Source organism: Streptococcus mitis, assembly GCF_023109105.1.
GTDB classification, from domain to species: domain Bacteria; phylum Bacillota; class Bacilli; order Lactobacillales; family Streptococcaceae; genus Streptococcus; species Streptococcus mitis_BW.
Genome location: NZ_JALDTZ010000016.1, coordinates 1 through 40,417 on the forward strand (window position 1 = coordinate 1; position 40,417 = coordinate 40,417).

The window sequence follows — 40,417 nt, forward strand, 5'->3', positions numbered from 1 at the left end:
AACGTCTCATACTTAATTCCACCATAAAAATCCGTTTTAGACTAACTTCCACTTTGGTCAGACAAGTGGAAGTTACTCTGAGAAGTTACCAAGAGCTAAAATTAAGAATAAAAAAGAAAAATATCTTGACAATCGATGGAAAATTTTGTTACAATAATAGACGGTACTTTTTACTTTTGGTCTCTCAAGAGTGTACAGGGACGTGCTGACAAATGTTGCAAAAGTACACACAGATGATAGCTGTCACCAAGTGTATCATCACCAAAAATAAAAAAACACAGGAGAATGTAGATGCCTACAATTAACCAATTGGTTCGCAAACCGCGTAAATCAAAAGTAGAAAAATCTAAATCACCAGCTTTGAACGTTGGTTACAACAGTCATAAAAAAGTTCAAACAAACGTTTCTTCACCACAAAAACGTGGTGTTGCAACTCGTGTTGGAACAATGACACCTAAAAAACCTAACTCAGCCCTTCGTAAATTCGCTCGTGTACGTTTGAGCAACCTTATCGAAGTTACTGCCTACATCCCAGGTATCGGACACAACTTGCAAGAGCACAGCGTGGTTCTTCTTCGTGGTGGACGTGTAAAAGACCTTCCAGGGGTACGTTACCATATCGTCCGTGGTGCACTTGATACTGCAGGTGTTAACGATCGTAAACAAGGCCGTTCTAAATACGGTACTAAACGTCCAAAAGCATAAGGAAAGGGGATAAAGAGAAATGAGTCGTAAAAATAGAGCTCCAAAACGTGACGTATTGCCAGATCCGCTTTACAATTCACAACTAGTTACTCGTCTTATCAACCGCGTTATGCTTGATGGTAAACGTGGTACAGCTGCTTCAATCGTTTACGGTGCTTTTGAGCAAATCAAAGAAGCTACTGGAAACGATGCACTTGAAGTATTTGAAACAGCTATGGAAAACATCATGCCTGTACTTGAAGTACGTGCACGTCGTGTTGGTGGTTCTAACTACCAAGTCCCAGTTGAAGTTCGTCCAGAACGTCGTACAACACTTGGACTTCGTTGGTTGGTAACAATCGCTCGTCTTCGTGGTGAACACACAATGCAAGACCGTCTTGCAAAAGAAATCTTGGATGCTGCTAACAACACTGGTGCAGCTGTTAAGAAACGTGAAGATACTCACCGTATGGCTGAAGCTAACCGTGCATTCGCACACTTCCGTTGGTAATATAGGATGCGAAAGCGTTAAGAAAGTCCCAGAGAAAATAGGGAATCAAAGCAGGTTGCGATTGCAACCAATGAGATTCATCTTTTTCTCCAGACTTTTAGCTTGAGCTCAACTAAATCATGATGCTAGGAACGCTGAGGATGCACAGTGAAAATAGGAAACTGACGCAGTATTCGATGAATACAAGGAAGTTTATCATTTTCACTCAGCATCCCGTTCCAGCTCAAATCAGCTAACTAACATTAGCTTAAGTTCAATTCAACTTGTAAATCTACAAGTTGAAACTAACAATAGCATGAAAACATTGAGAACGGGTAGGTCCTGCCTATCCGTTTTTATTAAAATCATGTTATAATAGAATAGAAATCAAAAATAAATAGGAGAAACAAACCTCATGGCACGCGAATTTTCACTTGAAAAAACTCGTAATATCGGTATCATGGCTCACGTCGATGCTGGTAAAACAACAACTACTGAGCGTATCCTTTACTACACTGGTAAAATCCACAAAATCGGTGAAACTCACGAAGGTGCGTCACAAATGGACTGGATGGAGCAAGAGCAAGAGCGTGGTATCACTATCACATCTGCTGCGACAACAGCTCAATGGAACAACCACCGCGTAAACATCATCGACACACCAGGACACGTGGACTTCACAATCGAAGTACAACGTTCTCTTCGTGTATTGGATGGTGCGGTTACCGTTCTTGACTCACAATCAGGTGTTGAGCCTCAAACTGAAACAGTTTGGCGTCAAGCAACTGAGTACGGAGTTCCACGTATCGTATTTGCCAACAAAATGGACAAAATCGGTGCTGACTTCCTTTACTCAGTAAGCACACTTCACGATCGTCTTCAAGCAAATGCACACCCAATCCAATTGCCAATCGGTTCTGAAGATGACTTCCGTGGTATCATCGACTTGATTAAGATGAAAGCTGAAATCTATACTAACGACCTTGGTACAGATATCCTTGAAGAAGACATTCCAGCTGAATACCTTGACCAAGCTCAAGAATACCGTGAAAAATTGATTGAAGCAGTTGCTGAAACTGACGAAGAATTGATGATGAAATACCTCGAAGGTGAAGAAATCACTAACGAAGAATTGAAAGCTGGTATCCGTAAAGCGACTATCAACGTTGAATTCTTCCCAGTATTGTGTGGTTCTGCCTTCAAGAACAAAGGTGTTCAATTGATGCTTGATGCGGTTATCGATTACCTTCCAAGCCCGCTTGACATCCCAGCGATCAAAGGTATTAACCCAGATACAGACGAAGAAGAAACTCGTCCTGCATCTGACGAAGAGCCATTTGCAGCTCTTGCCTTCAAGATCATGACAGACCCATTCGTAGGTCGTTTGACATTCTTCCGTGTTTACTCAGGTGTTCTTCAATCAGGTTCATACGTATTGAACACTTCTAAAGGTAAACGTGAACGTATCGGACGTATCCTTCAAATGCACGCTAATAGCCGTCAAGAAATTGACACTGTTTACTCAGGTGATATCGCTGCTGCTGTTGGTTTGAAAGATACTACAACTGGTGACTCATTGACAGATGAAAAAGCTAAAATCATTCTTGAGTCAATCAACGTTCCAGAACCAGTTATCCAATTGATGGTTGAGCCAAAATCTAAAGCTGACCAAGACAAGATGGGTATCGCCCTTCAAAAATTGGCTGAAGAAGATCCAACATTCCGCGTTGAAACAAACGTTGAAACTGGTGAAACAGTTATCTCTGGTATGGGTGAACTTCACCTTGACGTCCTTGTTGACCGTATGCGTCGTGAGTTCAAAGTTGAAGCGAACGTAGGTGCTCCTCAAGTATCATACCGTGAAACATTCCGCGCTTCTACTCAAGCACGTGGATTCTTCAAACGTCAGTCTGGTGGTAAAGGTCAATTCGGTGATGTATGGATTGAATTTACTCCAAACGAAGAAGGAAAAGGATTCGAATTCGAAAATGCAATCGTCGGTGGTGTGGTTCCTCGTGAATTTATCCCAGCGGTTGAAAAAGGTTTGGTAGAATCTATGGCTAACGGTGTTCTTGCAGGTTACCCAATGGTTGACGTTAAAGCTAAGCTTTACGATGGTTCATACCACGATGTCGACTCATCTGAAACTGCCTTCAAGATCGCGGCTTCACTTGCCCTTAAAGAAGCTGCTAAATCAGCACAACCAGCTATCCTTGAGCCAATGATGCTTGTAACAATCACTGTTCCAGAAGAAAACCTTGGTGATGTTATGGGTCACGTAACTGCTCGTCGTGGACGTGTAGATGGTATGGAAGCGCACGGTAACAGCCAAATCGTTCGTGCTTACGTTCCACTTGCTGAAATGTTCGGTTACGCAACAGTTCTTCGTTCTGCATCTCAAGGACGTGGTACATTCATGATGGTATTTGACCACTACGAAGATGTACCTAAGTCAGTACAAGAAGAAATCATTAAGAAAAACAAAGGTGAAGACTAATCAGTCCTAACTCTAGAAGGAAGTCACTTAGTGGCTTCCTTTTTTGTATAGTTCCGATAAATTTTATAGATTCTGAAAATATCTACTCATAAAAATTTCATATAAAAATGAGTTAAAGAAATTTACGAAAGAAATATATAATATAAATAGAAATAAGTTGAAAAAGAATATAAATTACCTTTTAAAAACTTATAAAAAAAGGAGAACATTCATAAATAAACGTTAAAATAGAAAATTCAGAAAATTTCTTCTTTTCTCTTGAAAAATCTTGAAAAAATGGTATGATAGTAACAAGTTACTTTTAAGAGAAGAGAAAGGGGAACAATGGAGAAAATCAGTTTAGAATCTCCTAAAACGGGGTCGGACCTAGTTTTGGAAACACTTCGTGATTTAGGAATTGATACCATCTTTGGTTATCCTGGTGGTGCAGTCTTGCCTTTTTATGATGCGATATATAATTTTAAAGGCATTCGCCACATTCTAGGGCGCCATGAGCAAGGTTGTTTGCATGAAGCTGAAGGTTATGCCAAATCAACTGGAAAGTTGGGTGTTGCCGTCGTCACTAGCGGACCAGGAGCAACAAATGCCATTACAGGGATTGCGGATGCCATGAGCGACAGTGTTCCCCTTTTGGTCTTTACAGGTCAGGTGGCGCGAGCAGGGATTGGGAAGGATGCCTTTCAGGAGGCAGACATCGTGGGAATCACCATGCCAATCACTAAGTACAATTATCAAGTTCGTGAGACAGCTGATATTCCGCGGATCATTACGGAAGCTGTCCATATCGCAACCACAGGACGTCCAGGACCAGTCGTCATTGACCTACCTAAAGACGTATCTGCTTTGGAAACAGACTTCATCTATTCACCAGAGGTGAACCTACCAAGTTATCAACCAACTCTTGAGCCAAATGATATGCAAATCAAGAAAATCTTGAAGCAATTGTCTAAGGCTAAAAAACCAGTTTTGCTAGCTGGTGGTGGGATTAGTTATGCTGAAGCAGCTGCAGAATTAAATGAATTTGCAGAACGCTATCAAATTCCAGTGGTAACCAGCCTTTTGGGACAAGGAACGATTGCAACGAGTCATCCACTCTTCCTTGGAATGGGAGGAATGCACGGGTCATTCGCAGCTAATATTGCCATGACGGAAGCTGACTTTATGATTAGTATTGGTTGTCGTTTCGATGACCGCTTGACGGGAAATCCTAAGACCTTTGCTAAGAATGCTAAGGTTGCCCATATTGATATTGACCCAGCTGAGATTGGCAAGATTATCAGTGCAGATATTCCAGTAGTTGGAGATGCTAAGAAAGCCTTGCAAATGTTGCTGGCAGAACCAATCATTCATAACAATACTGAAAAGTGGATTGAGAAAGTTACTAAAGACAAGAACCGTGTTCGTTCTTATGACAAGAAAGAGCGTGTGGTTCAACCGCAAGCTGTTATTGAACGAATTGGTGAATTGACGAATGAGGATGCCATTGTGGTCACAGACGTAGGTCAACACCAAATGTGGACAGCTCAGTATTATCCCTACCAAAATGAACGTCAGTTAGTGACTTCAGGTGGTTTGGGAACGATGGGATTCGGAATTCCAGCAGCAATCGGTGCTAAAATAGCTAACCCAGATAAGGAAGTAGTCTTGTTTGTTGGAGATGGTGGTTTCCAAATGACCAATCAGGAATTGGCTATTTTGAACATTTACAAGGTGCCAATCAAGGTGGTGATGCTGAACAACCACTCGCTTGGAATGGTTCGCCAGTGGCAGGAATCCTTCTATGAAGGTAGAACATCTGAGTCGGTCTTTGATACCCTTCCTGATTTCCAATTGATGGCACAGGCTTATGGCATTAAAAACTATAAGTTTGATAATCCTGAGACCTTGGCTCAAGACCTTGAAGTGATCACTGAGGATGTTCCTATGCTAATCGAGGTAGATATTTCTCGTAAGGAACAGGTGTTACCGATGGTACCAGCTGGTAAGAGTAATCATGAGATGTTGGGGGTGAAGTTCCATGCGTAGAATGTTAACAGCAAAACTACAAAATCGTTCAGGAGTCCTCAATCGATTTACAGGTGTCTTATCTCGTCGTCAGGTTAATATCGAAAGCATCTCTGTTGGAGCAACAGAAGATCCTAATGTGTCGCGTATCACCATTATTATCGATGTGGCTTCACATGATGAAGTGGAGCAAATTATCAAACAACTCAATCGTCAGATTGATGTGATTCGCATTCGTGATATTACAGACAAGCCTCATTTGGAGCGCGAGGTGATTTTGGTTAAGATGTCAGCGCCAGCTGAGAAGCGCGCTGAGATTCTAGCGATTATTCAACCTTTCCGTGCAACGGTGGTGGATGTAGCGCCAAGCTCGATTACCATTCAGATGACAGGAAATGCAGAAAAGAGCGAAGCCCTATTGCGAGTCATTCGACCATACGGTATTCGCAATATTGCTCGAACGGGTGCCACTGGATTTACCCGCGATTAATACTCTTCGAAATTCAAATCACGTCAGCTTCCATCTGCAACCTCAAAGCAGTGCTTTGAGCAACCTGTGGCTAGCTTCCTAATTTGCTCTTTGATTTTCATTGAGTATAAAAATATTTTAAATTTGTTAAACCAGCCTAAAAGGCAATAAATAATAGAAAAGAGAGAAAAACTATGGCAGTTCAAATGGAATACGAAAAAGATGTTAAAGTAGCAGCACTTGACGGTAAAAAAATCGCTGTTATCGGTTACGGTTCGCAAGGACATGCGCATGCTCAAAACTTACGTGATTCAGGTCGTGATGTCATTATCGGTGTACGTCCAGGTAAATCTTTTGACAAAGCAAAAGAAGATGGATTTGACACTTATACAGTAGCAGAAGCAACTAAATTAGCTGACGTTATCATGATTTTGGCACCAGATGAAATCCAACAAGAATTGTACGAAGCAGAAATCGCTCCAAACTTGGAAGCTGGAAACGCAGTTGGATTTGCTCATGGTTTCAACATTCACTTTGAATTTATCAAAGTTCCTGCAGATGTAGATGTCTTCATGTGTGCTCCTAAAGGACCAGGACACTTGGTGCGTCGTACTTATGAAGAAGGATTTGGTGTTCCAGCTCTTTATGCAGTATACCAAGATGCAACAGGAAATGCGAAAAATATTGCTATGGACTGGTGTAAAGGTGTTGGAGCTGCCCGTGTAGGTCTTCTTGAAACAACATACAAAGAAGAAACTGAAGAAGATTTGTTTGGTGAACAAGCTGTACTTTGTGGTGGTTTGACTGCCCTTATCGAAGCAGGTTTCGAAGTCTTGACAGAAGCAGGATACGCTCCAGAATTGGCTTACTTTGAAGTTCTTCACGAAATGAAATTAATCGTTGATTTGATCTATGAAGGTGGATTCAAGAAAATGCGTCAATCAATTTCAAACACTGCTGAATATGGTGACTATGTATCAGGTCCACGTGTGATTACTGAGCAAGTTAAAGAAAACATGAAAGCTGTCTTGGCAGACATCCAAAATGGTAAATTTGCAAACGACTTTGTAAATGACTATAAAGCTGGACGTCCAAAATTGACTGCTTACCGTGAACAAGCAGCTAACCTTGAAATTGAAAAAGTTGGTGCAGAATTGCGTAAAGCAATGCCATTCGTTGGTAAAAACGACGATGATGCATTCAAAATCTATAACTAATTGATAAAAATTAAGGTGAAGGCGAGTTGGGGGACTAACTCGCTTTTATAATCAATTCATCTTGTTTTTAATACTCAATGAAAATCAAAGAGCAAACTAGGAAACTAGCCGCAGGTTGCTCAAAGCACTGCTTTGAGGTTGCAGATGGAAGTTGACGTGGTTTGAAGAGATTTTCGAAGAGTATAAGAGGATGGATTGTGATATTATGAATAGTCTAGGAGAAAAAGATGTTAAGTTCAAAAGATATAATCAAGGCTCATAAGGTCTTGAACGGTGTGGTTGTTAATACACCGCTTGATTATGACCATTATTTATCGGAGAAGTATGGTGCTAAGATTTATTTGAAAAAAGAAAATGCCCAACGTGTTCGTTCTTTTAAAATCCGTGGTGCCTATTATGCCATTTCTCAGCTCAGCAAGGAAGAGCGTGAGCGTGGGGTAGTCTGTGCCTCTGCGGGAAATCATGCGCAGGGAGTAGCCTATACCTGTAATGAAATGAAAATTCCTGCTACTATTTTTATGCCCATTACTACTCCGCAACAAAAAATTGGACAAGTTCGCTTTTTTGGTGGGGACTTCGTAACTATTAAATTAGTTGGAGATACTTTTGATGCCTCAGCCAAAGCAGCTCAAGAATTTACAGTTTCTGAAAATCGTACCTTTATTGATCCTTTTGATGATGCCCATGTTCAAGCGGGTCAAGGAACAGTTGCTTATGAGATTTTAGAAGAAGCTCGAAAAGAATCGATTGATTTTGATGCTGTCTTGGTTCCTGTTGGAGGTGGTGGTCTCATTGCTGGGGTTTCTACCTATATCAAGGAAACAAGTCCAGAGATTGAAGTCATTGGGGTAGAGGCTAATGGAGCGCGTTCCATGAAGGCGGCCTTTGAAGCTGGTGGGCCTGTCAAACTCACAGAAATTGACAAATTTGCGGATGGGATTGCTGTGCAAAAGGTAGGTCAGTTGACCTATGAAGCAACTCGTCAACATGTTCAAACCTTAGTAGGTGTCGATGAGGGATTGATTTCTGAAACCTTGATTGACCTCTACTCTAAGCAAGGGATTGTTGCAGAACCTGCTGGAGCGGCTAGTATCGCCTCTTTAGAGATTTTAGCTGAATATATCAAGGGGAAAACCATTTGTTGTATCATTTCTGGAGGAAATAATGATATCAACCGTATGCCAGAAATGGAAGAGCGTGCCCTGATTTATGATGGAATCAAGCATTACTTTGTGGTCAATTTTCCACAGCGTCCGGGAGCTTTGCGTGAGTTTGTAAATGATATCTTGGGGCCAAATGATGATATCACACGTTTTGAGTATATCAAACGAGCTAGCAAGGGGACAGGCCCAGTATTGATTGGGATTGCCCTAGCAGATAAGCATGATTATGCAGGCTTGATTCGTCGAATGGAAGGTTTTGATCCATCTTATATTAACTTAAATGGTAATGAAACGCTCTATAATATGCTTGTCTGAGGACTAATAAAAAAATATCATATTATTTGCACAACTGATGTATAGGTGCTATAATGAGGGTGAAGAAAGGGGGCGATTCCTATGGACTTAGGAAATCGATTACGCTATTTCTATCACAAGTCATTATAGTACCTATTATTTTTTGATTCAGTTTATAGTAAGGGAGTAAAATTACTTGTTATATAGAAGGAATTTTTTGGAATCTACTATTTTATATATAGCTAATCTGATTTTTGGCTAAATATAATAGGAATTAGAAAAAATAATCAATATTAATGGGATGCCTCATACTGAGGTTACTGAGAAGAGTGATGGGATACTAAGAAGATAAAAACAGTGGAAACTGTTGGAAGATAGGATACTATTGTTTCCTAACTACTCATCTTTTTATAGGTTTGAAGAAATAAAGAATCTTGATAAAGTAAATAAATAGTAGCAGTTGAGCAAGTGAAAAGTGCTTATGCAGACAGGAAGAAAATCAAAGAAGGAGAAAGAATAGATAGTAATAGTGTGGAGAGAAAGTCGTCCGCTATTAGAAATATCATTTTAAAGTTAGATAAATAGAATAAAGTTGAAGGTAAAACCTGTCTAATCTATCAAGGATTGGTATTTGTAAATTATGAATATTTTTACAAACAAAAGAGTTAATAATGCAATTATTTTAAAGGTATTTACTAATGGTTTATAGTAAGTAAAAACCTATATATTATAAGCTTTAATAAGATAGTAACAGAAAAATAAATCATTAATTTTATTGAATATATGTTTTTTTATTGACAAAAAGCATAAAAACGTATACAATTAAATATCGTAAAGAAGAAAATAGGAGAAGGACATGGCTAAGTCAAACTTTGAAAAAGTAGAATCAGTTGTTGGCTGGGTTCGTGATAAGAAGATCACAGGCTACCGTATCTCTAAAGAAACGAATGCGCGTGAAATGTCTATCATTGCTCTAGCGCAGGGTCGTGCAAAAGTAAAAAATATTTCATTTGAAACAGCTCTAGGTTTAATTGATTTCTATGAAAAAAATCATGAAAAATTTGAAGATTAATCTTTGGATAATGGCGGATTCTTGAATTGGGTCTGCCTTTTCATTTTTGGGTCAGCAAAAAGACTGCACAAAGTTGATGCAGCCTTTTCTTTTTATTTGATACTCTTCGAAAATCAAATTCAAACCACGTCAACGTCGCCTTGCCGTACTCGAGTACAGCCTGCAGCTAGTTTCCTAGTTTGCTCTTTGATTTTCATTGAGTATGAGATAACGTTGAAGGAATTCTTTTGTTCGGTCTTCTTTAGGATTGGTGAAGAGGTCTTCTGGTTTACCTTCTTCAGCAATAACACCTTTATCCATAAAGATAACACGGTGAGAGACATCACGAGCGAATTCCATTTCGTGGGTCACGACAATCATAGTCAAGCCTTCCTGAGCGAGATTCTGCATGATTTTGAGGACTTCTCCAACCATTTCTGGATCGAGAGCTGATGTTGGTTCATCAAAGAGAATAGCGTCTGGATTCATGGAGAGGGCACGAGCGATGGCCACACGTTGTTTTTGACCACCTGAGAGTTGTTTTGGTTTCGCTTGCCAGTAGCGTTCTCCCATGCCGACCTTTTCCAAGTTTTCTTTGGCAATCTTTTCAGCTTCTGTACGTTCACGTTTAAGGACAGTTGTCTGAGCAACGATTGTGTTTTCAAGCACGTTGAGATTTTCAAAGAGGTTAAAAGATTGGAACACCATTCCTAACTTTTCACGGTATTGCGTGAGGTCATAGCCTTTTTCGAGGACGTTTTGTCCATGATAAAGGATTTGTCCATCAGTTGGTGTTTCGAGTAGGTTAATGGAGCGTAGGAAGGTTGATTTCCCGCTTCCAGAGCTTCCGATGATAGAGATTACCTCTCCCTTGTGGACAGTCAGAGAAATGTCTTTTAGCACTTCGTTTTGTCCATAGGATTTTTTGAGGTGTTTAATTTCAAGGATTGCTTGGGTCATTATTTCAAATCCTCCGTTTGCATTTGGTTAGCACCTGTAGTATAGGTATCCATGTCCATGCGGCGTTCGATGAAGCGTAGGATACGTGTTACGGTGAAGGTGAGGACAAAGTAAATCACGGCGATGATTGTAAATGTCTGGAAGTATTGATAAGTTTGAGTTGCCACGGTATTTCCTGAGAAATAAAGTTCGACAACAGAGATAACGTTCAATACAGATGTATCTTTGATATTGATGACAAATTCATTACCAGTTGCTGGTAGGATATTACGGACAACCTGAGGTAGGACAATCTTACGCATGGTTTGGTTATGAGTCATACCAAGAGCAGTCGCAGCTTCAAATTGTCCCTTGTCAACCGCTAGGATACCACCACGGACGATTTCAGTCATGTAGGCTCCGGTGTTGATCGAAACGATGAAGATAGCAGCCAGTGTGCGGTCAAGGTTGATACCGAAAGCTTGGGCAGTTCCATAGTAAATAACCATCGATTGAACGATCATTGGGGTGCCACGGAAAATTTCAATGTAGACATTGAGGATCCAGCCGACTAGTTTTTGTAGGCCATAAATGGCTTTGTTTTCAGAGAGAGGAGCAGTACGGAAGACACCAATGGCAAGACCAATAATGAGACCTGTGATAGTTCCGACAATAGAGATTAAAAGAGTGACACCAGCACCACGCAAGAGTTGTTGCCAGTTTTCAGAGAGAATTTTAGCTACTTGGCTAAAGAAACTACTGCTAGTCTCTTCAGTTGTTGTAGCTTCGGCAGGTTGTTCCTTGATCATACGATCCATCAAGGCAACTTGGTCGTCTTTTGAAATGGTTTCAATGCTGGCATTGATTTGGCTAATACGATTGTCATCTTTACGAAGTCCGATGGCGATAGCCGTATCTTCTTCTCCAGTTTTGAAACCTGGTTCTACCTGAACCATCTTGAACTTAGAGTTGGCAGCTTCGGCAGTCAGAGCTTCTGGACGCTCAGAAACATAGGCATCAATGACACCAGCCTCAAGTGCTTGACGCATTTGAGCGAAATCACCCATAGCAGTTTCTTTTTTAGCACCTGGGATTTGTGCAATCAAGTCGTAGAGATACACTCCTTGTTGAGAGGTGATTTTTGCACCATTAAAGTCATCCAAAGATTTAGCATTTGCATAAGTAGAATCTTTTTTGACAAGTAGAACTGGTTCGCTAGTATAGTAACTGCTTGAAAAAGCAATCTCTTGTTTGCGCTCGGCAGTAGGACTCATACCTGCGATAATCATGTCAATCTTACCAGAAGTAAGGGCAGGGACTAGGCCTTCCCACTTGGTTTTAACAACCAAAGGTTCTTTACCTAAGTCCTTAGCGATTTTTTTAGCAATTTGGACATCGTATCCATTGGCATACTGGTTAGTCCCGTCGATTTTGACAGCTCCATTGCTATCATCGTCCTGAGTCCAGTTAAAGGGAGCATATGCTGCTTCCATCCCGATGCGTAAATATTCATCAGCTTGAGCAACATTGACAAGTCCAAGCATCAGCAAGAGACTTGTGAAAATAGATAAGTATATTTTTCTCATGATTTCTCCTATTTCTAATCTATTAAAAAATAACTGTCTCCTATTTTATCGAAAAAAACTCTATTTTTCAATACAAGTAAGTCTTTACTTACGAAAAAATGATATAATGATAGCAAAGATAAAAAGGGGGATTAGTTGATGAAAAAAACTTTTTTCTTACTAGTGTTAGGCTTGTTTTGCCTTCTGCCACTCTCTGTTTTTGCCATTGATTTTAAGATAAACTCCTATCAAGGGGATTTGTATATTCATGCAGACAATACGGCGGAATTTAGACAGAAGATAGTTTATCAGTTTGAGGAGGACTTTAAGGGCCAAATCGTGGGACTTGGACGTGCTGGCAAGATGCCTAGCGGATTTGACATTGATTCTCATCCAAAAGTTCAGGCATCGAAAAACGGCGCTGAATTGACAGATGTTACTAGCGAAGTGATAGAAGGAGCAGATGGTTATACTGTTAAAGTTTATAATCCAGGTCAAGAAGGCGACACAGTTGAAGTTGATGTCACTTGGAACTTAAAAAATTTGCTTTTCCTGTATGATGACATCGCTGAATTAAATTGGCAACCTTTGACAGATAGTTCAGGGGCTATTGGAAAGTTTGAATTTCATGTAAGGGGAGACAAGGGGGCTGAAAAACTCTTTTTCCATACAGGGAAACTTTTTAGAGAGGGAGCGATTGAAAAGAGTAACCTTGATTATACGATTCGTTTGGACAATCTTCCGCCTAAGCGTGGAGTTGAGTTGCATGCTTATTGGCCTAGGGCCGATTTTGCTAGCGCTAGGGATCAGGGCTTGAAAGGGAATCGTTTAGAAGAGTTTAATAAGATAGAAGACTCGATTGTTAAAGAAAAAGAGCAAAGTAAACAACTTGTTACTTGGATTTTCCCTTCCCTACTTTCCGTCTCTTTGTTATTGAGTGCCTGTTTCTATTTTATCTATAGAAGAAAGACCACTCCTTCAATTAAATATGCCAAAAATCATCGTCTCTATGAACCACCAATGGAATTAGAGCCTATGGTTTTATCAGAGGCTGTCTACTCGACCTCCTTGGAGGAAGTGAGTCCTCTAACAAAAGGAGCTGGCAAATTCACCTTTGACCAACTTATTCAAGCTACCTTGCTAGATGTGATAGACCGTGGGAATGTCTCTATTATTTCAGAAGGAGATGCAGTTGGGTTAAGGCTGGTAAAAGAAGATGGTTTGTCAAGTTTTGAGAAAGACTGCTTAAATCTGGCCTTTTCAGGAAAAAAAGAAGCAACTCTTTCCGATTTGTTTGCGGATTACAAGGTATCTGATAGTCTTTATCGTAGAGCAAAAGTCTCTGATGAAAAACGCATTCGAGCAAGAGGGCTTCAGCTCAAATCTTCTTTTGAAGAAGTATTAAAAGAGATGCAAGAAGGAGTGAGAAAGCGAGTTTCCTTCTGGGGACTCCCAGATTACTATCGTCCTTTAACTGGTGGGGAAAAGGCCTTGCAAGTGGGTATGGGTGTCTTGACTATCTTGCCTCTATTTATCGGATTTGGTTTGTTCTTGTACAGTTTGGACGTTTATGGCTATCTTTACCTCCCCTTGCCAATACTTGGTTTTCTAGGTTTGGTTTTGGCTGTTTTCTATTATTGGAAGCTTCGACTAGATAATCGTGATGGTGTTCTAAATGAAGCAGGGGCTGAAGTCTACTATCTCTGGACTAGTTTTGAAAATATGTTGCGTGAGATTGCGAGATTGGATCAGGCTGAACTGGAAAGTATTGTAGTTTGGAATCGCCTCTTGGTCTATGCGACCTTATTTGGCTATGCGGACAAGGTCAGTCATTTGATGAAGGTTCATCATATCCAAGTAGAAAATCCAGATATCAATCTCTATGTAGCTTATGGCTGGCATAGTATGTTTTATCATTCAAGTGCGCAAATGAGTCATTATGCTAGTGTCGCAAATACAGCAAGCACCTACTCCGTATCTTCTGGAAGTGGAAGTTCAGGCGGTGGCTTCTCTGGAGGAGGAGGCGGTGGCAGTATCGGCGCCTTTTAAAGAGAACTGCCATAGGCTGAAAAAATATGCTATAATGGAAGATAGAAAAAAAGGAGTAATCTATGTATCTTATTGAAATTTTAAAATCTATCTTCTTCGGTATTGTTGAAGGAATTACGGAATGGTTGCCGATTTCCAGTACAGGTCACTTGATTTTAGCAGAGGAATTTATCCAATACCAAAATCAAAATGAAGCATTTATGTCCATGTTTAATGTCGTGATTCAGCTTGGTGCTATTTTGGCGGTCATGGTCATTTACTTTAATAAGCTCAATCCTTTTAAACCGACTAAGGACAAGCAGGAAGTTCGTAAGACTTGGAGACTGTGGTTGAAGGTTTTGGTTGCCACTTTGCCTTTACTTGCCGTCTTTAAATTTGATGATTGGTTTGATACCCACTTCCATAACATGGTATCTGTTGCTCTCATGTTGATTATCTATGGGATTGCCTTTATCTACTTGGAAAAGCGCAATAAAGCGCGTGCTATCGAGCCAAGTGTAACAGAGTTGGACAAGCTTCCTTATACGACAGCCTTCTATATCGGCCTCTTCCAAGTTCTTGCCCTTTTACCAGGGACAAGTCGTTCTGGGGCCACAATTGTCGGTGGTTTGTTAAATGGAACCAGTCGTTCTGTTGTGACAGAATTTACCTTCTATCTAGGGATTCCTGTTATGTTTGGAGCTAGTGCCTTAAAGATTTTCAAATTTGTGAAAGCAGGACAACTCTTGAGCTTTGGGCAATTGTTCTTGCTCTTGGTTGCGATGGGAGTCGCCTTTGCAGTCAGCATGGTCGCTATTCGTTTCTTGACCAGCTATGTGAAAAAACACGACTTTACCCTTTTCGGTAAATACCGTATCGTACTTGGTAGTGTCTTGTTGCTTTACAGTTTTGTTCGTTTATTTGTATAAGAAAAACCTTGAAGACTCAGCTCTTCAAGGTTTTAAAATCCAGTCACGGTAATCCCCAACAGGCGGACCCCTCTTTCTTTCTCGCTTAATTCTTCATAGAGTTGTAGGGCTACTTGGCTTATCTGACTAGCATCCTGTGTTTTTTGAGCAAGACTTTTTCGTTTAGTAAGAGTTGAAAAGTCCTCGTAGCGGATTTTCAAAATGACAATTTTTCCAGCTTTTTCTTGTTGATGTAGATTGAGAGCGACTCTTTCTGATAGGAGAGTCAGCTCTTTTTTGATGTCTTCTTCGGCACGTAGAATCTTTCCATAGGTTTTCTCCTTCCCGATTGATTTACGGATACGATTGGATTTGACTGGGGAATTGTGAATACCACGAGCCTTTCGATACAGGTCATAGCCCAGTCTGCCAAAGCGGTCTATTAGGGTCACTTCAGGGACGTCAAGTAAATCAGCACCAGTAAAAACACCCATTTGATGAAGACGTTCTACTGTCTTTTTTCCTACTCCATGAAACTTGGAAATATCCATTTGTTTAAGAAAATCCTCAGCCTGGTCAGGTAGAATCACTGTCAGACCATGCGGTTTTTGATAATCGCTCGCCATTTTGGCTAAGAACTTGTTGTAGGAAACGCCGGCAGAAGCAGTTAGATGAAGTTCTTGCCAGATATCCTCTTGAATGAGACGAGCGATTTTGACTGCCGACTTAATCCCGAGTTTATTTTCCGTTACATCCAAATAGGCTTCGTCAATACTCATAGGCTCAATTAAATCTGTATAGCGCTTAAAAATAGCTCGAATCTGGAGTCCCACAGCTTTATATTTTTCATAATTCCCTGAGATAAAGACAGCCTGGGGACATCGTTCATAGGCTTCCTTGGAACTCATGGCAGAATGGACACCAAAAGCTCTCGCCTCATAGCTGCAGGTCGAAACGACTCCCCGTCCACCTGTTTGCCGAGGGTCGCTTCCTATAATGACAGGTTTTCCTCTGAGTTTAGGATTATCCCTGATTTCCACCGCAGCAAAAAAGGCATCCATGTCAATATGGATGATTTTTCTTGACAAGTCATTTAATAAGGGGAAAATCAACATGCCTAGCACCTTTTTACTGCTTATTTTCTTTTATTATACCGTTTTTTCTGAAAAAAAGAAAAAAGGACTTTATTTTTTCAAAAATATAATACAGTTTGGGACAAAATATAGACTGTTTTAGAAAAGAAAGTGTAAAAATAGGGGTTTTTCACTTGTTGAAATCGGTTACTGTATGGTATACTTGTCTCATGAATGTAACAGATGGCTGTTACTAGAAAGAAAAAAGAGGACATTAACATGGTTGTTAAGACAGTTGTTGAAGCACAAGATATTTTTGACAAAGCTTGGGAAGGCTTCAAAGGCGTAGATTGGAAAGAAAAAGCAAGTGTATCACGCTTCGTACAAGCTAACTACACACCTTACGATGGAGACGAAAGCTTCCTTGCAGGACCAACAGAACGTTCACTTCACATCAAAAAAATTGTAGAAGAAACTAAGGCTCACTACGAAGAAACTCGTTTCCCAATGGATACTCGTCCAACATCTATCGCTGATATTCCTGCTGGATTTATCGACAAAGAAAACGAAGTGATCTTCGGTATCCAAAATGATGAACTCTTCAAATTGAACTTCATGCCAAAAGGTGGTATCCGTATGGCTGAAACTACTTTGAAAGAAAATGGATACGAACCAGATCCAGCTGTTCACGAAATCTTTACTAAATACGTAACAACAGTTAACGACGGTATCTTCCGTGCCTACACTTCAAACATTCGTCGCGCTCGTCACGCTCACACTGTAACTGGTCTTCCAGATGCCTACTCACGTGGACGTATCATCGGTGTTTACGCACGTCTTGCTCTTTACGGTGCAGACTACTTGATGCAAGAAAAAGTAAACGACTGGAACTCGGTTGAAGAAATCGATGAAGAAACAATCCGTCTTCGTGAAGAAATCAACCTTCAATACCAAGCATTGCAACAAGTTGTACGCTTGGGTGATCTTTACGGAGTTGACGTTCGCAAACCAGCGATGAACGTTAAAGAAGCTATCCAATGGGTAAACATTGCCTTCATGGCTGTCTGCCGTGTTATCAACGGTGCAGCTACATCTCTAGGACGTGTGCCAATCGTATTGGACATTTTTGCAGAACGTGACCTTGCTCGTGGTACATTTACTGAATCAGAAATCCAAGAATTCGTTGATGATTTCGTTATGAAACTTCGTACAGTTAAATTTGCTCGTACAAAAGCTTATGACCAATTGTACTCAGGTGACCCAACCTTCATCACAACTTCTATGGCTGGTATGGGTAACGACGGTCGTCACCGTGTTACTAAGATGGACTACCGTTTCTTGAACACTCTTGACAACATCGGTAACTCTCCAGAACCAAACTTGACAGTTCTTTGGACTGATAAATTGCCATACAACTTCCGTCGCTACTGTATGCACATGAGCCACAAACACTCTTCTATCCAATACGAAGGTGTAACAACAATGGCTAAAGACGGATATGGTGAAATGAGCTGTATCTCATGCTGTGTGTCTCCACTTGACCCAGAAAATGAAGAACAACGCCACAACATCCAGTACTTCGGTGCGCGTGTAAACGTATTGAAAGCCCTTCTTACTGGTTTGAACGGTGGTTACGACGATGTTCACAAAGACTACAAAGTATTTGACATCGAACCAATCCGTGACGAAGTTCTTGAATTCGAATCAGTTAAAGCTAACTTTGAAAAATCTCTTGACTGGTTGACTGATACTTACGTAGATGCTTTGAACATCATCCACTACATGACTGATAAGTACAACTACGAAGCTGTTCAAATGGCATTCTTGCCAACTAAACAACGTGCGAACATGGGATTCGGTATCTGTGGATTTGCCAACACTGTTGATACATTGTCAGCTATCAAATACGCTACAGTTAAACCAATCCGTGATGAAAATGGCTACATCTACGATTACGAAACAATCGGTGAATACCCACGTTGGGGTGAAGATGATCCTCGTTCAAACGAATTGGCAGAATGGTTGATCGAAGCTTACACAACTCGTCTACGTAGCCACAAACTTTACAAAGACGCAGAAGCTACAGTTTCACTTTTGACTATCACATCTAACGTTGCTTACTCTAAACAAACTGGTAACTCACCAGTTCACAAAGGTGTATACCTCAACGAAGATGGTTCTGTGAACTTGTCTAAACTTGAATTCTTCTCACCAGGTGCTAACCCATCTAATAAAGCTAAAGGTGGATGGTTGCAAAACTTGAACTCACTTTCTAGCCTTGACTTTAGTTATGCAGCTGATGGTATCTCATTGACTACTCAAGTTTCACCTCGCGCTCTTGGTAAGACTCGTGACGAACAAGTTGATAACTTGGTAACAATTCTTGATGGTTACTTCGAAAACGGTGGACAACACGTTAACTTGAACGTTATGGACTTGAACGATGTTTACGAAAAAATCATGTCAGGTGAAGACGTTATCGTACGTATCTCTGGATATTGTGTAAACACTAAATACCTCACTCCAGAGCAAAAAACTGAATTGACACAACGTGTATTCCACGAAGTTCTTTCAATGGATGATGCCTTGGATGCATTGAGTTAATCAAGTTCTTGAATAATGAAATAAGTAACCCTCGGTCAGTCGACTGAGGGTTGTTTTTTGGGCTCTTAAATTCCATAAGTCAGGCACTGAAATGTCTGACCAGGATTCAAAGATACTTCTTGAGTTGGGGGAGTATTAAAAAGAGTTCGTTGAATTCTGGAAGGTGGTCTGAAATAAAAACACCACACTTTGTAAGAAACAAGGTGTGGTTGTATTTTATCTCTTAGACCAAGTTCTCTTCATAAAGAGAAGGAGGATTGGGTAAATCTCCAAGCGACCTGCAATCATTGCAAAGGAGAGGAGAATTTTTGAGATAGGACTAAAGATTGCGAAACTAGAAGTGGTTCCTAGAATAGGTCCGATATTATTGAAACAGCTAAAGACAGCGCTGGTCACAACCAGGAAATCATTGCTATCTAGACTGACAATAAAGATAAGTGCTAGTAAAATCATAGAATAAATGACAAAGTACTTGAGAATCTTATGCTGGGTATCCTTGTCAATTACCGTTTTATTCACATGGAGGGTCAAAACACGGTGGGGAGATAAGATTGATAAAATTTGGTTTTTAGCAATTTTTGAAAGGATGAGGCCTCGGATAACCTTGAGTCCACCTGCGGTTGAACCAGCAGAGCCACCGATTCCCATGAGGAAGAGGAGGATAAACTGGGAGAAGAGGGGCCAGTTGGTAATATCTCCATATCCAAAACCAGTTGTTGTAATGATATTGGAAACCTGAAAGAAGGCCATTTCAAAGCTTTTTGAAAATCCCGGGTAGAGGTAGAGGGTGTTAAGGCTAATCAAGCCTGTAGAAATTAGAACGATGACCAAGTAAGCCCGAAGTTCTTCATCTCCAAAGAAAGCCTTGACCCGACGGAGCATGAGATAGTAGTAGAGATTTAAATTTACCCCAAAAACCAGAACTCCGATACTAACTAGATAGGTAATCAGTGAACTGCCATAGTGGGCAATTCCATCGTTATAGACGGTAAATCCTCCTGTACCCGCAGTACCCATAGCGATGACAAAACTATCAAATAGGGGCATACCAGCTAGATAATAGATGATGACAAAGAGTGAAAAGAGAGCTAGATAAAGGAGATAGAGAATCTGGGCAGTGTTTTTTAGTTTGGATACAACCTTGCCAAAGACAGGGCCAGGAACCTCAGCCTTCATCACTTCTAGGTGGCTATTTTTGGCATTATCCATAATGGCAAGTGCAAAAACAAGCACTCCCATCCCTCCAATCAAGTGGGTAAAACTTCGCCAGAAGAGGAGGGAACGACTGAGAACCGAAACGTCGTTCAGAATAGTTGCTCCAGTAGTTGTAAAGCCAGAACTGATTTCAAAAAAGGCATCAATAACGCTGGGAATTTGGTCAGCGAAGACAAAGGGAAGCCCCCCAAAGAAAGACCAAAGAATCCAACAAAGGGCAACAATCAAGATTCCCTCCTTGGCGTAAATCCGTTGATTTTTTGGTTTTTGTAAAATTCCTGAACCACCTAATAATACGAGAATCCCAATCGTTGTAAAGAGGGCTGTAAAGACTTGGCTCGATTCATGGTAATAGACAGCAATAGCCACAGGAACCAAGAGGAGAATGGCTTCAATCAAAAGTAATTTTGAAAGGAGGTAACGAATCATACTTTTATTCATTTCTTACCTCGCAATCAAATCATAAATCTTGGTGATGTTTGGTAATAAGGTTATTACTAGGAGCTTATCTCCAACTTCCAGCATATCCTCCCCAGTAGGGAAAATAGTTTTTCCCTTTCGAATGATGGCCGCAATAAGAACCCCTTTTTTCAGTTTCAGTTGAGAAAGAGGTTTGGCAGTCATTTTATTAGCTTCCTTGATATGGAATTGCAGGGTTTCGATTTGGCCGTTGGCTAGATGGTGCATGGCTTGAAGGTCTGAATACTGGGCATTAACACGACCACGAATAAAGTGCATAATTGTATCTACAGCGATGATTTTCGGAGTTATAATGCTTGAGAAATCAGGCGCATGAATAATTTCAAGGAGACTAGTTCTGTTAACCTTGCTAATATTTTTTTGCACACCTACGCTATCAAGGAACATAGAGGTAATAATATTCTCTTCGTCAACTCCTGTTAGTGTTGCTACTGCATCATAGTTTTGAGCACTTTCTTCTAGTAGGATATCTTTTGCGGTACCATCTCCTTGGACAATATAGAGATTAGAGAATTTCTCACTAAAGAAACGTGCCCTTTCAGGGTTAATCTCGATGACTTTGGTCTCGATACGACTGTCTTTTAGAATACCTAGTAGATAATAGGCAATTCTACCTGCTCCGACGATGAGAAGGCTCTTCACAGCACGAGATTTGAAATAATTATGGAAGAGCATCATATCAACACGGTTACCAGTGACAAAGATTCTATCTTTATCCTGTATGGTCATGTCACCACTTGGGATGATAATTTGATGATCCCTCTCTATCGCGCAGACAATGACATTGCCAAATTTTTTCCGAAAATCAGAAATGGGCATTTGGCAAAGACCGCTGGTGGACTTGATGACAAATTCCATGAGGCTAACGCGTCCACCAGCAAAGCGCTCGACAGATAAGGCATTGGGGAAGTCAATGATATTGGCGATAGCACGAGCAGCCAAAAGTTCAGGGTTGACGATAAGAGAAAAACCGAGAATATTCTTTTCTTTGAAATAAGAGTTAGAGTATTCAGGATTGCGCACCCGAACAATGGTCTCTTTAGCCCCCATTTTCTTGGCTAGAACTGCTGCGATCATGTTCACTTCATCGTACTCAGTCAAGGCGATAAAGATATCACAATCTTGGACACTGGCTTGCTCAAGAATGGTAAAATCAGCTCCGTTACCAAGGATACCCATGATATCAAAACGACTGACGATATGATTGAGGACGGCTTCGTCTTGTTCAATCAGCAAAACATCGTGCTTTTCTGCAACCAAGGAGCGACAGAGGGCAAAACCAACTTTTCCCCCTCCGACAAGGATAATTTTCATATTAAAACCTACTTTTTCATGATGTAACTATCATACCCTTTTTCAAGAAAAAATGCACCTACTAGCTAATAACCAGAGTTTTTAGTAGGAAATTTGCTATAAGGTAAAACTATACCCTAAGCAATTAAAATAGCTATTAGCACCTTTCTCTGAAATATGGTATGATAAAGGATATACAAGGAGATAAAATGAATAATAATTTACTGGTATTACAATCAGACTTCGGTCTGGTTGATGGTGCGGTATCGGCTATGATTGGAGTGGCTTTAGAAGAATCTCCAACCTTAAAAATTCATCACTTGACGCACGATATCACGCCTTATAATATTTTTGAGGGGAGTTACCGTCTCTTTCAGACGGTAGATTACTGGCCTGAGGGAACGACTTTTGTATCGGTTGTCGATCCAGGTGTAGGCTCGAAACGTAAGAGTGTGGTTGCCAAGACTGCAAAAAATCAATACATTGTCACGCCAGACAATGGGACGCTTTCTTTTATCAAGAAACACGTTGGTATTGTAGCTATTCGTGAGATTTCTGAAGTGGCCAATAGACGTCAAAATACAGAGCATTCTTATACCTTCCACGGTCGTGATGTTTATGCTTATACTGGTGCTAAATTAGCCAGTGGTCACATTACTTTTGAGGAAGTGGGGCCAGAGCTCAGTGTGGATCAGATTGTGGAGCTTCCAGTCGTAGAGACCGTCATAGAAGATCATCTAGTGAAGGGAGCCATTGATATTCTGGATGTGCGTTTTGGTTCGCTTTGGACCTCTATCACGCGAGAAGAATTTTACAAGCTGGAACCAGCATTCGGTGATCGTTTTGAAGTGACTATCTATCATGCTGATATGCTGGTCTATCAAAATCAGGTTGTCTATGGCAAATCATTTGCAGATGTGAGAATTGGACAGCCAATCCTTTACATTAACTCTCTCTATCGTTTGGGTCTGGCTATCAACCAAGGTTCCTTTGCCAAGGCCTATAATGTGGGTGTCGGTTCATCTTGGACCATTGAAATAAAGAAAATAGAATCATAAAATAGGAGAATATAGATGAAAAATCAATCAATTAAGCAAGTTGTTGCTATCGGTGTTGGGGCTGCGCTCTTTGTTGTTATCGGGATGATTAGCATTCCGACCCCTGTTCCAAATACAAGCATCCAGCTTCAGTATGCGGTACAGAGCCTCTTGTCAATCATTTTTGGCCCTCTAGTGGGATTACTTGTTGGTTTAATTGGGCATGCAGTGAAGGACTCTCTTGCTGGCTACGGTCTTTGGTGGACGTGGATTATTGCTAGTGGGCTCTTTGGTCTAGCTGTAGGACTCTTTAGAAAATACATTCGAGTAACACAGGGTGTTTTTGAGTTGAAGGATATTGTCTTCTTTAACCTCATTCAGATTGTCGCAAATGCTCTGGTTTGGGGTGTTTTGGCACCACTTGGAGATGTTGTGATTTATCAAGAAGCGGCAGAAAAAGTATTTGCTCAAGGGATTGTTGCGGGAATTGCTAACGCTGTAACTATAGCTATCGCAGGTACCCTTCTCTTGCTAGCTTATTCACGTACGCAGACTCGTTCAGGAAGTTTGAAAAAGGACTAACATAAAGGAAAAGGCTGGTGAACCGGTCTTTTTCGATGTTTATAGACTAGTTAGGCAAGCAAGCTAGGATTGGAAGCTTGTTGGCGCTACGATTTTATACTCAATGAAAATCAAAAAGCAAACTAGGAAGCTAGCCGCAAGCTGCTCAAAACACTGTTTTGAGGTTGCAGATAGAACTGACGAAGTCAGCTCAAAACACCGTTTTGAGGTTGTAGATAAGACTGACGAAGTCAGTAACCATACCTACGACAAGGCGACGCTGACGAGGTTTGAAGAGATTTTCGAAGAGTATTAAGAGAAGAGTCTGTAAGAAGGGGCTAATTTATGATAAAATAGAAGTCTAAGAAGCGAATGAAGAGAGTAAGATGAAAGAAGCTATAATTGAGTGGAAGGATTTCTCTTTCCAGTATGAAACGCAACAAGAACCGACCTTGCAAGGGGTGGACTTAACCATTTACAAAGGAGAGAAAGTCTTAATTGTTGGGCCATCTGGGTCAGGTAAGTCTACCTTGGGTCAGTGTTTGAATGGGATTATTCCTAATATTTATAAGGGTCAAACATCTGGAGAATTTTTGATAAAGGGGCAAGCTGCCTTTGATATGAGTATCTATGATAAATCTCACCTGGTCAGCACAGTTTTGCAGGATACAGATGGGCAGTTTATCGGTTTATCCGTGGCAGAGGATTTGGCTTTTGCTCTGGAAAATGATGTGACAGATCTAGAAGAGATGAAAAGTCGTGTTCATAAATGGGCAGAAAAGTTGGACCTTATTTCTTTACTGAATCAGCGTCCTCAGGATTTGTCAGGTGGACAAAAGCAGCGAGTCAGTCTGGCTGGTGTCTTGATTGATGAGAGTCCGATTCTCTTGTTTGATGAGCCACTCGCCAATCTTGATCCCAAGTCAGGTCAGGATATTATCGAATTGATTGACCAGATTCATAAGGAGGAGGGGACGACGACTCTTATTATCGAGCACCGTTTAGAGGATGTGTTGCATCGCCCTGTGGATCGGATTGTCTTGATAAACGATGGTCGTATCCTCTTTAATGGAAGTCCTGACCAGCTACTGGCGACTGATTTATTAACCCAAAATGGAATTCGAGAACCCCTTTATCTCACCACTCTCCGTCAATTAGGTGTGGATTTAGTCAAGGAAGAACAATTAGCAGATCTGGATAACTTGTCTATCTCAAAAGGTCAGGTTCCGTTGCAGAATGAACTTTCAAAAGAGAGACCAGAATTGAAGTCACTCTTTCGACTTGAAGATGTATCTTTCGCTTACGATGATAGACCGATTTTAAAATCCATTCATTTAGATATTAAAAAGGGCGAAAAGATTGCCATTGTCGGGAAAAATGGAGCAGGGAAATCAACCCTAGCCAAGGCCATAAGTAGCTTTATCCAGACGGAAGGTCGCTATCTGTGGGAAGGGCAGGAGATCAAAGAAGATTCTGTTGCAGAGCGGGCGGAACGAGTAGGCTATGTGCTGCAAAATCCTAATCAAATGATTTCAACCAACATGATCTTTGATGAGGTGGCTCTGGGACTACGTTTGCGAGGTGTGGACGAGCAGGAAATTGAAACGAGAGTCTATGAAACCTTGAAAATCTGTGGTCTCTATGAATTCCGTAATTGGCCCATTTCTGCCCTGTCATTTGGTCAGAAAAAACGTGTGACTATTGCCTCGATTTTGGTCTTGGGAGCTGAAATTATCCTCTTAGATGAACCGACAGCAGGTCAAGACCAGAAGAACTACACTGAGATTATGGAATTTCTCGAAGAACTGCATGAAAAAGGACATACCATTGTCATGATTACCCATGATATGCAATTGATGCTGGATTATTCAGACCGAGCCCTTGTCATGGTGGATGGGGAATTGATTGCTGATACTGATCCAGCTAGTCTGTTGAGCAATCCTGAGCTGTTAGTAAAAGCCAACCTAAAAGAGACATCAATCTTTAACTTGGCTAAGAAACTGGATGTGGATCCACTTGCTTTAACGGCATTTTACAAAGAAAGGAGAGAAGGATGCAAGCTAAATTAATTGGTTACCAGCATAGAGATACTGTGATTCATCGCTTGTCAGGAGCTGGGAAACTTCTCTTTTTCATCCTCGTGTCATTGGCGGCCATGATTAGCTATGATACCAGACTGCTTGTACTGATTGCTGTCTTTTCGCTCTTTCTCCTCTATTTATCAAAAATCCGCTTTAAAGATGTTTCCTTTGTAGCTGTTTTTGCGACTGTCTTTGCGATTTTGAATGTCTTAATGGTTTACCTCTTTTCTCCCGAGTATGGGGTTGGACTTTATGGAGAGAGAAATGTCATTTGGCAGGGAATCGGTGCCTACACTCTGACCAGTCAAGAGCTCTTTTATCTGCTAAATCTGGCCATTAAGTATCTTTGCACCATTCCTTTAGCGATTATCTTTTTGATGACAACACATCCTAGTCAGTTTGCTTCTAGTTTAAATCAAATCGGTGTGCCCTATAAGATTGCCTATTCTGTCAGCCTGACCTTGCGCTATATTCCAGATTTGCAGGAAGAATTCTTTACCATCAAGATGTCTCAGGAAGCGCGTGGGATGGAATTATCCAAGAAAGCTTCTCTCATGCAACGAATCAAAGGCAATCTCCGCATTATTACGCCCTTGATTTTTAGCTCGCTAGAACGCATTGATACCATCGCGACTGCTATGGAACTTCGCCGCTTTGGGAAAGAGAAAAATCGTACTTGGTATAGTTATCAGGCCTTGAAAAAAGGAGATTATCTTACCTTGCTCTTGGCAGCCTTGTTTTTAGTAGCTAGTTTACTACTTATCTTGCAGAATCAGGGACGATTTTACAACCCTTGGAAATAGTATTGTCAAAGTTTTCATTAGATAAGTAAAGAGAAATTATTCTATAACTTTTTATTGATAGATTGTATGAGAAATAAAGTTAATAATTGTATACTTGGAACTTTTTGACAAAACATGAATTAGTTTGTATATTTTATAGTAGAATTTACATTACAAAATCAAAGTTATTCAGATATGATCATTTTCAACTAAGTTCAGTGTCATAATGTAGAGACGATATAAAATAGTAAAAGTACTTAATTTAAATCGTGTTAATTTCATTTTGTGTAAACATGGGAAAATGTTGAATGTATATAATGACGGGAGATGATTTACAATGATAAGTTTAGAGCTGTTGTCTGAAGCAAGTAGTCTAGACGTCTATTTTTTTGAAAAAGAGAATCGGGAGTATTTTGAGCGGAATTTACCTCCCAGACCAGCTAACTATTTTGATTTAGAAGGTTTTAAAGAAATTACAAGGGAATTGTTAAGGGAACAAGAGAGCCATGATATCTACGTGCATCTTATTAGAGATGCACAAGGCATTATGGTCGGAAGAATAAATTTAAGTGTTTTAGGGAAGGATAGAAAAACAGCAGAACTTGGGTATAGAATTGGGGAAAATGTTAGCAATTTAGGTTATGCCAGCGAAGCGGTTAAACTCGTTTTAGAAAAAGCCTTTACTACTTATGGTTTACATAGGATTATCGCAGGGACGGCAACGGACAATCTGCCCTCCCAGAGAGTGCTTTTAAAAAATGGCTTCACCTTTAGTAGGGTTATAGAAAATGACTTACAAATTCATAATGAGTGGATTCATACAGCAGTATTTGAGATAACGAGGTCATAATATCATCATTCCCAGTTCACAGATAGGTATAAAAGAGTAAGCAATTTTTGCAAATATTTAAGAATTTTCTCCTAGAAACCCTTGGAAATAGTTTGAAAAAATTGAAAAAATCAAGTCGTTTCTATTGACAATGATTCTGAAAGTGTTATACTAAGAAAGTAGTTTCGCTGATTTACTTCAAACCTGTTGTGAGGTAAGTTAACGATGCCTTAACCACGCTGTTTGCTGAGCTTGACTCCGGGCAGTGTGGCTATTTTTTTGCAATGGTGAAAGGAAGCAAGTCATGACAAATCACATTGTATTATTTGAACCTCAGATTCCACAAAATACAGGCAATATTGCGCGTACTTGCGCTGCGACCAATTCTCCCCTCCACATCATCAAGCCTATGGGCTTTCCTATTGATGACCGTAAGATGAAGCGAGCTGGATTGGATTATTGGGATAAGCTAGAGATTTATTTTCACGACAGTTTAGAAGATTTCATGTCTCAGATGAAGGGCAAACTCTATCTGATTTCGAAATTTGCTGAAAAAGTATATTCTGAAGTGGATTTATCGACTGACGAAGACCATTATTTTCTCTTTGGACGTGAAGACAAGGGCTTGCCTGAAGACTTTATGCGAGAACATCCTGAAAAGGCTCTTCGTATTCCTATGAATGATGAACATGTCCGCAGTCTCAATGTGTCTAATACCGTCTGCATGATTGTCTATGAAGCGCTCCGTCAGCAGAACTTTGCAGGTCTTGAGCTTGTTCATACCTATGAAGTGGATAAATTGAAATAAAAAATGAAAACGAACAAAATGCTTGCGCTTGCAAGCGTTTTTTGTTATGATAAAAGAGTCTTCAGGGCAGGGTGAAATTCCCGACCGGCGGTAAATTTGACTATCTATTTTAGCCAAATAAGTCCGCGAGCGCAAGCTGATGTGGTGAGATTCCACAACCGACAGTATAGTCTGGATGGGAGAAGACGAAAGAATAGCTTTGTCTGTTCTGATGGATTTATAGCCAAACTGTAACCGCTTGCTCTGGTAGAGTGAGAGGGAACTTTTGCGATATAAAAAGTGAGAATAGATAGAGGAATCCTTTCCAACTTCTTCTGATTTTATAGAAAATTGGAGGAACCTGTTATGACAAACACACGTCGACTTTCGACCATTGCAATTCTATCAGCCATTTCATTTGTGCTGATGTACTTTGATTTTCCGCTCTTGCCAGCGGCGTCCTTCCTCAAGATCGAATTTAGTATCTTGCCAGTCCTTGTGGGCTTGGTGATCATGGATTTGCCTGCTGCTCTAGGAGTTCTCTTGCTTCGCTCACTCTTGAAACTGCTTCTTAATAGTCAGGGAGTGAATACTTACATTGGCTTGCCAATGAATATCGTAGCTTTGGGAGTTTTTGTCATCGTCTTTGCTTTGATTTGGAAAAAGGAACGGACAACCCTTCGTTTCCTACTAGGCTCTCTAGCTGGGACTATTGGTTTAACCGTGGCTATGTTGGTTCTCAACTATGTTTACGCTGTTCCTTTGTACGCTAAGTTTGCTAACTTTGATATTGGAAAAATTTTGGGACTTTCCAACTACCTAATGACCATGGTATTACCTTTTAACTTGATTGAGGGTGTAATCTTTTCCGTTTCATTCTGGTTGTTGTACGTTCTCTTGAAACCAACCTTAAAACATTATGAAAGATAAACAAACATTTTTAATGAAGGGCAGTTTTGCCCTTTTACTTTTCGTCCTTCTTGGCTATATGGTCAAGTTTTATCCCGAAACGCTGGTCGGTTTTGACCAACCGATTCAGACAGCTATTCGTGGGGATTTGCCAGATTATTTGACTGTTCTTTTCCGAGCCATCACACGCCTGATTGATATTCCAGTGATTATCACTTGGGTTGCCATCGCAGCCTTTATCTTTTATCGTAAGCAGTGGAAGATAGAAAGCTACTTCATGGCGGGTAATCTAGCCTTAGCCGGTCTTTTGATTGTGACCTTTAAAAATATTTACCAGCGCCCACGACCAGTTATCTTACACCTAGTCGAGGAGAAGGGATTTTCCTTCCCAAGCGGGCATTCTCTGGCTGTAACCTTGATGGTAGGTACTTTGATTGTCATTCTCAGTCAACGAATTAAAGATCCAGTATGGAAAAAAATCGTACAAATCGTGCTAGGTCTATACCTAGTCAGTGTGCTGGTATCAAGGATCTATCTAGGAGTTCACTACCCATCAGATGTTCTTGCCAGTCTCTGTGTGGGTTTGGGAGTCTTGTTTATCGAATTTCCTTTCTATGACAAACTTCGCTTCCAATGGCGATTTAAAGGCAAGCAGAAGTGAGATAGGTCTTGCAAGAATGGTAAAAATCTGATAAACTAAGTAGTAATTGAATAGGAATCCGCAAGACTAGTAACTCAAGGGAAGTATATCAGGGAGGAGAGCCGTGACTGCAAGCTCTCTATATGAAAGCTGGGTGAATTCACTTGCGCATGGATTTAGAAATGAAGGTCTGGCTTGTCAGATGAAAACGGATGGTACCGCGTGTCAACGCTCCGAGTGGAGTTTTTGATATGTGGTTTTCTTTTTATCTACGAGAGACTGATGGAGGAATTATGTCAACTATTGAAGAACAATTAAAAGCGCTTCGCGAAGAAACGCTGGCTAGCTTGAAGCAGATTTCTGCTGAAAATGAAAAAGAGATGCAAGATTTGCGTGTCTCTGTCCTTGGTAAAAAGGGTTCGCTTACTGAAATCCTCAAAGGGATGAAAGATGTCTCTGCTGAGATGCGTCCAATTATAGGAAAACACGTCAATGAAGCTCGTGATGTCTTGACAGCTGCTTTTGAAGAAACAGCTAAGCTCTTGGAAGAAAAGAAAGTCGCAGCTCAACTTGCTAGCGAGAGTATCGATGTGACACTTCCAGGTCGTCCAGTTGCGACGGGGCACCGTCACGTTTTGACACAAACCAGTGAAGAAATCGAAGATATTTTCATCGGTATGGGTTACCAAGTCGTGGATGGTTTTGAAGTGGAGCAAGACTACTATAACTTTGAACGTATGAACCTTCCAAAAGACCACCCAGCCCGTGATATGCAGGACACTTTCTACATCACAGAAGAAATCTTGCTCCGTACCCACACGTCTCCAGTTCAGGCGCGTGCTATGGATGCCCATGATTTTTCTAAAGGTCCTTTGAAGATGATCTCGCCAGGGCGTGTCTTCCGTCGTGATACGGATGATGCGACTCACAGTCACCAGTTCCACCAAATCGAAGGCTTGGTTGTTGGGAAAAATATCTCTATGGCTGACCTTCAAGGAACGCTTCAGTTGATTGTGCAGAAAATGTTTGGTGAAGAGCGTCAGATTCGTCTGCGTCCATCTTACTTCCCATTCACAGAGCCATCTGTTGAGGTGGATGTTTCCTGCTTCAAGTGTGGTGGAGATGGCTGTAATGTATGTAAGAAAACAGGTTGGATCGAAATTATGGGTGCCGGTATGGTTCACCCACGAGTCCTTGAGATGAGTGGTATCGATGCGACTGTTTACTCTGGATTTGCCTTTGGTCTTGGACAAGAACGTGTAGCTATGCTCCGTTATGGAATCAACGATATTCGTGGATTCTACCAAGGAGATGTACGCTTCTCAGAACAGTTTAAATAAGATTGAAATCTGAAACACAATCCTAAACAGTCGTTCTCGTCTTCACATTGTCTAGAAATTGAAACGACTGACTCGAAGAAAAAGAAAGGAATTGAAAAGGTCTCACTTATTGAGATCTTATGCTCAGAATTATGTTAGTATCATACAAATGGTTAAAAGAATTGGTGGACATTGATGTGCCATCACAAGAGTTGGCTGAAAAAATGTCAACTACAGGGATTGAGGTAGAAGGTGTGGAATCACCTGCTGCTGGTCTCTCAAAAATTGTCGTCGGTGAGGTCTTGTCTTGCGAAGATGTGCCAGAAACTCACCTCCATGTTTGTCAAGTTAACGTTGGCGAAGAAGAAGCACGTCAAATTGTTTGTGGTGCACCGAATGTGCGTGCTGGTATCAAGGTTATGGTGGCACTTCCGGGAGCTCGCATCGCTGACAACTACAAAATCAAAAAGGGAAAAATCCGTGGTTTAGAGTCACTTGGGATGATCTGTTCACTTGGTGAATTGGGCATTTCTGACTCAGTTGTGCCTAAGGAATTCGCAGATGGCATCCAAATTTTGCCTGAAGACGCCGTTCCAGGTGAGGAAGTCTTCTCATATCTAGACTTGGATGATGAAATCATCGAACTTTCAATCACCCCTAACCGTGCGGACGCCCTTTCTATGCGTGGGGTGGCTCACGAAGTGGCAGCCATCTATGACAAGGCGGTCAACTTTAAAGAATTTACTCTAACAGAAACAAATGAAGCTACGGCAGATGTTCTTTCTGTCAGCATTGAAACAAACAAGGCATCTTACTATGCAGCTCGTATCTTGGACAATGTGACCATCGCACCAAGTCCACAATGGTTGCAAAACCTCCTCATGAACGAAGGAATCCGTCCTATCAATAACGTTGTGGACGTGACTAACTATATCCTCCTCTACTTTGGTCAGCCTATGCATGCCTTTGACTTGGATACCTTTGAAGGAAGCGAGATTCGTGTGCGTGAGGCTCGTGCTGGTGAGAAATTGGTGACCTTGGATGGGGAAGAACGTGAGTTGGAAACGAATGACCTCGTGATTACGGTCGCTGACAAACCAGTTGCTCTTGCAGGTGTTATGGGTGGTCAGTCTACAGAAATCTCTGAAAAATCTACTCGTGTCGTCCTTGAAGCTGCAGTTTTCAATGGCAAATCTATCCGTAAGACTAGTGGTCGCCTCAACCTTCGTTCAGAATCATCTTCTCGTTTTGAAAAAGGCATTAATGTGGCAACAGTCAATGAGGCTCTTGATGCAGCAGCTAGTATGATTGCTGAACTTGCAAGTGCGACGGTCCGTAAAGGTATTGTTTCAGCGGGTGAACTTGATACTTCTGATGTGGAAGTTTCTTCAACTCTTGCTGATGTTAACCGTGTCCTTGGAACTGAGCTTTCTTATGCTGATGTAGAAGACGTCTTCCGTCGTCTTGGTTTTGGTCTTTCTGGCAATGCAGATAGCTTTACAGTCAGCATTCCACGTCGTCGTTGGGATATCACTATCGAGGCAGACCTCTTTGAAGAAATCGCTCGTATCTATGGTTATGACCGCTTGCCGACTAGCCTTCCAAAAGACGATGGTACAGCTGGTGAATTGACTGCGACACAAAAACTCCGCCGTCAAGTTCGTACAATCGCTGAAGGAGCAGGTTTGACAGAAATCATCACCTATGCTCTAACAACTCCTGAAAAAGCAATCGAGTTTACGGCTCAACCAAGTAACCTTACAGAACTCATGTGGCCAATGACAGTGGACCGTTCTGTCCTTCGTCAAAATATGATTTCTGGTATCCTAGATACAGTTGCTTACAACGTGGCTCGTAAGAACAAAGACTTGGCTCTTTACGAGATTGGAAAAGTCTTCGAGCAAACAGGAAATCCAAAAGAAGAATTGCCAAATGAAATCAATAGCTTTGCCTTTGCTTTGACAGGTTTAGTCGCTGAAAAAGACTTCCAAACTCCAGCTGTTCCAGTTGATTTCTTCTATGCTAAAGGAATTCTTGAAGCCCTCTTTGCTCGCTTGGGTCTTGAGGTGACTTATACAGCAACATCGGAAATCGCTAGCCTCCACCCAGGACGTACAGCCTTGATTTCACTCGGTGACCAAGTCCTTGGTTTCCTGGGTCAAGTTCATCCTGTAACGGCTAAGGCTCACGACATCCCTGAAACTTATGTAGCCGAGCTTAATCTTTCAGCTATCGAAGTAGCCCTTCAACCAGCTACTCCATTTGTGGAAATTACTAAATTCCCAGCAGTCAGCCGTGATATTGCTCTTCTCTTGAAAGCAGAAGTTACTCACCAAGATGTAGTGGATGCCATTCAAGCTGCTGGTGTGAAACGTTTGACAGATATCAAACTCTTTGACGTCTTTTCAGGTGAAAAACTAGGACTGGGAATGAAGTCTATGGCTTATAGCTTGACCTTCCAAAATCCAGAAGATAGCTTGACAGATGAAGAAGTCGCTCGCTATATGGAAAAAATCCAAGCTTCACTTGAAGAAAAAGTGAATGCAGAAGTGCGTTAACTAATCAATCTATCCTTCGGGGTAGATTTTTTCTTTTCATACTCTTCGAAAATCAAATTCAAACCGCGTCAACGCGCCTTGCCGTACTCAAGTACAGCCTACGGCTAGTTTCTTAGTTTGCTCTTTGATTTTCATTGAGTATCAAATAACAATTCAGGATCAAAAATGGACAGTTGAGGAGCAGAAGAGATAAATTGGAGTTTACCACTGTATAATGGATTTATCACTAAAAGTGCTCCAGATCATATTTTACATAGCAATAGTCTTCTAAAAATGGACAGAAGTCATTGTAAAGGCTATCAAAAAGGTGTATAATGGGTGAAAGAAATTTCGGAGGTGAAAGATGCTAGAAGTAAGAAGTCTAGAGAAAAGTTTTGGATCCAAGCAAGTTTTGTTTGGTATTGACTTTCAAGCGCGACCAGGTCGTATTTTGGGACTAGTCGGAAAAAACGGTGCTGGGAAGACAACGATTTTCCATAGTATTTTGAAATTTTTAGAATACCAAGGAGAAATCAGTCTGGATGGTCAGGATATTCGCCAGGAGACCTATGCTCGAATTGGCTATCTTCCTGAAGAACGCAGTCTGATGCCTAAATTGACAGTCCTTGAACAAGTTCGCTATTTGGCGACTCTAAAAGGTATGGATGCTAAGGAAATCAAGGAAAAACTCCCTCAATGGATGAAGAGGTTGGAAGTAAAAGGAAAGCTGACTGATAAAATCAAGAGTCTGTCAAAAGGAAATCAGCAGAAGATTCAGCTCATTATTACTTTGATTCATGAGCCAGACTTGATTATCTTGGATGAACCTTTCAGTGGATTGGATCCAGTCAATACAGAATTGCTCAAGCAAGTCATTTTTCAGGAAAAAGAGCGTGGAGCAACCATTATCTTTTCTGACCATGTCATGACCAACGTCGAGGAACTTTGTGACGATATTCTGATGATTCGAGATGGCCGTGTAGTCTTGCATGGGCCGGTTCAGGATGTCCGCAATCAATACGGAAAAACGCGTCTCTTTGTTTCAAGTGAACGAAGCAAGGAAGAATTGGAAAACCTTCCTCATGTCAAACAGGTGAGCTTGACCAAACAAGGCAGTTGGAAATTGATTTTGGAAGACGAGAGTGCTGGAAGGGAACTCTTCCCAATCTTGACTCAAGGGCAATATATCGCAACCTTTGACCAACAAGCGCCAACAATCGATGAAATCTTTAAACTAGAATCAGGAGTGGAAGTATGAGAAATATGTGGGTAGTTATTAAAGAAACTTATCTGCGACATGTCAAGTCCTGGAGTTTCTTCTTTATGGTGATTTCGCCCTTCCTCTTTTTAGGTTTGTCTGTAGGAATCGGCTATCTCCAAGGGTCGTCTATGGCTAAAAATAGCAAGGTGGCAGTGGTGACGACTGTACCATCTGTGGCAGAAGGGCTCAGGGATACCAATGGTATTAACTTTGACTATCAGGATGAAGCCAGTGCCCAAGCTGCTATCAAGGATGAAAAAATCAAGGGTTATCTAACTATTGATCAAGAGGATAGTGTCATCAAGGCCGTTTATCATGGTGAAACCTCGCTTGAAACAGGTATCAAGCTAGCAGTAACCAATAAACTCAATGAGCTTCAAGATCAACTCAATCGCTCGGCAGCTAATTTGTCCCAAGAGCAGGAAAAACGCCTGGCCCAAACTGTTGACTTTACTGAGAAGATTGATGAATCCAAGGAAAATAAAAAGCTGGTCCAAACCATTGCGGCTGCAGGGCTTGGTTTCTTCCTTTATATGATCTTGATCACTTATGCTAGTGTCACTGCTCAGGAAGTGGCTAGTGAGAAAGGGACTAAAATCATGGAAGTGGTCTTCTCAAGTATTCGCGCCAGCCATTATTTCTACGCGCGCATGATTGCTCTACTCCTTGTCATTTTAAGTCATATTGGAATTTATGTTGTAGGTGGACTTGGAGCTCTATTCTTCTTTAAGGATATGCCTATCTTGGCTAATTCAGGTATTCTAAATCACTTGGGAGAAGCATTTTCTCTTAACACCTTATTATTTATCTTAGTGAGTCTCTTTATGTACGTAGTTTTGGCAGCCTTCCTTGGTTCCATGGTTTCTCGTCCTGAAGATGCAGGAAAAGCCTTGTCGCCATTGATGATTTTGATAATAGCTGGTTTTGTTGGCGTTACTGCTCTAGGCGCTGCAGGGGATAATTTGGTTTTGAAAATTGGTTCCTACATACCCTTCATTTCAACCTTCTTTATGCCATTTAGAGCCATTAATGGTTATGCAAATGGCCTAGAAGCATGGATTTCGCTTGCAATCACGATTACTTTTGCAGTAACTGCAACAGTCTTTATCGGGCGCATGTACGCCAGTCTAGTTCTACAAACAGATGATTTAGGTCCTTGGAAAACCTTTAAACGTGCCTTATCTTATAAATAGAAGAGCCTCGCGAAAGCGAGGTTTTCTAGAGAAAAAAAGAGTGGAATTTAGAAAAATATTTTTCATATCTATTGACTTTTAGGGGTGAAATTTGGTATGATAGTAGGCGGTATTGTTTACCCCATTTGAAAGGCCCCGGAACCTTCCAAATACTTTTCGATGGGAAGGAACACCCATCACCGTAAACAAAAATCGAACTATATATAGGAGAAATCATGAACAAAACAACATTTATGGCTAAACCAGGCCAAGTTGAACGTAAATGGTACGTAGTTGACGCAACTGATGTACCACTTGGACGTCTTTCTGCAGTAGTTGCTAGCGTACTTCGCGGAAAAAACAAACCAACATTTACACCACACACTGATACAGGTGACTTTGTGATTGTTATCAATGCTGAAAAAGTTAAATTGACTGGTAAAAAAGCAACTGATAAAATCTACTACACTCACTCAAACCACCCAGGTGGATTGAAACAAATCTCTGCAGGTGAACTTCGTTCTAAAAATGCAGTACGTTTGATCGAGAAATCAGTTAAAGGTATGCTTCCACACAATACTCTTGGACGCGCTCAAGGTATGAAGTTGAAAGTATTTGTTGGAGCTGAGCACACTCACGCTGCACAACAACCAGAAGTTCTTGATATTTCAGGACTTATCTAAGGAAAGGAACAATAAAGTATGTCACAAGCACAATATGCAGGTACTGGACGTCGTAAAAACGCTGTTGCTCGCGTTCGCCTTGTTCCAGGAACTGGTAAAATCACTGTTAACAAAAAAGATGTTGAAGAGTACATCCCACACGCTGACCTTCGTCTTGTTATCAACCAACCATTCGCAGTTACTTCAACTGTAGGTTCATACGACGTTTTCGTTAACGTTGTAGGTGGTGGATACGCAGGTCAATCAGGAGCTATCCGTCACGGTATCGCTCGTGCCCTTCTTCAAGTAGATCCAGACTTCCGCGATTCATTGAAACGCGCAGGACTTCTTACACGTGACTCACGTAAAGTTGAGCGTAAGAAACCAGGCTTGAAAAAGGCCCGTAAAGCGTCACAATTTAGTAAACGTTAAAACTTATTTATATTTATTAAAAGCATTTCGTATCAAAAATACGAGATGCTTTTTTCTAGCTTAATTTTACAAATTGGATTTTGAAGGACACCATGGACCTATTTTCAAGTTGATAACGACTACAAATTTGTTCTGGAGACCATGAAGATTGTAATCGCTCTTTAATTTCCTACTTCAATTCACAGGAGTCTAACTCGATTTTCTTCCCTTCTGCTTCGCCAATTGTTCATTGTGTGTTTGTGCTGCTTGTGCAGAGTAAGTGTCATTACCACACTTAATTCTCTTGAGAAGGTTGATTTGTGAACGCCTAATTTTCTAGCTATTTGGCAGGGTTTGAGACCTAATTCTAGGTAAGTCTCTATCTTAATTCGCTCAATTATGGTAATATGATGGTAGCTTATAGATTTCTCCCGTGTTCTGTTTAGTGTGGTTACTTACAGTTTACACGAGATTGGGCTCTATGAGTTTTTTGTTGCACTATATTTTACCATTTATCAAATATAAAAAAGTAAGCTCAGAAAATCTCTGAGCTTATTCTCATATCTCTCCAAACAACTTCCGTAAAATTTTCGGTGTGATACGTTGTCCTGGCCCTACGTAAGTATAGGCGTGCAGGTACATGGCAGGATTGAAGTTGAGTTCGATACAGGTGCAATTTGGTAGCTCCTTACTAGCAGGCTTGGTGTAGTCTGGGATAATCAAATCGACTCCACAGGCCCAAGCCCCCATAGCAGTCGCCATATCGGCAGCTAGTTGTTTGTAACTCTCGCCCATCTGGTCAGTCATGTCAATGGAGTCGCCTCCAGTTGAGATATTAGAATTACCACGCAGAAAGGTTTGTCTACCTTTAGGCAAGACTGTATCAGGTGTGTAACCCTGCTGTTCCAACATGAGTAATTCAATATCACCCAGATTGATGATTTCAAGAGGTGAGCGATGGTCGCGACCACGCAGAGGGTCTTGGTTTTTCTTTTCGACTAATTCTCGGATGCTTGAGCTTCCGTCGCCTACGACATTGGCCGCGACGCGGAGCAGGACAGCCTCGCATTTTCCATCCAAGATAAAGAAACGGTACTCGGTCCCTGCCACAAACTCCTCGACTAGCACATGGCTATCTTCCGAAAAGGCGATGTCTAGGGCTTTTTCATAGCCAGAAATGCTTGTTGGCTCTTGGAAGATGGAAATGCCCAGACCGAAGTTGGTGGATTTGGGTTTGACAACAATAGCAGAGTTGGCTATTTGTCCGTAGTACCGCAAGGCATCGTCCTTGTTAGCAAATTCTGCTCCCGCAGGTACTGGAAAACCAGCCTTGTCCAAAATCTTTTTGGTCACAACCTTATTAGCCATGGCCAGTGGAATTACGTAGTTATCTTTGGATGTCATGTTGCCATTTTTAATGTACTCCACATGGTCACCATGCCAGAGTTTGAGAAATTGGTCTTCCTCATCTAAAATTTCTACGTTCAAGCCCAGCTGAATGGCGTCAAAGAGAATCATTTGGGTGGAGAGTTCCATGTTTTCATAGCCTTTGAGGGCATAAGGTGCTGTCCAAGCGTAGTCATGAAAGGCTTGTCCTTGTTGTTGGCCAAATTTTTCAAGGGACCCTTCTTCAACCTGCTCTGCTATTTTTCCAGAAAGGGTCAAACGTGGATCAAGAAGAGAGGCCTCCACCTTAGTGATAAGCTGGCTATAATAGTCATCCAGTCCAAAGTGAGCGACGATGTCCTTCATGGCTGTCACGATAGGTTTAGGGTCAGCTTCTTTAGGAAGTGGTGTGTGGGGATGGCTGAGAGCGATTTGGTTGTTGAGAGTAGCAGCTACTGCCAATTCTTCGTCGACTTGCTCCATGTCGTCTAGCCACAAGAGTGCGAGTGCAAAGAGGTGGGTGGTGTCTAGTGTTTCTTGGCTGATTGCCAGTGGCTCAAAGGGGTTGAGGTCAAAGTTGCGGAACTCTAGATAGGAGATGCCCTTAGTCAAAAAGTCCCGGCTAGTCTTAGCACCGCGTAAACGGATAGCAGAGTAAAATTCTTTTTCGGCGGACAGTTGCCCAGATCCAACAGCGTTTTCGATGTCGGTCACGTATTGCTCCAGTGAAGAGAAGGAAATGTGAACATCGGGGGCATTGACATAGCCGTAGTTGGAGTTACGAATCGACCGCACGCAACCAATTTCATCTGTCAAAAACCCTTTTTCTGCTAGCGGGCTTGCTCCGTAAAGGTAGGTCAAGAGCCAGCGATAACACAAGAAGTTCTGAGCTAACTTGAGATAGAGGGCATTCTTGAAGGTCAGTAAATCGTCATAGTCACTGACTTCAAAGAGCTGCTGGGTCAGATCTTTGCCGAGTTCAAAATTATAGTGAATTCCAGATATGGACTGGAGCAATTTGCCGTAGCGTTCTGCCAAACCAACTCGGTATTGATACTCGTAGTCACTTTCCAACTGGGCAATCTGAATCTCTTCTTCTACAATCACAGGTGGCATGGATAAAGGCCAAAGATATTCTGACTTATCCATTGAGCGAATAGCCACATCGGTGATGGCCCCGAGGAAGCGACGAGCTTCCGTGGTCGACTGTGCTACCGGTGTAATGAGCTCTAGTTGAGGTTCGCTATAATCTGTCTGGATATAGGGATGGAAACTGCGAGAACCCAATTTTTCAGGGTGTGGCGTTTGAGCGACACGGCCTTCAGTATTGATTCGTAGAGATTCGCGCTCCAGACCAAAGGTAGCTTGTAAGATGGGAGTATTTGGGGATAATTTTTGAAATACGTTTGATAGGTTCATGATTTGGCCTCGAAATAATTAGTTTCTCTATTATTTTATCAGTTTGTTAAATAAACTCAACTTTCTGCTACGGAGATGGAGAAGGAAATGCTCGGACGAATTGACTATTTACTTGCATTAAATATAAGCAAAAGCATTAGTAGAAGTATTGAAACTACACCTAATAGTTTTTTCCCCACACTCAATCTCTCATTTCTGTCTTTTTTTCGTAGACAGTTATAAAGTCGATCAGAATAAACCTTGTAAGTGTATAAGTTAATTCTTACAGACCTAAACTATTCCCCTATTTAAAAAATAATGATTCATATTTTATGAAATTAACTAGTAGATATAGTTCTGAAAAGCCTTGATAATACGCTGTTTTTAGTCCAACTGAAACTCATACTTTCTAAGCCAGGTCATACGATTTATAAGTAAAAGAACAAATAAAAAAGAGGAGCTTCACACTAAAGTTCCTCTTTTTTTAAATATCCGAATCATTATTCTTATTTCAAAAAAGGTAGAGAAAAAGGTAGAGTTTGAATTGAAATACAGTGCAATATATCGCATTTAACAAAAAGAAAAAACGCTTGAAATGTACTGACCCCAAAAAGTTAGACAATTAATTTATCCAAAGGATTTAGTTCTGTATTGCACAGGGCTGAGTCCTT

32 protein-coding genes, 1 pseudogene and 1 riboswitch are annotated in these 40,417 nt (G+C 41.0%); of the genes and pseudogenes, 26 read left to right on the top strand and 7 right to left on the bottom strand.

All coding sequences use genetic code 11. The features are described 5' to 3' along the window. The first annotated feature begins 291 nt into the window (after positions 1-291). The 8 genes from rpsL (at position 292) to M1F37_RS08525 (ending at position 9,890) form a co-directional block, all read left to right on the top strand. The gene (gene rpsL / locus M1F37_RS08490) at positions 292-705 is read left to right on the top strand and encodes a 30S ribosomal protein S12 (RefSeq protein WP_001142332.1); all 414 of its coding nucleotides are present in this window, start codon (positions 292-294) and stop codon (positions 703-705) included. Between the two features lie 19 nt (positions 706-724). Continuing rightward, complete coding sequence (gene rpsG / locus M1F37_RS08495) at positions 725-1,195, top strand: 30S ribosomal protein S7 (RefSeq protein ID WP_000087873.1); 471 nt, start codon at positions 725-727, stop codon at positions 1,193-1,195. 394 nt (positions 1,196-1,589) lie between these two features. After that, the gene (gene fusA, locus M1F37_RS08500; protein ID WP_000090348.1) at positions 1,590-3,671 is read left to right on the top strand and encodes an elongation factor G; all 2,082 of its coding nucleotides are present in this window, start codon (positions 1,590-1,592) and stop codon (positions 3,669-3,671) included. A 324-nt stretch (positions 3,672-3,995) separates the two neighbouring features. Then, positions 3,996-5,696 (top strand): acetolactate synthase large subunit, encoded by a 1,701-nt coding sequence (locus M1F37_RS08505; protein WP_247935466.1) that lies wholly within the window; start codon positions 3,996-3,998, stop codon positions 5,694-5,696. After that, complete coding sequence (gene ilvN / locus M1F37_RS08510; protein WP_001253803.1) at positions 5,689-6,165, top strand: acetolactate synthase small subunit; 477 nt, start codon at positions 5,689-5,691, stop codon at positions 6,163-6,165. The genes M1F37_RS08505 and ilvN overlap by 8 nt, the downstream gene beginning before the upstream one ends. Before the next feature lie 173 nt (positions 6,166-6,338). Beyond that, positions 6,339-7,361: a ketol-acid reductoisomerase gene (gene ilvC, locus M1F37_RS08515; RefSeq protein ID WP_000290683.1), complete on the top strand. Its 1,023-nt coding sequence runs from the start codon at positions 6,339-6,341 to the stop codon at positions 7,359-7,361. A gap of 227 nt (positions 7,362-7,588) precedes the next feature. Next, a complete protein-coding gene (gene ilvA / locus M1F37_RS08520) occupies positions 7,589-8,839 on the top strand; it encodes a threonine ammonia-lyase IlvA (protein WP_247935467.1) in 1,251 nt (416 codons plus the stop codon). An 835-nt stretch (positions 8,840-9,674) separates the two neighbouring features. Further along, a complete protein-coding gene (locus M1F37_RS08525) occupies positions 9,675-9,890 on the top strand; it encodes a hypothetical protein (protein WP_001130036.1) in 216 nt (71 codons plus the stop codon). Positions 9,891-10,064: 174 nt separating this feature from the next. Here M1F37_RS08525 and M1F37_RS08530 read toward each other — a convergent pair whose 3' ends face one another. Continuing rightward, entirely contained in the window at positions 10,065-10,829 is a 765-nt protein-coding gene (locus M1F37_RS08530) for an amino acid ABC transporter ATP-binding protein (protein WP_247935468.1), read from the bottom strand. Beyond that, positions 10,829-12,394 (bottom strand): ABC transporter substrate-binding protein/permease, encoded by a 1,566-nt coding sequence (locus M1F37_RS08535; protein ID WP_247932087.1) that lies wholly within the window; start codon positions 12,392-12,394, stop codon positions 10,829-10,831. Before M1F37_RS08535 ends, M1F37_RS08530 begins: the two co-directional genes overlap by 1 nt. 138 nt (positions 12,395-12,532) lie before the next feature. On the opposite strand from M1F37_RS08535, the gene M1F37_RS08540 reads away from it, so the two are divergent. Together M1F37_RS08540 and M1F37_RS08545 are read left to right on the top strand one after the other, a co-directional pair. After that, a complete protein-coding gene (locus tag M1F37_RS08540) occupies positions 12,533-14,422 on the top strand; it encodes a DUF2207 domain-containing protein (RefSeq protein ID WP_247935469.1) in 1,890 nt (629 codons plus the stop codon). Positions 14,423-14,484: 62 nt separating this feature from the next. Next, positions 14,485-15,330: an undecaprenyl-diphosphate phosphatase gene (locus M1F37_RS08545; RefSeq protein ID WP_203175561.1), complete on the top strand. Its 846-nt coding sequence runs from the start codon at positions 14,485-14,487 to the stop codon at positions 15,328-15,330. Positions 15,331-15,362: 32 nt separating this feature from the next. Here the strand turns inward: M1F37_RS08545 and dinB are convergent, their stop codons facing one another. Beyond that, positions 15,363-16,424 (bottom strand): DNA polymerase IV, encoded by a 1,062-nt coding sequence (gene dinB / locus M1F37_RS08550; RefSeq protein WP_247935470.1) that lies wholly within the window; start codon positions 16,422-16,424, stop codon positions 15,363-15,365. 237 nt (positions 16,425-16,661) lie between these two features. On the opposite strand from dinB, the gene pflB reads away from it, so the two are divergent. Next, complete coding sequence (gene pflB / locus M1F37_RS08555) at positions 16,662-18,986, top strand: formate C-acetyltransferase (protein WP_247935484.1); 2,325 nt, start codon at positions 16,662-16,664, stop codon at positions 18,984-18,986. A gap of 216 nt (positions 18,987-19,202) precedes the next feature. Here the strand turns inward: pflB and M1F37_RS08560 are convergent, their stop codons facing one another. Both M1F37_RS08560 and trkA read right to left on the bottom strand, forming a co-directional pair. Continuing rightward, on the bottom strand, positions 19,203-20,642 hold the full coding sequence (locus tag M1F37_RS08560) for a TrkH family potassium uptake protein (protein ID WP_247935471.1): 1,440 nt from the start codon (positions 20,640-20,642) through the stop codon (positions 19,203-19,205). Between the two features lie 3 nt (positions 20,643-20,645). Then, positions 20,646-21,995, bottom strand: coding sequence for a Trk system potassium transporter TrkA (trkA, locus tag M1F37_RS08565; RefSeq protein ID WP_247935472.1), 1,350 nt, complete (start codon positions 21,993-21,995; stop codon positions 20,646-20,648). 188 nt (positions 21,996-22,183) lie between these two features. On the opposite strand from trkA, the gene M1F37_RS08570 reads away from it, so the two are divergent. The 15 genes from M1F37_RS08570 to rpsI all read left to right on the top strand — a co-directional run bounded on the left by M1F37_RS08570 (position 22,184) and on the right by rpsI (position 36,983). Beyond that, complete coding sequence (locus tag M1F37_RS08570; RefSeq protein ID WP_247935473.1) at positions 22,184-23,032, top strand: SAM hydrolase/SAM-dependent halogenase family protein; 849 nt, start codon at positions 22,184-22,186, stop codon at positions 23,030-23,032. Between the two features lie 15 nt (positions 23,033-23,047). After that, on the top strand, positions 23,048-23,593 hold the full coding sequence (locus tag M1F37_RS08575) for an ECF-type riboflavin transporter substrate-binding protein (RefSeq protein ID WP_000795927.1): 546 nt from the start codon (positions 23,048-23,050) through the stop codon (positions 23,591-23,593). 103 nt (positions 23,594-23,696) lie between these two features. After that, entirely contained in the window at positions 23,697-23,888 is a 192-nt protein-coding gene (locus M1F37_RS08580; protein WP_247935474.1) for a hypothetical protein, read from the top strand. Between the two features lie 70 nt (positions 23,889-23,958). Continuing rightward, positions 23,959-25,641, top strand: a complete 1,683-nt coding sequence (locus M1F37_RS08585; protein WP_247935475.1) for an ABC transporter ATP-binding protein — start codon at positions 23,959-23,961, stop codon at positions 25,639-25,641. Beyond that, on the top strand, positions 25,626-26,456 hold the full coding sequence (locus M1F37_RS08590) for an energy-coupling factor transporter transmembrane component T family protein (RefSeq protein ID WP_247935476.1): 831 nt from the start codon (positions 25,626-25,628) through the stop codon (positions 26,454-26,456). Before M1F37_RS08585 ends, M1F37_RS08590 begins: the two co-directional genes overlap by 16 nt. Positions 26,457-26,772: 316 nt before the next feature. Continuing rightward, on the top strand, positions 26,773-27,285 hold the full coding sequence (locus M1F37_RS08595) for a GNAT family N-acetyltransferase (protein WP_247935477.1): 513 nt from the start codon (positions 26,773-26,775) through the stop codon (positions 27,283-27,285). 283 nt (positions 27,286-27,568) lie between these two features. After that, the gene (gene trmL, locus M1F37_RS08600; RefSeq protein ID WP_119942613.1) at positions 27,569-28,072 is read left to right on the top strand and encodes a tRNA (uridine(34)/cytosine(34)/5-carboxymethylaminomethyluridine(34)-2'-O)-methyltransferase TrmL; all 504 of its coding nucleotides are present in this window, start codon (positions 27,569-27,571) and stop codon (positions 28,070-28,072) included. Between the two features lie 53 nt (positions 28,073-28,125). Further along, a riboswitch (FMN riboswitch) is annotated at positions 28,126-28,263 on the top strand. A gap of 154 nt (positions 28,264-28,417) precedes the next feature. After that, positions 28,418-28,981, top strand: coding sequence for an ECF transporter S component (locus M1F37_RS08605; RefSeq protein WP_247935478.1), 564 nt, complete (start codon positions 28,418-28,420; stop codon positions 28,979-28,981). Next, positions 28,971-29,621: a phosphatase PAP2 family protein gene (locus M1F37_RS08610; protein WP_247935479.1), complete on the top strand. Its 651-nt coding sequence runs from the start codon at positions 28,971-28,973 to the stop codon at positions 29,619-29,621. The genes M1F37_RS08605 and M1F37_RS08610 overlap by 11 nt, the downstream gene beginning before the upstream one ends. A 272-nt stretch (positions 29,622-29,893) precedes the next feature. Continuing rightward, positions 29,894-30,940, top strand: a complete 1,047-nt coding sequence (gene pheS / locus M1F37_RS08615) for a phenylalanine--tRNA ligase subunit alpha (RefSeq protein WP_247935480.1) — start codon at positions 29,894-29,896, stop codon at positions 30,938-30,940. A gap of 131 nt (positions 30,941-31,071) precedes the next feature. Next, positions 31,072-33,477 (top strand): phenylalanine--tRNA ligase subunit beta, encoded by a 2,406-nt coding sequence (gene pheT, locus M1F37_RS08620; protein ID WP_247935481.1) that lies wholly within the window; start codon positions 31,072-31,074, stop codon positions 33,475-33,477. 343 nt (positions 33,478-33,820) lie between these two features. Beyond that, positions 33,821-34,714: an ABC transporter ATP-binding protein gene (locus M1F37_RS08625; RefSeq protein WP_084925866.1), complete on the top strand. Its 894-nt coding sequence runs from the start codon at positions 33,821-33,823 to the stop codon at positions 34,712-34,714. Next, positions 34,711-35,910 carry an ABC transporter permease gene (locus tag M1F37_RS08630; RefSeq protein ID WP_247935482.1) on the top strand — a complete coding sequence of 400 codons (1,200 nt, stop codon included), beginning with the start codon at positions 34,711-34,713 and terminating at the stop codon, positions 35,908-35,910. The genes M1F37_RS08625 and M1F37_RS08630 overlap by 4 nt, the downstream gene beginning before the upstream one ends. A gap of 215 nt (positions 35,911-36,125) precedes the next feature. Then, positions 36,126-36,572, top strand: coding sequence for a 50S ribosomal protein L13 (gene rplM, locus M1F37_RS08635; RefSeq protein WP_001044624.1), 447 nt, complete (start codon positions 36,126-36,128; stop codon positions 36,570-36,572). Positions 36,573-36,590: 18 nt separating this feature from the next. Next, a complete protein-coding gene (rpsI, locus tag M1F37_RS08640; protein WP_000075973.1) occupies positions 36,591-36,983 on the top strand; it encodes a 30S ribosomal protein S9 in 393 nt (130 codons plus the stop codon). Positions 36,984-37,062: 79 nt separating this feature from the next. On the opposite strand, the pseudogene M1F37_RS10100 reads toward rpsI, so the two are convergent. Together M1F37_RS10100 and gshAB are read right to left on the bottom strand one after the other, a co-directional pair. Next, positions 37,063-37,384, bottom strand: a pseudogene (locus tag M1F37_RS10100) (transposase); the annotation flags it as partial. A gap of 136 nt (positions 37,385-37,520) precedes the next feature. After that, positions 37,521-39,767 (bottom strand): bifunctional glutamate--cysteine ligase GshA/glutathione synthetase GshB, encoded by a 2,247-nt coding sequence (gshAB, locus tag M1F37_RS08645; RefSeq protein ID WP_247935483.1) that lies wholly within the window; start codon positions 39,765-39,767, stop codon positions 37,521-37,523. Between the last annotated feature and the right edge of the window lie 650 nt (positions 39,768-40,417).

What these genes read in the sequence shown, in the direction of transcription:
- ilvC (WP_000290683.1), top strand. Translation starts at nt 6,339, where the DNA reads ATGGCAGTTCAAATGGAATACGAAAAAGATGTTAAAGTAGCAGCACTT.
- M1F37_RS08585 (WP_247935475.1), top strand. Translation starts at nt 23,959, where the DNA reads ATGAAAGAAGCTATAATTGAGTGGAAGGATTTCTCTTTCCAGTATGAA.
- M1F37_RS08570 (WP_247935473.1), top strand. Translation starts at nt 22,184, where the DNA reads ATGAATAATAATTTACTGGTATTACAATCAGACTTCGGTCTGGTTGAT.
- gshAB (WP_247935483.1), bottom strand. Translation starts at nt 39,767, where the DNA reads ATGAACCTATCAAACGTATTTCAAAAATTATCCCCAAATACTCCCATC.
- M1F37_RS08530 (WP_247935468.1), bottom strand. Translation starts at nt 10,829, where the DNA reads ATGACCCAAGCAATCCTTGAAATTAAACACCTCAAAAAATCCTATGGA.
- rpsG (WP_000087873.1), top strand. Translation starts at nt 725, where the DNA reads ATGAGTCGTAAAAATAGAGCTCCAAAACGTGACGTATTGCCAGATCCG.
- M1F37_RS08605 (WP_247935478.1), top strand. Translation starts at nt 28,418, where the DNA reads ATGACAAACACACGTCGACTTTCGACCATTGCAATTCTATCAGCCATT.
- rpsL (WP_001142332.1), top strand. Translation starts at nt 292, where the DNA reads ATGCCTACAATTAACCAATTGGTTCGCAAACCGCGTAAATCAAAAGTA.
- pheT (WP_247935481.1), top strand. Translation starts at nt 31,072, where the DNA reads ATGTTAGTATCATACAAATGGTTAAAAGAATTGGTGGACATTGATGTG.
- M1F37_RS08505 (WP_247935466.1), top strand. Translation starts at nt 3,996, where the DNA reads ATGGAGAAAATCAGTTTAGAATCTCCTAAAACGGGGTCGGACCTAGTT.
- M1F37_RS08525 (WP_001130036.1), top strand. Translation starts at nt 9,675, where the DNA reads ATGGCTAAGTCAAACTTTGAAAAAGTAGAATCAGTTGTTGGCTGGGTT.
- pflB (WP_247935484.1), top strand. Translation starts at nt 16,662, where the DNA reads ATGGTTGTTAAGACAGTTGTTGAAGCACAAGATATTTTTGACAAAGCT.
- rplM (WP_001044624.1), top strand. Translation starts at nt 36,126, where the DNA reads ATGAACAAAACAACATTTATGGCTAAACCAGGCCAAGTTGAACGTAAA.
- M1F37_RS08540 (WP_247935469.1), top strand. Translation starts at nt 12,533, where the DNA reads ATGAAAAAAACTTTTTTCTTACTAGTGTTAGGCTTGTTTTGCCTTCTG.
- M1F37_RS08580 (WP_247935474.1), top strand. Translation starts at nt 23,697, where the DNA reads ATGAAAATCAAAAAGCAAACTAGGAAGCTAGCCGCAAGCTGCTCAAAA.
- M1F37_RS08560 (WP_247935471.1), bottom strand. Translation starts at nt 20,642, where the DNA reads ATGAATAAAAGTATGATTCGTTACCTCCTTTCAAAATTACTTTTGATT.
- trkA (WP_247935472.1), bottom strand. Translation starts at nt 21,995, where the DNA reads ATGAAAATTATCCTTGTCGGAGGGGGAAAAGTTGGTTTTGCCCTCTGT.
- rpsI (WP_000075973.1), top strand. Translation starts at nt 36,591, where the DNA reads ATGTCACAAGCACAATATGCAGGTACTGGACGTCGTAAAAACGCTGTT.
- M1F37_RS08545 (WP_203175561.1), top strand. Translation starts at nt 14,485, where the DNA reads ATGTATCTTATTGAAATTTTAAAATCTATCTTCTTCGGTATTGTTGAA.
- M1F37_RS08535 (WP_247932087.1), bottom strand. Translation starts at nt 12,394, where the DNA reads ATGAGAAAAATATACTTATCTATTTTCACAAGTCTCTTGCTGATGCTT.
- pheS (WP_247935480.1), top strand. Translation starts at nt 29,894, where the DNA reads ATGTCAACTATTGAAGAACAATTAAAAGCGCTTCGCGAAGAAACGCTG.
- M1F37_RS08630 (WP_247935482.1), top strand. Translation starts at nt 34,711, where the DNA reads ATGAGAAATATGTGGGTAGTTATTAAAGAAACTTATCTGCGACATGTC.
- M1F37_RS08625 (WP_084925866.1), top strand. Translation starts at nt 33,821, where the DNA reads ATGCTAGAAGTAAGAAGTCTAGAGAAAAGTTTTGGATCCAAGCAAGTT.
- dinB (WP_247935470.1), bottom strand. Translation starts at nt 16,424, where the DNA reads ATGTTGATTTTCCCCTTATTAAATGACTTGTCAAGAAAAATCATCCAT.
- M1F37_RS08610 (WP_247935479.1), top strand. Translation starts at nt 28,971, where the DNA reads ATGAAAGATAAACAAACATTTTTAATGAAGGGCAGTTTTGCCCTTTTA.
- M1F37_RS08575 (WP_000795927.1), top strand. Translation starts at nt 23,048, where the DNA reads ATGAAAAATCAATCAATTAAGCAAGTTGTTGCTATCGGTGTTGGGGCT.
- fusA (WP_000090348.1), top strand. Translation starts at nt 1,590, where the DNA reads ATGGCACGCGAATTTTCACTTGAAAAAACTCGTAATATCGGTATCATG.
- trmL (WP_119942613.1), top strand. Translation starts at nt 27,569, where the DNA reads ATGACAAATCACATTGTATTATTTGAACCTCAGATTCCACAAAATACA.
- M1F37_RS08590 (WP_247935476.1), top strand. Translation starts at nt 25,626, where the DNA reads ATGCAAGCTAAATTAATTGGTTACCAGCATAGAGATACTGTGATTCAT.
- ilvN (WP_001253803.1), top strand. Translation starts at nt 5,689, where the DNA reads ATGCGTAGAATGTTAACAGCAAAACTACAAAATCGTTCAGGAGTCCTC.
- ilvA (WP_247935467.1), top strand. Translation starts at nt 7,589, where the DNA reads ATGTTAAGTTCAAAAGATATAATCAAGGCTCATAAGGTCTTGAACGGT.
- M1F37_RS08595 (WP_247935477.1), top strand. Translation starts at nt 26,773, where the DNA reads ATGATAAGTTTAGAGCTGTTGTCTGAAGCAAGTAGTCTAGACGTCTAT.